Source organism: Mycobacterium interjectum (genome assembly GCF_900078675.2).
Taxonomy (GTDB): Bacteria; Actinomycetota; Actinomycetes; order Mycobacteriales; family Mycobacteriaceae; genus Mycobacterium; species Mycobacterium interjectum.
Window position 1 is genome coordinate 4298076 of record NZ_LT546237.1, and the last position, 55833, is coordinate 4353908.

The window sequence follows — 55833 nt, forward strand, 5'->3', positions numbered from 1 at the left end:
GGCTGGACGGGTCCGGGTTGCGCGTGGACGACGGGGTGGTCTGCGATGGCACGGGCGCGGCGGACGGCGACACCGGGGGAGCCGCCGTCGTCGCCGCCGGTGACGTCGCGCGCTGGTGGCACCCGCTCTACGAGCGGCACCTGCGCACCGAGCACTGGGATGACGCCGGGCGTCAGGGCGAGGCGGCGGCCAGGACGCTGTTGGCCGGCCCCGATCGCGCCGACAGCTACCACGAGTTGCCTTACTTCTGGTCCGACCAGTACGACGTCAAGGTCCAAATGCTGGGGGTGCCAACCGATTACGACGCGGTCGATATCGTCGAGGGCGATCCCGACGCGTGGGAGTTCCTCGCCGCGTACGGCCGGGGCGGCCGCACCATCGCGGTGCTGGGCACCATTCCGAATCGGGTGTACGCCTACCGCGACGCCATCACCAAGCGCGCCGAGTTTCCGCCCAAGCGGCCGGACTGACGACGGGCGCGCACGTTTGGGCAACGGCGTCGAGACTGCAGCCAGAGCGTAGATCGGCCGCGTTTCTGGCGCTCAGCGCAGGCTCGGTGGGCGGTGCCTTAGGCCCCCCGGCGATGATGGACGCGTGACGGTGAACAAGACCAACGCGGTGCTGCGGGTGGGCAGCTTCGAGCCGACTTTTGCCCAGGAGCTGGCGCTGCGCTACGAAATCCCATCGCTTCCCGAGGACCGGGAGCGCGCCCGGTTCCTGGATGGGCACGCGCGGGCCATCCGCGTCGTGGTGACCTCCGGCCCGCCCGGCGTCGACGCCGAGACCATCGCGGCGCTGCCCAACCTGGAGGCGATCGTCAACTACGGGGCCGGGGTGGATGGCATCGACCTGGAGGCCGCCAAGCGCCACGGCATCGGCGTCAGCAACACCCCCGACGTCCTGTCGGACACCGTCGCAGACACGGCCCTTGGCCTGATCCTGATGACCCTGCGCCGTTTCGGCGCCGCCGACCGCTACGTGCGGGCGGGTCGATGGGGACGCGACGGCCGCTTTCCCTACGCCAGGGACGTCAGCGGCCTGCAGGTCGGGATCCTCGGCCTGGGCCGGATCGGGTCGGCCATCGCGACCAGGCTGCTCGGATTCGACTGTGCCATCGCCTATCACAACCGCCACCGCATCGAAGGATGCCCGTACCGCTACGCGCCGTCACCGGTGGAGCTGGCGCGGTCAGTCGATGTTCTGGTCGTCGCCACCACAGGCGACCGTCGGACGCGCAAGCTGGTGGATCGCACCGTCCTCGAGGCGTTGGGCCCCGACGGCTACCTGATCAACATCGCGCGCGGCAGCGTGGTCGACCAGGAAGCGCTGGTGGAGTTGCTCATCGGGGACGCGCTGGCCGGAGCGGGGCTGGACGTCTTCGCCGACGAACCCCACGTGCCCGCCGAGCTGTTGGGTCTGGACAACGTGGTGTTGTTCCCCCACATCGGCAGCGCGACCGCGCGGACCCGCCGGGCGATGGCGTTGCTCGCGATCCAAAACCTCGACAATTACCTCGCCAACGGAGAACTGCTGACCCCGGTATTGCGTCCGCGCCGATGACGCCTCAATTCGGCTCGAGTTTGCACTTTATCGCAGTTGGTCTTTAATTCTTCACGTGACAAAACCGGGCCGTCGATGGTGAAGGAAACCGATCACTATGAATGGGTCAGCGCCTATTTGAAGGGCCGTGGCCTGCAGCCCATCTGGCAGAGGGCGACATTCGCGTTCACGGCATCGCAGGCGGCTCTGCCGATCCTGATGCTGTGGAGCCCCACCGGGCCGATCAACGCGATCTCCCGGGCGGCATCCGTCGTGATATCGGTGTTGGGTTTCGCGGGCGCCAGCCTGTGGCTGGTCCACTGGCCCACCCGACGACAGTCGATCCTTTTTTCGATGGCCGCGATGGCCGCCATCGCCGCAATGTGTTTGGGTCTGTCCAACCCTTACACGGGCTTGATGGGCTGCACTATGTTCGCGATGCTCGGCGGTTTCATCGCATACTTCCACGCCGGCTATTACGTGCGGGCGAATTTCGCCGTGGCGACGGTCTGCGCGGTGACCTTGGCGCACCGATTCATCGTGATTACCGGTGACGTCGCCGCGATTACGGCCGGTCTGATTATCGTGATGGCGCTCAACATCGGCGTGCCATTCGGGATCCAGTCCGTGGTGCAGACGCTACGAAGCGATCTCCGGACGTCCGACCGCGATGCGCTCACGGGCCTGCGCAACCGGCGCTCCTTCTACGAAGCTGTGCACGAACTGCTGACACTGCACGGGCGGTCCGCGGGCAAGTATCTGGTGACGACGGTGATCGACCTGGACAACTTCAAGAAGGTCAACGATACCCAGGGCCACGCCGCTGGTGACCAGGCTTTGGTCGCGGTCGGCGCGGTGCTCGAAGAGAACTGCGGCCCCTCCGCGGTGATCGGTCGGGTGGGCGGTGAGGAATTCGTGGTCGTCGACACCGACACCACACCCAACCCGACGACGATGGCCGAACGGCTCCGCCGGGCGATCGCCGAGATTCCCTTCCCGATCACGGCCAGCATCGGCACCTCCGGCATCGCACTGGACACCTCGGTGGCCGACGCACAGCTGATCGACGACCTCATCAGCACTTCCGACGCCGCGATGTACGAGGCCAAGCGCGCCGGCGGGAACCAGGTCTGCCACTATCCCGCGTTGGTTCGCCGGGCCGCGGGATAGCCGGCGACACCGGCCCGGGAATGGACGGGCCATCCGGCGGTGTTGGCAAGGCCATGACCGACGGGATCGAGCTGAGCCCCACCGGCTGGGTGCGCGAACAGACCGAACAAATCCTGAAGCAAGGCACGACCGACGGGGTCGAGATTCTCGACCGGCCGGTCATCCTGGTGACGACGACGGGGGCAAAGTCAGGCAAGCGGCGGTACGTGCCGTTGATGCGCGTCGAGCAGGACGGTCGTTACGCGATGGTGGCGTCCAAGGGCGGTGCTCCTGACCATCCCTCCTGGTACTTCAATGTCAAGGCCAACCCGGCGGTGACGGTGCAGGACGGCGACAAGGTGGTCTCTCTCACCGCGCGCGAGCTGAAAGGCGCCGAGCGGGAGCAGTGGTGGCGACTGGCCGTCGAAGCCTTCCCGCCTTACGGCGAGTACCAGACGAAGACGGCCCGCCAGATCCCGGTCTTCGTGCTCGAATAATCGTCGCCGCGCCGCCGCCTATAACCGACGTCACACTCGGCGCGGGCGTTGGCCCAGCTATGAGCGGGTATCCACGGCTGGCCGTGAGGACCCAGGATGAGTGAACCGATCCAGCGCCGGCTCGGCGAATACGACAGCCCGATCGAGGACAGACTCGAGGACGCCTTCAGCAGAATGCTGAGCGAGGGCACCCAGCGTATGCACCGCACCTGGCGCGGTCTGCTGGTTACCGGCTTCTTCGGCGGTACCGACGTCGCGCTGGGCGTGCTCGCCTACCTTTCCGTGCTGTCTGCCACCCACCAGCCGCTGCTGGCAGGTTTGGCGTTCTCGATCGGCTTCCTGGCGCTGCTGCTGGGCCACAGCGAATTGTTCACCGAGGGCTTTTTGGTGCCCGTGGTCACTGTGGCCGCAAAGCGCGCCAGCGTCCGGCAGCTGCTGAGGTTGTGGGCCGGCACGCTGTTGGCCAACCTCGTCGGCGGCTGGGTGATCATGTGGCTGCTCATGACCGCGTTCCCGCAGCTGCGCGAGCAGACGATCGACTCGGGCACCCACTTCGCGGCGGCGCCGATGTCGACCCAAACCCTGGCACTTTCCGTCCTCGGCGGCATGGCGATCACATTGATGACCCGAATGCAACACGGCACCGAGTCGGTGCCCGGCAAGATCGCCGCCGCAATCGCCGTGGCGTTCCTGCTTGCCGGCCTGCAGATGTTCCACTCGATCCTCGACTCGCTGCTGATTTTCGGCGCGCTCGTGACCGGTCGCGCGCCGTTCGGCTACCTCGACTGGCTGGGGTGGTTCACCTACACCGCGGCCGGCAATGTCGTGGGTGGACTGGGTCTCGTGACGCTGCTGCGGCTGCTGCGCAGCAAAGACCGGCTGCAGGAGGAGCGCGCGGCCGCGGAGGCCGCATGAACGGGCCGGCTTGGGCGAATCATGGTGCCGCATCCGTGATCCCGGCTGAGCGCAATCTGTGGCCTAAGCGATACTCGGCCGGGTTATCGTGCCGGCGACAACTGGGTATGCATGTTTCATGACTGCCGATTCGCTGATGGCCGCCACTCCGGCGCGATTCGCCCGCGCCGGCGCCGCAGACGCCGCTACGGCAACCGAATTGCGTCGTGCACTGCGAGTGTGGTTGCGCGAGGCGACGAACGTGTCTGCAGACGTTCGCGACAACATCCTCCTGGGCGCCGGCGAAGCGCTCGCGAATTGCGTTGAGCACGCCTACCGCACGCATCACCGCGCCGGCACCATGGAGCTGCAGGCCCGCTACGATCCCGCCGCGCGATCGATCAGCGTGCGTGTCAGCGACCGCGGGACCTGGCATCGGCCGGCGCCGAAGAAACCCAACGACCCTCGCGCGTCGCGCGGCATCATGTTGATGCACGCACTGGCCGATCACTGCACCATCAACGCGCGCCCCGGCGGCACTACGGTGTGCCTGAACTACGCCACCGATTCAATTGCGTTGACAGACAACAACGTTTGACTCTTATGGGCTGGGTGGCGGCAGTCCGGGTATCCTGGCAGACAAGCCCTCCCGGAATCCCCGATTGATCTCGTTGCGGTTCGGCTCCCGCGTGCTGGGCCCAGCCGCGTCCGGGCAGCCACAGCGCAGCGTGCCGTAAGGGTTCAGCTCGCCACCCTGTGCGTCGGGGTCGGCGTGTGCCGGCGCGGCTCCCGCGACACAGCAACTGGTGGCAATCGCCAAGCCGCCCAACGTCTTCGCAACTGACATCTTTGCGGTCCTCCGGTCGGCGCCCGATTTTGCTTGCATCTGGAATGACGCGGCCGAAAGCCGTTTCGTTCCGCGTCGTTTAGCTGCGCGGGTGCTCACTCGCCGAAGGCGCGTTCCAGATCCTTCAGCGACGTCTCCAGATGGCCGAGCAGCCGCTGCAGGTGCGGGACGCTGCGGCGGCAGCCGACGAGGCCGAAGTCGAGGTTGTCGGCGTTGTTGGTCACGGTGATGTTGACCGCCTGCCCGTCGAGCGGGATCGACAGCGGATAGTTGCCATCCAGCCGGGCGCCACGCCAGTACAGCGGCTCGGCCGGCCCGGCCGAGACGTTCGAGATAACGATGTTGAACGGGGGCGAGGCCGTCGAGAGATATCCGGGAATCAGCCCGAAAAACAGCCCACCGATGTTGAACGCCGACAGGGCCAGCTGCTGCACCGTGGGCAGTTACGCAAACACCTCTTTGGTGTCGCGGATCGACGAGCTGATGGTCTCCAGCCGCTGCGCCGGGTCGTCGAGGTCAGTCGCCAGGTTGCACAGGAAGGTGCCCACCATGTTGCCGCCACGGTCATCGTCGTCCTTGCGGAGGTTGACCGGAACCATCGCCGTCAGCGGGGCGTCCGGCAGGGCGTTCTGCTCGACGAGGTAGGCGCGCAGCGCTCCGGCGGACATGGCGAGCACCACGTCGTTGACCGTGACCCCGGCGGCCGACTTCACCGCCTTGATGCGGTCCAGCGACCAGGACTGTGCGGCCACCCGGCGGGCACCGCCGATCCGGACGTTGAACATGCTGCGCGGCGCCCGGAATGGGAGGGTCAGTTGTTGTTCGAGCAGCGCGGCCCGCGCGAGCCGAACTGTTGACGGGGCCAACCCGAACGCGGACCCCGCGGCACGGCCGACCCGCTCGAGCAGCGACGGCCGTTTCCCGCGCGCCGCGCGTTGACGCGGCGGCAGGCTCCACGGGACGCGTACCTCGTCGTCGTCGGGGTCGGCGGTGAAGGCGCGTTGCACCAACCGCAGCGCCGATACGCCGTCCATCAGGGAGTGGTGGTACTTCGTGTAGACGGCGTACCGCCCGTCCTGCAGTCCCTCGACGAGGTGGGCTTCCCAGAGCGGACGATGGCGGTCGAGCAGGGTGCCGTGCAGTCGCGAAGCCAGCTCCAGCAGGTCGCGAACCCGTCCCGGCTCCGGCAGGGCCGAGCGGCGAAGGTGGTAATCCAGCTCGACGTCCCTGTCCAGCGACCACGCGACGTTCGTGAGGCCGCCAAAGAACGCCGGGCGCTTGCGGAACGTCGGTTGGATATCGGCGCATTCCAGCATCGCCTGATAGGACTCGCGCACGAAGTGCGGCCCGGCGTCCTCGGGCGGCTCGAAGAGCTGCAGCGAGCCCACGTGCATCGGATGTTCGCGCGACTCCCCGATGAGGAACAGCGCATCCATCGGCGATATCGGTTCCATGGTCGGCCTCCGCATTCAGTCCCATGCCGTCCGGCCGCACCGCCGGTCCGACACGGCTCCCCCCTTCAATTAGCCACGGCGAGCTTCTTCCACACCTGAAAACTGTGACGGCGCCATTTCCCGCATGCGAAGCCGACGATTCGTGGCGCGGTCATCCGGACGGATAGACTGGTGGGCCAGTAACTCGCGCGGTTGAGATCACACGCCGCTGAGACCAAAAAGTCCACGTCAGGGGTTGTGCCGTGCCCGAAGATAAGACCGATGCCGTCAGCTTGGAGCCGCACTTCGAGGACGTGCAGGCGCACTACGACCTGTCCGACGACTTCTTTGCGCTTTTCCTGGACCCGACGCGGACCTACAGCTGCGCCTATTTCGAGCGCGACGACATGACGCTCGAAGAGGCACAGCTCGCCAAGGTCGACCTCTCGCTGGGCAAGCTCGGCCTGCAGCCGGGTATGACGCTGCTGGACATCGGGTGTGGCTGGGGCACGACGATCGTGCGCGCGCTCGAACGCTACGACGTCAACGTCGTGGGCCTGACGCTGAGCCGCAATCAGCAGGCGCACGTGCAGCAACGCCTGGACCGGCATCCCAGCGCGCGGACCAAGCGCGTGCTGCTGCGGGGCTGGGAGCAGTTCGACGACAAGGTGGATCGCATCGTGTCGATCGGCGCCTTCGAGCACTTCGGGCGCGACCGCTACCCCGACTTTTTCAAGATGGCCTACGAGGCGCTGCCCGCCGACGGCGTGATGCTGCTGCACACCATCATCAAGCCCAGCGATGCGGAGTTCGCCGAACGCGGACTGCCGATCACCATGACCAAGCTGCGGTTCATGAAATTCATCATGGACGAGATCTTCCCGGGCGGAGACCTGCCCAACGCCACGGCCGTCGAGCAGCATGCCGAGAACGCCGGCTTCGCCGTCAAGCGGGTCCAGCAGTTGCGCCTGCACTACGCCCGCACGCTCGACACCTGGGCGGCCGCGCTCGAGGCGCGCCGCGACGACGCCATCGCGATTCAGTCCCAAGAGGTGTACGACCGGTACATGAAGTACCTCACCGGGTGCGCGGAGCTGTTCCGCGAGGGCTACACCGACGTCGCGCAATTCACCCTCGCCAAGGGCTGACGGCCGCCGCGCGGTTTATCAGTGCAGCGCTGCGGGTAACACCACGGGCAACAACCTGATTCGGAAGGCGCCGACGTTGGTCGGCGCAAAACCGAAGGAAGGATTGACCCGTGGGCGCCAAGCACCGCATGACCGAACCGTCGGGGCAAAGGCCGTCGGCGCAGCGGAAGCTGCCGCGCAAAACGCGAGGCCTTGCCGCCGTGTGCGAGATCGTCACCGGTGCGGTGGTGTGCGCCGCGAGCCTGACCGCGTTGGTGACCAACACCGCCGAGCCCGAAAAGCCAACGGTAGAGGCGACCTTGGGGCAGGCCCCGGTCCCGCAGCCGGTGCGCCAGCAGGGAACCGTGATCGCGGTGTCGGCGGACTCGGTGACCGCTCGCAGCGCCGACGGATACACCCAGACCTATCTCGTCACCCCGAACACCGCCTTCATCACCAGCCGATCCGCAATCGCCGCTTCACATTTCGCGATCAACGACCACGTCGACATCATCGGGACGATCAGGAACGGTACGGCGCTGGCCACCGCGGTGGCCGATCGCGACATGACAAACGGCGACGGATCGCCAATGGATCACGTTGTGGCACAACCGGTCAGCGCGCGATAGCCGCCGCGACCCTATTGTGCGTCGCAACCGCATCGATGCGCGCCAACTCGACGGTGGCGCCGGTCATCACCAGCGCCGCCAGCGCCAGCGTGATTGCCCCGCCACCACCGGTGTCCAGGGTCTCGCCGAGGACCACGACTCCGAGCAACGCTGCCACCACGGGCTGAGACACCTCCAGCGTGGGCATCGACGCCGTCAGGGAACCAGCACGAAAAGCCGACTGCTCCCACCCGAAACCGCCCAGTGCGACGAGCAACCAGGCATAGAGCTCCGGTGTCTGCAGGACCGCCCACCCGCCTTCGCCGAGCCGGTGGACAACCGCCTTGGTGAGGACCGCGAAGACGCCCCAGAGCGAACCCGAGACGAAGGCCAACAGCACCGCGGCCACGGCGCCTCCCCAAACCCGGGCGGCCACAACGCATCCGGCGAGCAGTGGCGCCAAGACCAGGAGCACAGCTGCCCAGGTGTGCAGGGATGCGCCCGCGCGGCCGGCCTGCGGGTTGCCGACGGTGACGATCACCGTCACCGCGGCGGTGAGCAGGACGGCCCAGATCCACTCGCGCACGGTCACGCTGCGATTGGACAGCCTGGCGCTGATGGGCAGCGCGAACAACAGCGACAGGACCAGCAACGCCTGCACCAGCAGCACCGAACCCTGGTCCAGCGCGGCCGCCTGCAATGCGATGCTGACTACCAGCAGCAGGGCGCCCCAGCGCCAACGCCGGTTTCCCAGCAGCCTCGCAAACAGTTCGATCTGGCCGGCCGACTTGTCACTGATCCGATGCGTCGCGCGTTGCTGGAGCACATCGCCGACCGCGACACAAAGCGCGGAACCAAGCGCGAGCAGAGCGGCGATATCGACCTTGGTCATCAGCGGCTCCGCCCGATCACGCTAGCTGCTGACCACATGCGCGCCGCCGTCGTCTAAGTTGTCGCGGCTCAGGCTCATCGGAGTTTTGGCGGGGATATCGCCGCCGGCGATCACCACCCGGGTGACCGGGGTGAGCGCCTGGAACAGCGTCTCCACCTCGTCGTCGCTGAGCGCGTCGAGGGCCGACAGGGCGAGCGTGTCGGTGCTCGATTCGATGCGGTCCTTCAATTGGCGGCCGGCCGCCGTGAGCGAGCCGTCGTCGTCCAGCAGACCGCGCTCGGCCAGCTGTTGCTCGTAATGCCGCCACGCGGCCTCGTCGTAGTCGCGGGTGCGGGCGATGTAGTCGCGCTGGACCCGGCCCGCCGCGGCATGCAATACGTTGGATTCCCGGCCCGAGATGCCGGCGGCGGCCAGCACGGCCACGTGCCCGTCGCCGCGCTGCTCGCGCAACAGCGTCGTCGCATGCCACAGCGCGGCGAGCGGATCCTCCGGCCAGGGCAGCGCCAGGTTCGCGGCGAACAGCGGGCGCCCGTCGAGGGGCGCCTCGCGCGCCGCCCGGCCCGCCAATTCCGCTGCCACAGCGACAGTTTCATCCGCAACGACGCCGTAGCGGCGCAGCGCCGCGACGGCGGATTCCTGTCGGGCGCGCAGCGCGGCCTGCGGACCGGCGATCTCCCACGCGGCCGGGAGGGCCTTGGCAACCCGCTCCGGGGCGAAGTTATAGAAGACGGCGGCCACGACCTCGCGCGGCACCATGCCCAGCGGCGCCGACCGTGCGGCGAAATAGCCCATCCAGAAGCCTCGGTAACCCAGCCCGTCCAGGGCCGACCGCGCCTCCGGCGCGAAGTACGTCACCGCATGCACCGGTTCGAATCGATCGAAGAAGCGCCGCGCCAGTCTCGGTTCTCTGCGCACGGTCGCAGTTAACCACCCGGCGCGGGCCCGAGGACGCCGACCCGCCCGGCGGCCGCTTCGCGTCGCAGGGCAGTGGTGGTCAGGTCGAACTTCACCCCGGGGATCGTCTCGTTGACGAGCGGGTTGCCGGTCCACCAGGCGATGCGGCACGTCCGCCGGCCGATTCGCCAGCCGGCGGGCGTTCGCCGCCAGGCGTCGTCATACCAGCCCGTCCCGTCCCACAGGGGTCCCGCATCGGCGGCCTTGCGCACCAGGCGCCAGCCGCCGTTGCAAAAGCTGTGCGCGACGTCCCCCTCGGCGCGGACCACATGGGTCGAGATGGTGTGCTGCGTGGCATCGAACGGATCGTGGTAGGCGGCGAAGTCCGCCTTGAACCGCGCCAGATCGCTCCACCGCGACGACGCCCCGTAGTCCGCCACCACATCGGCGGTGAAGATCGAGTCGAACAGTTGCCACCGCTGGCTGTCCACGGCGAACCCGTAAAGGTTGAGCAACTGCGTGATCGCCACGACGTCGGTGTCGGTGCTTGCCATGGCTCATTGGCCTTTCAGGCTGCCGATTCGAAGCGAAAAATCGGCGCGGTGGGATGACGGCCTTGCCTCGACGTCCTCGACATAGCGCTCTGGATCGCGGTCGACGATCGACAATCCCTCAGTGGTCGGATGCTCGGCCATGAACTCGCCGTACTGCCGCCCGAGTGCCTCGCGAAGGCCGATCGGGGCGCTGCGACGGAAGTCCGGCAATCCGTCCCGTTCCTCTTCGCCCATGTGGTCGTCGTTGGCCGATCGGGTGCGCGCGACGGCGGCCCACCACTCCTCGGTGCCGACCGGCACCGCGTCGGCGTCGCGCACTCCGTCGCGAATGTCGTTGTGATCGCCGATCGCATCGAGCGTCTCGCCTTCGGGATCGTTGGTCCCGCGCTTCAACAGCTGTGGGTAGAAGATCTTCTCCTCGATATAGGCGTGTACGTCGAGCTTGTCGGCGAGCGGACGCCATACTCGCTCGAGCGTGGCGGGGTTGACATTTTCCTGCCCGCGCAGCGAGTCCAGCCTGGCGAACCGTTGGCGGAACCAGTCGTGGTCGGCGCGGATCAAGGTGGTGATGTCAGCCATTCGAACTCCAGCGTTTCCGAGCGCTACCCGGCCGCTGCGGATCCGCGGCCACAGTCTCCATGCTGGCAGAACCAGTCAACCCGCGACAGCGCGACGTCGGCTCAAGCCTCCGAGCGGGGTGTGGGGCTCTGCGCCGATTCCCATTTCGATCCCAGCGACCTCCTGACGGTGGTGCCGGACGCCATGTCGAGCTGGAACGTCTCGCCGGCGCCCTCGAGCGTGACGAGGTATCGGCCGTCGGCGAAGTCCTTGAAGACCACCTTGTACGGCTGTTCGCCGGCGCCGCGGTCGACGGTGATGATGTCGCCCGCGGCGACGTCGTCGATTCGGCCGTTTGCAGAAACTTCACTCATGCCATCGACCGTAGCCGATGGGCGACGGGTCGGTTGCGGCCTCGCTGGGGCCGGCGGCCAATCTTGTTGTGCCACTTGGTCAGCTGGACCAGCGGCTCATGGCACCGCTGGGCACGCTTTGGAATCCTCGGCCATCCTACCCGTGGCCCGGTGCCGCGAAACCGATGCCGGGTCGGACCGGGAGGGTCCCCGGCGACATCGTGCTGCTGGACCGCAACTGCCACCAGTCCCACCACTACGGGATGATGCTCGCCGGTGCGAATGTCGTTTACCTCGAGGCGTATCCGCTCAACGACTACTCGATGTACGGCGCGGTGCCGTTGCGCGAGATCAAGTCGAAGTTGTTGGCGCTCAAGCGCGCCGGCAAGCTCGACCGCGTCAAGATGATGTCGCTGACCAACTGCACCTTCGACGGCATCGTCTATGACGTCGAGCGGGTCATGGAGGAGTGCCTGGCCATCAAGGGAGACCTGGTGTTCCTGTGGGACGAGGCATGGTTCGCGTTCGCCCGTTTCCACCCGGTCTATCGGACGCGCACCGCCATGGCCGCGGCACGGGCACTGCGCGAGCGGCTCGCCGATCCCGACTACAAGCGCCGCTTCGAGCAGCAGCCGGCAGTCGACCCGGCCGGCGAAGAGGACCTGCTGGACCGCCGCCTCATTCCGGACCCGGCGCGCGCGCGGGTGCGGGTGTATGCCACCCAGTCGACCCACAAGACCCTGACCGCGTTGCGGCAGGGCTCGATGATCCACGTCTTCGATCAGGACTTCGACCAAAAGGTGGCCGAGCCGTTCCACGAGGCCTACATGGCGCACACCTCGACCTCGCCCAACTACCAGATCCTGGCGTCGCTGGACCTCGGGCGCCGACAGGTGGCGCTGGAGGGCGTGGAGTTGGTGCAGCGGCAGATCGAAAACGCGATGCAGCTGCGCGACGCGATCGACAACCACCCCCTGCTCAGCAAGTACATGCGGTGCCTGCGGACTTCCGATTTGATCCCGGAGGATTTCCGTCCCTCGGCCATCGCGCAGCCGCTGCGCTCGGGCCTGCGCAACATGATGGCCGCCTGGGACCAGGACGAGTTCGTGCTCGATCCGTCGCGAATCACGTTGTTCATCGGGCCCACCGGCTACGACGGGGACACGTTCAAACGCCAGCAACTGATGGACCGCTACGGGATTCAGATCAACAAGACGTCACGCAACAGCGTGCTTTTCATGACCAACATCGGCACCACGCGCAGCTCCGTCGCGTTCCTGGTGGAAGTTCTCGTCAACATCGCCCGCGAGCTGGACCAGAACATCTCCGAGATGAGCCTCGGTGAGCGCGAACACTTCGCGCAGGCGGTCTACCGGCTGACCGAAATGTCTTTATCCCTGCCCGATTTCAGCGGCTTTCACCCGGCGTTCCTGGATCACGGCGGCAGCGAGGCGACGCCCGAAGGGGACGTCCGACGAGCGTTCTACCTCTCCTACGACGACACCAATTGCGAATACCTCATGGGCGAGCAGATTATCGAACGGCTGGACGCCGGAGCCGACATCGTCTCGGCGACCTACGTCACGCCCTACCCCCCGGGATTTCCCGTGCTGGTCCCCGGTCAGGTGTTCAGCCGGGAAATCCTGCAGTTCATGCGTGATCTCGACACCCCCGAAATCCATGGCTACCTGCCGAATTTCGGCTATCGCGTGTACACGGAGAAGGCCATCGAGATGGTCAGCGCGTCCACTGGGTTGGCGACGCACAACGGTCACCGCCCGCCGGGCAGCACGGCTCCGCAGAAGCCGTCGAAGAAGAAGCCGGCCAAGCGCGCAGGGGCCGATGGCGACGGGAACCTCCCGGAGGAGGGTCACGACGAGCCGATCGGCCGGCAATATCCGGGTGACGCGGTGGGCTGACGCGCTCCCTACTGCCTCAAGAGCGCGAGAGGCGACCGTCGAGGATGGTCAGCGCGCGCTCGGCCCATCGAACGTTCTCTTCCTCGAACGATATTCCGCGCAGCAGCGTCAGGTAGGGGCCCACCCGTTCGCTGCGAGCCAGGTATTCCTTCTCACCGCGGCCGTCGAGCATCCGGGCGCGCATCCGTTCGTAGCGCTGAAGTTTGGTCTTAGCTCTTTGCAGTCGCTCCGCCATGAAGTCACGGACGGCCCGCGCGTCACCGGCATCAGCGGCCAGCAGCTTGACCGCGAGATCATCGCGGATCACCGATGGCTTCGGCGCCCGGGCAGTGAAGTCACGGATCGCGTCGCGACCCGACTCGGTCAGCGAGAACATGCGCTTGTTGGGTCGGCGCTCCTGCTGCACGACGCGCGCCCGGATCAATCCTTGCTCGGCAAGGCGGTCGAGTTCGCGGTACAGCTGCTGCGGGGTGGCCATCCAGAAGTTGGCGACCGAGGCGTCGAAGCTCTTGGCCAGGTCGTATCCGGAGGCCTCACCGTCGAGGAGTGCGGCCAGCACCGCATCACGCAGCGACACGGCGACTAGCTTAACAATGCGAATACTCAAAAAAGTGATTAACCGCACATCGACACGACGGCGAACGGCCTCTAGCGTCAACCCCACCTACTCAACAAATTGACTAAGGCAGGTGTCTCGTGGTTGCTACGCATCCCTTTCGCGCGGCGGTTGAGGAACGGGATGAAGGGGCCATCCAGGCGATGCTGGCCGACAACGTTGTGTTCATCAGCCCGGTCGCGTTCAAGCCCTATGTGGGCAAGCCGATAACCGCGGCGATCCTGCGCGGCGTGTTGCGGGTCTTCGAGGATTTCCACTACATCCGCGAGATCGCCGACGCCAACGGCCGCGACCACGCGTTCGTGTTCGAGGCGGGGATAGCGGGGGCGCCGGGGGTGAAGATCACCGGTTGCGACTTCCTGCACTTCAACGACGACGGGCTCATCGACGAGTTCATGGTGATGGTGCGGCCACTGTCGGGGGCGACGGCGCTGTCCGATGCGATGGGCGCCCAGTTCGAGCGGATCCAGCACGAGGCCGTCGAACTCGCCGACCAGTTCACGGTCGCGAAGGGATCCTGAACATGCGGATCGGATTGGGGATCAATTACGCGGGCGGGTTCAAGGACGTCGCCGCCGAAGTGGCCGACCTGGAACGAGCCGGGTTGGACATCGTCTTTGTCCCCGAGGCGTATTCGTTCGATGCGGTGAGCGCGCTGGGCTATCTGGCGGCGAGCACGGAACGGGTTCAGCTGGCCTCGGGCATCCTGCAGCTCTACACCCGCACCCCCACGCTGACCGCGATGACCGCAGCCGGCCTCGACTACGTCTCCGACGGCCGGTTCACGTTAGGTCTGGGCGCCTCCGGCCCTCAGGTCATCGAGGGTTTCCACGGGGTGCCCTACGACGCCCCGATCGCGCGCACCCGCGAGGTCATCGACATTTGCCGGCAGGTGTGGCGGCGCGAAACCGTGCAACATCAGGGCAAGCACTACGTGATCCCGCTGCCCGCCGGCCAGGGCACCGGTCTCGGCAAGCCGCTGAAACTCATCAATCGTCCTGTCCGAGAGCGCATCCCGATACTGGTGGCGGCACTGGGACCCAAGAACGTCGAGCTGGCCGCCGAGATTGCCGAAGGCTGGCAACCGATCTTTTTCCTGCCGGAGAAAGCGCGCGACGTATGGGGTGACGCGCTGGTTGCCGGCCGGGCCAAGCGCGACCCGGCGCTGGGGGACGTCGACATCTACGCGGGACCGGTCCTGGCCATCGGCGAAAACGTCGAGCCACTGCGCGAATTCGTCAAGCCGCACCTGGCGCTCTACATCGGCGGAATGGGCGCCAAGGGCAAAAATTTCTATCACACCCTGGCTACCAAATACGGCTACGGGCCCGAAGCCGACCGGATCCAGGAGCTCTACCTGGCGGGCGACAAGGACGGCGCGGCCAAGGTGGTGCCCGACGACCTCGTGCGCGACGTCAACTTGATCGGTACCCGCGAGTTCGTCAGGGAGCGCGTGGCGGCGTTTCGGGAGGCGGGAGTGACCACCTTGAACGTGGCACCCATCGCCGGGTCGTCCGCCGAACGGATCAAGCTGATCGAGACGCTCCGCGAATTGCTCTGACCGCCCAAGGCTCGCGGGCGCCGGGTGCGCCAGTCGAACCGCCCCGGGAAATCCGGCTCTCGTGTCGCGACCTGCCGAGACCTCGCGTGCCATAGCATGGGTGAATCGCGCCGGCGAACGGTAGGAAGCAACCCAAATGGACGTGGACCGAATCACCCACCCGCTGCGACTGGCCAGAGGATCGCATCAGCCCGGATCGGGCAAAGGGTGTGCAATGAACGCGATTTCGTACATCAAAGGCGACGAGCACATCACCGACTTCCCGGCGACTTCGGCCCGCCCGCTCGCCTCCTTCGTCCAGTTGTGCAACGACCTGCTCGCCGGGCCCGACGGCTATCTTTCACCGCAGGACAGCCTGCTGGTCCTTGACTTGGGGTGGCTAACGGTGGGCACGGCCGATGTCGCCGACACCGTCGTGCACCCATGGGTGGCCAAGCTGCTGGTCAGCCCGCCGTGGGGCGTTGTGCAATACGCCGAGAACGCTGCGGCCGAGGCCATCGCCGACATCGCCGAACTGCATCGCCGGCTCGCCCCCGGCGAGACGCCGCCAATCGCCGAATGGGATGGCGCCGCCCGCGCCGCGCGCGCGGTCCGTACCACGCCGGTGACCGCCGAACGGTACGCGGTCCGGGCCGCCTGTCAATCGACCGCGTTCGTTGAGGCCGACGACTGGGACACGCTAGATGCCGTAACCGGCAACGCCCTCAAAGCGCACAGATTGGCGAACGCGGATGTTGGAGCCGCCCGCGTCGTGGAGTTAACGCGCAACGCCATTCGCTCATGGCGGCGGTTGGCAGGGTTGAGCGTTGTCGGCACAATACGCGACGCCGCGGCGGCGTAGGACCCCACCGAATCAACTCTGGCGGTGAGGAGCCCGTCGCAGCCGCAGCGCGCGACTCACCGCCGTTGCCAACGCCAGCAGCGAGATCGAGCCCAGAATCATCGTCGAGACCGCGGGCCCGACTGTGGTCAGTATCAGGGGCAGGCCGAAGCCGATGTAGGTCACCACGTAGAACGCTCCCACGAGCGCACCACGCAGGCGCCGCGGCGCCGCGGCTTCGAGATCGATCAAGCCGTCGCGCAGGCAAAGGCCCGACGCGCACCCCAGGATCAAGAAAACCGACAGGCCCAGGGGCAGCGAGATGGTCGGCGGGGCCACCGCGGTGACCGCGTATCCCAGCGCGGCCAGCAGTGCGCCCGCGGTGCCGGCGTGCGGCCCCCAACGAAGCGCGCGGGCGAGTACCTGAATGAGTCCGCTGACACCATTGACGATCAGCGTGGCGGTGCCCGCGGCCACGGGTGCCGCAAGTCCGGTGTGCAACCGGCCGGGAATCGTGATGAACCCCAGCGTCGCCGACGCGAACACCCAGGGGGCCAGCGGCATGGCCCAGCTCAGCGCCCACGCGGTGCCCTGCCGAGCCGCCGCGGACGGCTCCCAGTCGTGCGCAGTTGCCGGTGCGGTCGCGTTTCCCCGTCGGACCGTCGCGACTGAGAAAACCATCGCCGCCACGACAAGGGCGGCGGCCAGCCCGAACGACCACCGGATGCCGGGTTGTCCGGACCGCGCGATCAGACCCGCAGCGAACGGACCGAGGGCGAAGCCGCCGAGCAACACCGCTCCGGCGGTGCCCGCCCCGGCGGGACCTTTCAGGTCGGACGCCCATGCGGTGCAGGAACTCATCAAGAGACCAACGCCGATTCCGACGATCAAACGTCCCACCAGCAGCGCGTCGGCCTGCTGCGAGAAGAGCATCGCCACGGTCCCCACCAGAGTGGCCGTCGCGCCCGCCAGCGCCACCGCCTGACGCCCGAGCGCATCGGACAGCCGCCCGCCGACGAGCAGTCCGGGCAGTAACCCCAGCGCGTAGATCGCGAAGATGGCGTCGAGCCTGGTCGCATTGAGGTGTTGGCGGTCGCTGATCAAGGGCATCAGCGCGACGAAGTGATTGGCGACCCAGCCCGTCGCCAACACCAGGGCCAAGACGCTGACGAACGTCGCTTGCCCCGCACGCGGGTCTGCGTGCTCTTCCAGCGTGACCGCCGCCGGCGGTGGCCCGCTTGGCAGGGCGGTCGACCCTTTCGACGAGAGCACGGATTTTCCCCCTGAGATCTGAACTGCGTGGGCGGCCGACGACAGGTACTGGACAATGCCGCCGAGGGAGTTATTCCCGCTGAACCAACTCATTGCACAGCCTCGCGCGGGTTCTGCCGACGGGTCCTGCAAACGCGCGGCTATCCAGCGCAAAGCGCGGGTAAGGTTTGAAATCGTCCGATTTGGTGTACAGATAGCTCACTGCGAACCCAGGAGGGCAAATGATGAAGCAAATTGCTGCGGCAACGGTTGCGGTGGCCGCGCTGCTGTCCGGCGGGTGTTCTGCCTCACAGGTGATCAACACCGGAGGCGACACCAAGTGCAAGGACTTCACCACGCAGGACGAGAAGAAGCAAAGCGACGAGGTCAGCAAGATGCTCAAGGACAAGAGCGGCGCCGACCCGACCAGTATGGAGATATCCGCCACGCGTTTGTCGGCCACGACGTGGTGCCAGACGCTGGGCAAGCCGGACTCCAAGATCTCCGAGGCGCCCCACGGCTGACGCCGGATGGGCTGCGGCGCAGCTAATTTAGGACGAGATCGGCCGGCAGCGCGTCGCTGACCATGGCTTCGGCGAGCAACTCGCCCAGCAGGGGGCCGAACTTCATCAGGTTGCTCCCGACGAACGCGACGACGCGGCCGCGGCGCGCCGACGCGACCGGCGCCGCCTGCCGCGAGCCCGCATATCCCCGCCCCGACGATGGCAATCACTTCGTCCCCCGGCGGTCTCAGAAAAAGAATCCGGCGTGTGGTGCGTCGGCCACCGCGAACAACCGATCGGCGATCCCCAGCGCCTCCGGATCGGCGGCGCGGACCAGCCCCGCGGCGGCGAGGCTGCGCCAGGTCGTGCCCCCGAGCAGAACCGCGGCGAGGCCTTCGACGCCGACGTGTAGCCGGGCGGGCCGGTCGGTCGGTTCCGCGCCGTCGCGCGTGAGGGCGAAGCCGGCCGAATTGTGCGGCAGCAGAGGGTCATCCACCGCGATCGTGATCGACCCGTCGCCGACGTATCGGCGCGCCGCCAGCGCCGCTTGCGCGTCGACGACGCGTAGCCACGTCTCGTCGCGCACCGCGGTCACCCGCACGGCCCGCCGGTCCATCAGCAACCAGGGCAGCGGATCGTCGACGGGCATCATCCAGAACACCACGCGATCGATGAGATCGAGCCCGAGCAGGAAGCGCAGCAGGCCCAGATAGGCGTCGGGCGTGGGCGCGAAGAAGTCCTCGACGGCGATGGTGCGCTGGTCGCTGACGAACCACGCCTCGGTGTCGACCGGGCGGTAGCGGGCGAAACCGGTCTCGCGGCCCGGGTCGCCATGCACCGCGACATACGAAGGGCCCGGCGAGGATTCGGTGCGCATCCGCACGCTGTGCCACCAGACCCCCGGGCGATCGATGGTTCCCGGGCGCGGCGGTCGATGCGCGGCGTAAATCCGGGGCAGGACGTCCCACGCCTCACCCATGTCCAGCAGTCGCACCGGACCACCGGTCCCCACCTCGGGACGCAACGCCGCCCGTGCCGTGTGGACCTCCACCGTCTGCGACGAGCTCGCCACCCCATAGCCGAACCGCTCATAGATCGTCGCCTCCGAGGCGCGCAGCGTCGCGACCACCTCGCCCCGGGCGGCGAAGTCGTCCAGCTGATGGCGGATCAGCTCGGTGGCGATCCCCTTGCGGGTGAACGACGGCAGCACCCCGATGTGCGTCACGGCGGCATGACCGACGACCGCCCCNCCCCGGAGGTGCGTCACGGCGGCATGACCGACGACCGCCCCGCCGGGGAGGGTGAGGCCGCTCGTCACGGCGTCGGCGGTGCCGACCAGCTGGCCGCCGGCGAAGGCACCGACCGTGCGGCCCGGCTCGAGCAGCTTGGTGATCTGGCCGGGCGCCAGGTTCGACAGCGGCGCAAACCCGACCATCGCGGCGCGGAACACGTTGGCCGCGGCGATCAGGTCGTCCTCGCCGTCGAGGACGCGGATGTCGGAGGTCATGCCGCCATCATGGCGCGTGCGGTGTCCGACGGCTCCGGCGCGGTGCCTATCGGATTTGCAGGCCCGTCAGGGCGCGCGAAATGACCAGGCGCTGAATCTCGCTGGTGCCCTCGAAGATGGTGAAGATCTTCGCATCGCGGTGCATCCGCTCCACGGGGTAGTCGCGGGTGTACCCGTTGCCGCCCAGGATCTGGATGGCCTCGTCGGTTACGTAGACCGCGGTCTCGCTGGCCACCAGCTTGGCCATCGAGCCCTCCGCCGAGTCGAAGCTCTGGTTGTTGCGCGCCATCCAGCCGGCGCGCCACACCAGCATGCGTGCCGCGTCGATGCGGCTCTTCATGTCGGCCAGCTTGAACGCGATGGCCTGGAACTCGCCGATCTTGCGGCCGAATTGCTCACGCTGGCAGGCATAGTCGAGGGCGTATTCGTAGGCGGCCCGTGCCACGCCGACGGCCATCGCACCGACCGTGGGCCGGGTGCGCTCGAAGGTCTTCATCGCCGCCTGTCCGCGCGACGAGGCGCCGGACTTGACCCGGGCGATGCGCTCCTCGAACTTCGCCCGGCCGCCTAGGATCGTGTCCTCGGGGAGCCGGACGTTGTCCAGCACCACCTCGGCGGTGTGCGATGCGCGGATGCCGTGCTTCTTGAACTTCTGGCCCTGCGACAACCCGTGGGTATCCGGCGGGATGACGAAGGTGGCCTGGCCGCGGGTGCCGAGCTCGGGATAGACGGACGCCACCACGATGTGCACGTTGGCGATGCCTCCGTTGGTCGCCCACGTCTTGGTGCCGTTGAGGACCCATTCGCCGGCCGCCTCGTCGAACCGCGCGCGGGTGCGGATGGCGCCGACGTCGGAACCGGCGTCGGGCTCCGACGAACAGAACGCCCCTAGCTTGGGTTCGTCGGGCGTGCCGAACATCTCGGGAAGCCAGCGGCCCAGCTGTTCGGGAGTTCCGTTGCCCGCCAACGCCGCTGCGGCCAGCCCGGTGCCCAGGATGGACAGCGCGATGCCGGCATCACCCCAGAACATCTCCTCGAACGTGGTGAGAAAGCCCAGGCCCGTCGGTTCGGCTGCCTGCTGGGCAAAGAAATCGGGGGAGTACAGGCCCACCTTCGCGGCCTCCTGGATCACGGGCCACGGCGTTTCCTCCCGCTCATCCCATTCCGACGCGGCGGGGCGGATCACGTCGGCCGCAAACTTGTGCACCCAGTCGCGCACCTCGATCACGTCGTCGCTCAGTTGCAGTGAGAATGTCACAGCTTCACTCCTGAAATAGATTGATAGTTAACGGTTCCGGTAGTGGGCGAGGACGCTCACCGTCTGGTTGACCCAGGCCTCGAAGTAACGGTCCTCATCGATGTTGCCGGGCAGTCGCCCGGTCAGGGCTTGCAGCGTCGCGGCGTAGGACAGCGACCCGATCGCCGCGGCCGCGGTCGCCTCGGGATCGGGTATGCGCGTGCGTCCGGAACTATTGGACGCGACCAGCTCGTCGGCGAAACGCTGGTAGGCGTTGTCGGTGATGACCTGCCAGGTCTTCTCCCCGAGATCGCCCAGCTCGTCGGGCTCGCGCAGCATGACCTTGAGCAGTTCCTCGCTTTGTTTCAGGTTGTCCCAGATCAGCCGGCCGGCTGTGCGCACCGCCTGCTCGACGCTGCCGGGCGCCCCGGCGTCGTACTGTTCCCGCGCCGCCACGATGCTGTCGATCCGGTGCGCCACCGCGGCCTCCAGCAGCTCGCGCTTGGAGCCGAAGTGCTTGTACAGCGCGCCGGAACCGGGCGCCAGGCCCGACGCCCGCTGGATGTCGGCCACCGAGGTCGCCGCGTACCCCCTGGCGGCGAACAGGCTCATCGCGGCGGCCAGCAGCCGATCACGTCCCGATGTCTGCATGGTGAGAGAGTACTCTCTCACCTCTGGCCACGAACGCGTGTGTAGCGCAATTCACAGCGCGGGGTGTGCCTCAGCAAAGATTTGCGTTCGGTATGCAGGCGGCTTGTCAGGTTGCTCCCCGTCGGGGAATCCGCATACCGTCGAAATCGGGAGCGAGGCGTTCCCAGTCGAGCGACAACGACTGTCGTGCTTGTAATTGACTGCGCTCCAGACGATTACGTAATCCACACCGCAGCGGTGCGGAGCGGATGGCGAAAAGGCCCTTAAAACCTAGCGAGGAAGCGACCGATGCGGCACGTCAAAGAACCCGGCAATCGGGGTGCTCACTCGCGGCGAAACGACCGTCTGCGCTCCATCATTCGATACGACTTGCCCGCGTCACTGGTGGTCTTTCTGGTCGCGCTCCCGCTGTCGCTGGGTATCGCCATCGCGTCGAACGCGCCGGTACTTGCCGGGCTGATCGCCGCGATCGTCGGAGGGATCGTCGCCGGATGCATCGGCGGGTCACCGCTACAGGTCAGCGGCCCGGCGGCCGGACTCACCGTTGTCGTCGCCGATGTGGTGTCCGAGTTTGGCTGGGGGGTAACGTGTTTGATTACAGCCGCCGCGGGCGCCCTGCAGGTCCTGTTGGGTCTCAGCCGCGTTGCCAGGGCGGCACTGGCCATCTCCCCCGTCGTCGTGCATGCCATGCTGGCCGGAATCGGGCTCACCATCGCGCTTCAGCAGGTGCACGTGCTCCTCGGCGGTCAATCCAAAAGCACTGCCTGGCAAAACGTTGCCGGCCTTCCGGGCCAGGTCCTCGGCGCCCACCGGCCGGGGGTGCTGCTGGGCATTCTGGTGGTCGCCATCCTGGTCGCATGGAAATGGGTACCGGCCAAGGTCGCCCGCGTTCCGGGCGCACTGGTCGCCATCGTGGTGGTGACGGTCATCTCGGTGGTCTTCCCGTTCGACGTGCCACGCATCGAACTGGACGGATCGGTGCTGGACGCGCTGCGGTTACCCGCGTTGCCCCACGGTGATTGGACCGCCGTCGTGATCGCCGTCATCACGGTGACGCTCGTTACCAGCGTGCAGAGCCTGCTGACGGCGGTTTCCGTCGACCGGATGCATCACGGGACGCGCACCAACTTCGACCGCGAGCTGATCGGGCAGGGCGCCGCGAACATCGCCTCGGGCGCGATCGGCGGCCTGCCGATCGCCGGCGTCATCGTCCGCAGCGCGGCTAATGTCAACGCCGGGGCCAAATCCCGCGCGTCTTCGGTCATGCACGGCGTGTGGATCTTGCTGTTCACCCTTCCCTTTGCCGAGTTAGTCGAACAGATCCCCACCGCCGCCCTCGCGGGGCTGCTGATCGTCATCGGAGTGGAGCTGCTCAAGCCGGCCCACATCGAAACCGCCATGCGCAGCGGGGATCTCACCATCTATGTCGTCACCGTGACCGCGGTCGTGTTCCTGAACCTCTTGCAGGGCGTCATGATCGGGCTGGCGCTGGCCATCGCGCTGACGGGCTGGCGAGTGCTGCGGGCCAAGGTGGAAGCGTGCCCCGTGGGTGCACAGTGGCGCGTCGACGTCGGGGGCGCGTGCACCTTTCTCGCGCTACCACGGCTGACCCGCGTGCTGGCATCGGTGCCGGAAGGTGCCACCGCAACGGTCAATATCGCGGTCGACTACCTTGACCACGCTGCGTACCAGGCGATTAGCGATTGGCACCGACTGCACCTGGCCCGAGGCGGCGCCGTCCGATTCCAGGGCACCATCGAGCGGGGCCGGCTCGCTCACCGCCCCGTCGAAGAGCTCTTCGAACCCGAGAATTCCGAAGCGAAGCCGTCGAGCGCCGACCGGCGCGGCGTCCAGCTGACGTTGGTGGAGGCGGTGCCGCCGGCCTCCAGATGAGCTGATCGCCCCGGCGTCGCTCGCCGGGACACGCGCGCGCACCCGTGTGCCAACGCGGGCGGCAAACGCCACGCCTATATCCTGAGGTCGATGTCCAACCCCGGGGCGAACACGCAAGGCGCGATGACACATGAAATCGCTGCCGGGAGCCGGCTGACCGACGGCGCCGGTCGGGCGCGTCGGCGGCCGCCACGGATGGGGTGAGCAATGACCCCCGATGCTCCCGTGTTCGGCCCAGTTCGCCTCCCGATGCGTGTGCTGTCGCTGCGCACCATCGTCATCGTCGCCGCGCTGTCGGTGATCACTCTCGTCGTCCTGTTGGGGGCATGGGTGTGGATCGGCGTCACCAACGATCAGTACAGCCAGCTCGATCGCCGACTGGATTCGGTGAGCAGTTTGGGTGACATCAATACGTTGATCAACGGTGGGCAGCTCACCACCCCCGACCACCCCCTTCCGGACGGCAACCTGGTCCGCACCGCCCGCATCGGCGACGTGACAGTGTCCGTTCCCGGCAACATCGTGCTGCCCCAACTTCCCAACGGCTACGCCAACACCACCATCAACGGGGTGCAGTACCGGGTGCGCACCTTCACCGCCGGACCCGCCTCGATCGCGCTCGCCGCGCCGCTGGCCGAGGCCCAGCATCGAATCAACGAACTACACCTGCGGGTCCTGCTGATCTGCGGCAGCGTCATCGGCGGCACGGTGCTGGTCGGCTGGGTGATCTCCCTGATCATGGTCAATCCGTTCCTGTTGCTGGCCCAGCAGGCCCGCGCCATCAACGCTCAGTCGAGTCCCGACGAGGTGCAGGTCCGTGGCGTCCGCGAGGCCGTGGAGATCGCCGAAGCGGTCGAGGGCATGCTGGCCCGCATCGGCAACGAGCAGGAGCGCACCAAGGCCGCGCTCGAGTCGGCCCGCGACTTCGCCGCCGTCGCCTCGCACGAGCTGCGCACCCCGCTGACCGCCATGCGCACCAACCTGGAAGTGTTGTCCACCTTGGAGTTACCCGCCGAGCAGCGCCACGAGGTGATCGGCGACGTCATCCGCACCCAGAGCCGGATCGAAGCGACGCTGACGGCGCTCGAACGGCTGGCGCAGGGGGAGCTGACCACCGTCGACGATTTTGTCCCCTTCGACATCACCGAGCTCCTGGATCGCGCCGCGCACGACGCGCTTCGCATCTACCCCGGTGTGGACGTGTCGCTGGTGCCGTCGCCCACGGTGCTGATGGTGGGGCTGCCCACCGGGCTGCGGCTGGTCATCGACAACGCCATCGCGAATGCGGTCAAGCACGGTGGGGCCACCGAAATCCAGCTCAACGTCAGCAGTTCCGCCGAGGGCGTCCAGATCGCGGTCGACGACAACGGCACCGGCGTTCCGGAAGGCGAACGCACCGCGGTCTTCGCGCGCTTCTCCCGCGGGTCGACCGCGTCACGAGCGGGCTCCGGGCTGGGGCTCGCGCTCGTCGCCCAGCAAGCCGAATTGCATGGCGGCTCGGCCTCATTGCACGCCAGTCCGCTGGGCGGCACGCGGCTGCTGCTCAAGCTGGCCGGCGACGGGCGCGGCCCGGCATAACGCGCCGTCCGGCATCAGGCGCCTTGACATATATCAGCCAGATTGATATCAATGGTGCGAAATGTCCGACTTCAAACCGCCGGCCTGGCTGAAACCGATCAACAAGGCCGTCATGGCCGTGCAGAAGCTGGGTATCGCCACCGGACCGGTGCGGGTGCTGACGGTGCCGGGCCGCAAGTCGGGACGGCCACGGAGCACGCCGGCGACTCCGTTCGCGCTGGGTGCCGGCGTCTACGTCGTCGGCGGCCATCCCCGCGCGGACTGGGTGCTCAACGCGCGCGCGGCCGGCGCGGGCACCGTCACGCGAGGTCGCCAGTCGGAACGTGTCACCTTCGTCGAGCTCACCGCAGAGCAAGCGCGCCCGGTGCTGCGCGCGTTTCCCGCCAAGGTGCCCCGGGGCGTCGGCTTCTTCAAGCGTTCCGGGCTGGTGCGGCGGGGAACCCCGGATGAGTTCGAGGCCCTCGCGGGCCGCTGCGCGGTGTTCAGGCTCGACGCGGTCTCGGCGAGCGACGCGCAATCCCGCGACGAACCGTTGTAGGTGCACCGTGACGGCGGAAGCGCGCCGCTCGCGGATTCACATCGGGGTGGCCTGCTGGGCCAGGTTCAGCAGGACGTAGGCGAGGCAGAAGAGAAAGTTCAGGACGACCAGGACCAGGCCGGCGAACATCAGCGAACGGGTGCCCTGGCGCTTTAGGCGCTTGACCCGCGCGCCGCGCGCCTCGCGGTTCAGCTGCATCGCGATCAGGGCGAAATTGACGTCTGTGACCTCGTCGTCCGCGACGGGTGCGCCCGCGACCATCTGCTGCAGCCGCTCGGGAGCGGTGTGCACGCCGACGCGCTCGAAGTGGTGACACAGCCGTCGCGCACGCCTTCGACCGAGTGCCTGACATCGCACCTGTACCTGATGCATGAGCTGCCGCCGTTCGTAACCCCACGCCTCGGACGCACTCGTCACAAGCCGGGATTCTAATTCGCCGATGCCCGTTTTCGGGAGGTCTACACCAATTACGTCGACACCTTTTGATCGCCGCTCATCCGCTCGGCGTCGGGCAGGTCGAGGTAGCGCTCGAGGTTGCGATGCATGTTGATCACGCGCCGTTCCTCGCTGGAGAGCACCAGGTGGGTGAAGCCGGGCTGGTGCAGACCGCGCTGCAGGCCGGCGAGCAGGCGGATGTCCTGGGTGAGCACCAGGCCCGGTTCGGCCTCGCCGGCCGTCGAGCGCACCTCCGCCGGTTTGCCGCGCGGCGCGCCGGGCGCCATCCGGGTCATCAGGAACATGACCAGCTCGCCGTGATCGGGATCCGGGCCGGGGCGGGAGCACATGATGGTCAGGTGGTCGGCGTTGGCCAGCAGCGTCATGTTGGGGAACACGTTGTACTGGTGCAGCCGGGTGATCCGGTCGGTGTCGGCCCAGTCGAGGTCCACGCCGCGGCCGGCCGCAAACGCCCGCGTGCGCGCCGCGATCACGTCGGCAACCGTCTCCCCGGGGCGGCGCTCGTCGGCAGGAAACGGCGTGCCTTCGGCGGCGCCCATCAGCGCGCCCTGGGTGTAGACGTAGGCGTCCCAGACCTCTTCGTCGCTCAGCGCGCCGTCAAAGCGCGGGCTCTGCACCCCGTACGGCTGGTCGGACTTGCCCGTGTGACCCCAGATCTGTTGTGGCGCATGGATGTCATCGACGCAGCGCAGCAGCTCGGGATGCAGGGTCTGGATGTGGTAGGTCTCGCTGTAGCCATCGGCGATCGTCTTCCAGTTGGCCTCGACGTCGATGGTGAGCGTCGCGTAGCAGCGGAAGTCGCTCAGCCGGCACCAGGCGATGTCGTCGGGCACCGCCTCCAGGTAGTCGGCCAACGGCATCGCGTCGATGTCGAGGTTGACGAAGACGAGCCCCTCCCAGGTGTCGACCCGGGCCGCAACCAGCGGAAAGTCGGACATCCGCAGCGAGCCGAAGCCCTTGCGGTTGGGCACCCGCTTGAGCATGCCCGCCAGGTCCCAGGTCCAGCCGTGATAGCCGCACTTGAGTTCGCGCAGTCCCGAACCCGAGCCCGCGCACAGGGTGTTGCCGCGATGGCGACAGGCGTTCTGAAACGCGCGCAGCTTCCCGTCGTCGCCCCGCACGATCAGCACCCCGTAGGGGCCGCAGCGGTACTCGAAATAGTCGCCCGGCTCGGCGACGTGGTCGACCATGCAGGCGAGCTGCCACACCTTCGGCCACATCCGCTCGATCTCGAGCGCCGCGAACTCCGGGGAATAGTAGCGCTGCGCCGGCACCAGGGTCGGGCACTGTGGCGGGGTGCCGATCGCGTCCTCGTCCCGGATGCGGGCCGGATTGCCGGTGGGCGCGTTCACGCGTGCAGCCCTAGCGCGCTCCGCGCACCAACCGGCCGGGGCGTGCCCCGGTGTCGACGTCGTTGCGCCGGGTCACGGTCCCGCTGACGATGGTGGCCGCGTAACCGCTGGCTCCCTGCAGGATCCGGTTTCCGCCGGCGGGCAGGTCGAAGGCCATCGCGGCGGGATGCAATGTCAGGGCGTCCAGGTCGATGACATTGATGTCGGCCTTCTTGCCCGGCTCGATGGTGCCGCGATCGGTCAGACCGAACAGGTGAGCCGTGTCGCGGGATTGCTTGCGGATCACGTACTCCAGCGCGAGCTTGTCGCCGCGGTGCCGGTCGCGCGCCCAGTGCGTCAGCAGGAAGGTGGGATAGGAAGCGTCGCAGATCATCCCGCAGTGGGCGCCGCCGTCGGACAGCCCGAGCACGCCGGCGGGGTGCAGCAGCATCTCGCGGATCGCGTCGTGGTTGCCCTCGGCGTAGTTGAACAGCGGCAGCATCAGCATCGCGGTCGCGTTCCGCTCGAGCATCAGGTCGTACAGCGTCGACAGCGCGTCCTCGCCGCGGGCCTTGGCGATCGCCGCGACGGTGCGGTCGGGGGTGGGCTCGTAGTCGGGCGGGTCACCGAGCGCGAAGAGCCGTCCCAGCGAGTGCTGCACCAGGGCGAACATGCCGTCGAACAACAGGGTCGGGTCGGGGGGCAGGTCGTCCTCGGAAAGGATGGCGGCTTTCACCGCGGGGTCGGCCAGGCGCTGGGCGAGCTCGGCACGGCCGTACTCGGCCTTCAGCCGTCGGTAGGTGGGCCGGTGGCTGAAACCGTGATGGCCCTGGAATCCGATCATCATGCCGAACGGCCGCGCCGCAACCTGCGGGTACAACCGGGCGCCCTCGGCGTGCGCGTCCGCGGACAGGTCCAGCATCTCGCGCCACAGGTTCGGGTCGGCATCCACCTGGATGAGGGCGAACGACACCGGCCGGTCGATCTCACCGCTCAGCCGCCGCATCCAGTCCAGTTCCTTTTTGGGCGCGACGATGTCCTCGCCCGCGGATCCCTGGGGGGCGAGCTCGAACACCGCCTGGCCGCCGGCGGCCATCGCCCGCCCGAGGCCGAACAGCTCGTCCTCGGCCGCGTAGGTGCCGGGGACCGGCTCGCCGTCCATCGCGCGGTGGCCCATCGTGCGCGATGTCGAAAAGCCGAGCGCGCCGGCTTCGATCGCCTCCCGCACCAGCCTGCCCATCGCCTCGATGTCGTCAGGTGTCGCCGGCTCGTTGCGGGCACCCCGCTCGCCCATCGCGTAGGCGCGGACGGCGCCGTGGGCGACCTGGCTGCCCACGTCGATCGCGAACTTGTGCTTGCCGATCGCGTCGAGGTACTCGGGATAGGTCTCCCAGCCCCATTCGATGCCCTCGGTCAGCGCGGTGCCGGGGATGTCTTCCACCCCCTCCATCAACTCGATCAGCCACTGCTCGGCGCCGGGCCGCACCGGCGCGAAACCGACGCCGCAGTTGCCGGTCACGATCGTCGTGACGCCGTGGCCGCTGGAGGGCTCGAGCAGCCCGTCCCAGCTCACCTGGCCGTCGTAGTGGGTGTGGATGTCGACGAACCCGGGAGCCACCACATGCCCTGTCGCATCGATGGTTTCGGCCGCTTCCCCCGCCATCGCGGGGTCGTCGGCGCCGCGCCGGACGACGTCGACGATCACGCCGTCCTTGATGCCGATGTCGGCCCGGTAGCGCTCCGCGCCCGTGCCGTCGACGACTGTGCCACCGGTGATCTTCAGGTCGAACATGAGGGCCTCTCCTTGTCGCCATGCGTTGTCGACGTCAGACACGCGGCATTACGCTACGCAGCGTAGCGTAACTACTGACGATATTCCTCCGGATAGATCGAGTCAATGAATCGCCGGAACTTCGCGGCCGAACGCCACGAGCGCGCGATCGCATCGATGCGCTAGAGAGAACTCTTCAGCGCTGCAACGGTTTCCAGGTCGTCGAGCGCGGCCACGCCGCGCCGCAGACCCTCCATGGCGATGCCTTCAACCTGCATTCCGCCCATCCCGGCAGTGATGAGCGGAGCGACATATCCGTACAGCGCGCTCTGGCGGTACCGCAGCCACAGGTCGTCGCGGTCCAGGTCGGGTCCGCCAGCGGCCGCGAGCGCGCGCCGGTAGTCGTCGAGGAGGTCGCGTTGCGTCGCCCGCCGGTCTTCCGGCGTCAGGCTGGTGATCAGCGTGTACGCCAGTTCGCGGGAGGGGTGACCCCGCCGCACCGCCTGCCAGTCCAACAGACCCGCCTTGCCCCCGTAGAAGTACATGTTGCCGGGGTGGGCGTCGCCGTGCATGACGGTGTGCGGGGGAGTGTCGATCAGTGCGGCGACCGCGCGATAGTTGTCGGCGATGAAGCGCCCGTTGTCGACGGGGAACGGGCTGCGCTCGGCGAGGCGCTTCATCGACGCGTGCATCAGCGACCCGGTCAGCAGGGACGTGACGTCTCCGGATGGGGTGTAGAGCCAGCCGAGCGGCCCGCGACCGTCGCGCGACAGCCGGTCCCAGAAGGCGGCGTGCAGGTCGGCGAGCAATTCGACGATGAGGCTGGCCTGGTCGGGGGAGATCGGGTGCAGGGTGTCGGGAAACTCGCACGACTCGCTGGGCAGGTCTTCCAGCACCAGCAGGTACCGGCCCGTCCAGCTGTCGAACGCGGCGCCGTAGGCATACGGCAGGCCGGTGAGCTGCGGCGCGAGTTGGTTGTAGAAGCGCACCTCGGTCTGCCCCAGCCGGCCGAGTTCGCCCATCAACCGGGTGGCGGCGCTCTTGGCGGCGACCTTGACGAACACCGACTCGGGCACGTCTTTCCCGGTCAGCACCAGCCGGGCCCGCGACGACGTCCCCGCGTCCCGGTCCAGGACGCGGACCGACCTGACGGTGGTCCCCAAAACCTTCGACAGGACCCCGGCGTCGACGTCTTCGACGGTGCGGGGCAGCCCCAGGCGCCCGCCCACCACGGCGTCGGTGGTCACGCGGCGGACGCCGTGGCCCAGGTGAGCGGCCAAGCCCGCGACGGACAACGCCTGTCCCGCAAGATTTTTCATCTATAACCGTCCTGGTTCGGTATGCCCGTCACCGGCGGAGCGGGCCGCAATCGCCACAGCGCCCCGTCAGACAAAACTAGCCGAATGTCTGGACTTCAGACAATACCAGATTATTGTCTGATTTGTGGCACCAGCGCCCGCACCACGTATTGCTCGACGAATTGTCGTTTGTCGGCCGCCGGGCGGCGCCGCCAGGAGGGCGCCAGCAGGAACAACGTCGCGGTGTGCAGCCACTGGACGATCGACCGGGGGTCGAGATCGTCGTAGAGACGCCCCGCCGCCTTCCACCGGTTCAGCAATGGCTCGTAGTGCCGCAGCAGTAAGTCCACGAGGGGTTCCGAGCCCTTCTCGAGGGCGGTGGCCACCGCGGTGCTCTCCGCGGCGAACAGCGCCTCGTTCAGCGGGTTGCCGTCCACCGACTCGACCCGCGCCAGGACCATCTCGGGAACCGAGCGGATGGGGTCGTCGGGCGCGGGCAGCGATGTCACCAGGTCGCCCAGCGCCTTGTCCACCCGCATCAGCATCAGGCCCAGCAGCACGTCGTCGCGGGCGGGGAAGTACCGGTACACCGTGGATCGCGACACCCCGGCCTCGTCGGCCACCTCGCCCATCCGGAATTGAGTGTTGCCGCGGCGGACGATGCAGCGGCCCGCGGCGTCGAGGATCAGTCCGCGCGCCTCTTCGTCGTCGTGGATGGCGCGGTCGTCCCCCCACCACCGGCTCGGTTCCATGGCGCCGATGCTACGGGATGCGTTGTGCTACTTCAGTATCTGATGCGCCGGGCAGCCGCTGTCCAACCGTGCGTCGCCGAATCATGTTACGGCGCAGGCGATCAGCATGGCAGAGAGGGCAATGATGGGGTACTCCGCCGCCGACGAGTCATTCACCCACCAGCTCCCGACGACCTTCGACCGGGTGCACGATCCCGACCCGACGTGGTCGGACCGGTGCTACTTCTTCGCCGCCTCGCCAGACGGCACGATGCTGCTGGCCAGCGGCTACGGCAACAACCCGAACACCGCCAGCGGGCTGGGCTACGTCAAGGTCAGCCTCGCCGACGGTCGGCACTGGGATCTGTTGGCCGGCCGGCCGGTGGCGGGCGACGACCGCGCGGACCTCAGTGCCGGGCCCATGCGCTGGACCTGCGTCGAGCCGCTGAAGAAGTGGCGGCTCGACGTCGAACCGAACAACTCGGGCATCGAGTGGGAGTTGTACTACCAGCCCACCGCCCCGATGTGGGAGCTGTTGCCGATGAAGGTGCGCGACAAGGACGGCCAGACGCTGGCCGACATGTACCACATGAAGGAGCCCGGGCGATGGAGCGGCTGGGTGCAGATCGGCGGCGAACGGACCAGCGTCGACGGGTTCCGCGGCGGCCGGGACCGCACGTTCGGCGTGCGCGTTTCGGACAAGATCGACTTCTGGCTGTGGCTCGACGCCGGGTTCGATGACTACGCCATCGAGGCCTGGGTCATCGAATCCACCGACGGCACGGTCAATTACGTCGATGGTGGCGTCACGCACGAGGACGGCACGCTCTCGAAGCGATTCGTCAAGATCGAACACGAGATCGAGTTCGACGGCGACCGCAAGCGCCCCGCCCGCGCGGCGCTGGTGTTCACCGACGAGGACGGCAAGGCCTACCGCCTGTTCGCCGACGCTCCGCATCAGCACGTCAACGCCTACTACGGGTTGCCCATGGCGCATTGCGAGTACGAAGACCTGGGTGGCGGCCGCTACTTCATCCATTTCCGCTGGGATAGCACCGATTACGAGCAGCTCGGGGAGACCGAGGGAAAGTCGATGGCGCTTGATCAACTGATGCGCTTCGAGCAGGACGGCGACACCGGTTGGGGAGTCTTCGAATTGCTGGTCGGGGGACAGGGCTACCGTCGCTACCCCAACTGGGCGGCGATGGACATGTCCGCGTTCACCCAGGACAAGACCCCGGTGGACCGCCTGCCGGCAGACGGGGAAGGGGTCCGTCAATGATGTTGGACGACAACGTGAGTCAGCGCCTGGCGGCTTGGCTGCGTGCGCAGCTGCCCGACGCCGACGACGTGCGCGTCGAAGGCCTTGATCGGGTGAACTTCGGGCATTCGGCCGAAATGGTGATGCTGAGCATCGTCACCCGCCGCGGCGACCGCGATCACCGCCAAGACGCGGTACTGCGCCTGCGGCCCAAACCGCCGGCACTGCTCGAGCCCTACGACCTGGCGCGCCAGTTCACCATCCTGCGTGCGCTGGCGAACACCGCGGTCCGTGTTCCCCGGGCGCTGTGGCTCGAGGAAACCGGCGCGGTACTCGGGAGACCCTTCTTCGTGATGGAACGGGCCGCCGGCCGGGTCTACGAGATGGAGGCGCCGACCGACGTCGCCGACTCGGTCGTGGCGCGGATGTGTCAGAGCCTGGCCGAACAACTCGCGGCCATCCATACGGTCGACCTCGCACGCACTGGGCTCGACGCGCTCGACAGCGGCGGCGACCACCTGGACCGTGAGCTCGACCACTGGGCGGCGGAGCTGGACCGGGTCAAGCGCGGCCGCCTGCCCGCCCTCGAACGGCTGCAGCAGGCGCTGCGGTCCGACAAGCCGGAGCCGTGCCCGAATGTCACTTTGGTGCACGGCGACGCCAAACCGGGCAACTTCGCGTTCGCCGGCGGCGAGGTCAGCGCGGTCTTCGACTGGGAGATGACGACGGTCGGCGACCCGCTGACCGACATCGGCTGGCTCGAGATGCTGTGGATGCAGCCCGTCGGCCTCAGCACCCACCCCGCGGCGCCCGACATCGACGCCTTGCTCGCGCATTACGAGTCGGCCAGCGGGATCGCGATCCAGAACCGCCCGTGGTACCGCGCGTTCAATGCCTACAAGATGGCCGTCATCTGCCTCATCGGCGCGATGCTGATCGACGACGGCCACAGCGACGACCAAAAGCTCGTGCTCGCCGCCTACGGCACGTCGCTCATGACAAAAGCGGGGCTCACCGAACTGGGAGTCGAGGAACCCCTCGAGGACGGTCCCGTCCTGCCGCGCGACGAACGCATCCAGCAGGTCCTCGCGCCGGCGACCTGACGCGTTTTCAGGCGTTGGACCGCTCGGCCCGTCGTGACAGGTCGGTCCAGACCAAGGTGACGTGTGTCCCTCGGGGGGTGCGGTCGATGGTCACCCGATCGGCGAGCGCCCGCATCAGCGGAATGCCGCGCCCCCGGACCTGTGGCCGGCGCGGCACGGCGGCCGGCTCGGGCAGCTTCCGGCGCCATCGGCCGCGGTCATTGACGGTGACGGCGAGCGTGTCGGCAACGTCGTCGTAGGCTGCGCTGAGGTCCATGGTCCCGTGCCGCGGCGCGTCGACGTACGCGAATTCGGCGGCGTTGGCCAGCGCTTCGTTCACCGCAAGGAGCAGGTCGTTGCTGCGCTCGGCGCCCAGCCGGAAGTGCCTCTCGAGCCACTTTTTGAACTCCGCTCGGATCCGAGCGGCGCTTCGCGCGTCGGCGGCCACCCGCCTCCGCACGAAGCGGGTTCGGTCATCGATGTCGGACACCTCATCCGGCCCGTGTTCGGAGCGTCCCATCGCCCAGCTGCATCCTCACTCTGTCAGGGTTCACCCATCGGCGATGCGGCTCAGCGCGCTGTCGAGCGTGCTGTAGAGCGCCAAGACTTTGTCCAAGCCCATGAGCTTGATCGGCCTGCTGGTGGCCGGGCCGTTCGCGACGACCGCGAATCGCGTCGGCGGCGCGACCTCGGCCTGCGCCGTCACCAGGACGGTCATCCCCGCCGAGGCCAAGAAATCGACCTTGGTCAGGTCAATGACCAGCGCCGGCGGTCGCTCGGCCAGCGCGGCGCGTACCGCCTCGGCGAGCTGCGGCGCGCTGAGCATGTCCACTTCACCCGAGACGCTCAGCACGACCGCGTCGTCTAGCTGGTGTTTTCCAACGTCGAAGGTCGTCGGATCGACTGAATTGCCGGATTGTTCGATCATGCTTCGTCACTCACATTCGCCCCTTGCGGGACACCGAGAAATCACACAGCCTTTGCCAAGCCGGGGCTGTCGACTCAACCCGCGTAACACGCCTTGTCAGGGAGAAAGGCTCCATCTCTTCTGCACCGCTGAGCGGCGGCGCAGCCGCACGTGTTTAGACAATTTTAGGCCATGGCGAAAACGACGCCTGCGGCCGTCGCTTTGTGTCCAATCCGACTGAACGAATCCGGGCGCCCTGCCGTAGTCCGAATGTGCGCGATCCTCGCCGCAGATATTGCGCACGGCAGCCTCCCGTGGGTGAATGCGTCCACCGATTTCGTTCCCAGGCTGCGCGGCTTGGCCCGGAAAGTGGGGGAGGGACGGTGGGCATGGAGCCCGGTGATCACGATGGCGACCCGGACGACGAAACCGGTGAGACCGGGCCCGCGCGCCGCCTCGCGCTGACCCGACGAAGCGCCCTGCTCGGCATGGGCGCGGTCGCCGGCTTCGCGGCGGTGGATGTGGGCGGGTTCGCCTACGCCGGCGGCTGGCTGCGGCCGGGCACTCCGACGCCGCTTACCCCTGCACGGTTCGCCGATCGCTTCGAGCAGGTCGCCGGCCGTCATGACGGCTTCCGGCGAAACCATGCCAAAGGGCTCGCGGCCACCGGCTCTTTTGCGAGCAACGGGGCGGGCGCGGCCATCTGCCGGGCGGCGGTCTTCCGGGTGGGCACCGTTCCGCTCGTCGGCCGGTTCTCGCTAGGTGGCGGCGTGCCGGATCAGGCGGACAAGCCCGACACGGTGCGGGGTCTCGGGCTGCTGTTCCAGGCGGGCGGCCAGCAGTGGCGCACCGCGATGATCAACCTGCCTGTCTTCACCGACAGCACCCCCGAGGGCTTCTATGAACGCTTGCTCGCGTTCAGACCGGTGCCCGGCACCGGCAAGCCCGACCCGCAGCAGATAGCCGCATTCCTCGATCGCCATCCCGAGACCGTCGCGGCAATGAAGATCATCAAGCAGTCGCCGCCCAGTGCGGGGTTCGCGGACAGCACGTTTTACGGGCTCAACGCGTTCTGGTTCACCAACAGCGCCGGGGCGACGGTTCCGGTGCGTTGGTCGGTCGTTCCGCAGAACGCCGTCGGGGCCGGCGGCCCGCAGCCACCGCGCGGCAAGGACTACCTCTTCGACGACCTCATCCGCGCGCTGGCACAGGGGCCACTGAAGTGGCGGCTGGTGCTCACCGTCGGAGAGCCGGGCGATCCGACCAACGACGCCACCAAACGGTGGCCGCAGTCGCGGCGGTCGATCGACGCCGGCACCATCACCATCGCCGCGGTGCAGACCGAGCAGGCCGGCAACGCGCGAGATATCAACTTCGATCCGTTGGTGCTGCCGGACGGCATCACCGCGTCCGACGATCCGCTGCCCCCGGCGAGATCGGCCGTGTACGCGCGCTCCTCCACGCGCCGCGCCGAGGAGCCCAAATCGCCCAGCGAGGTCAACGTGGCGCAGGTGCTCGCATGACCGCCCAGGCGAACGAAACCGCCATCGCACCAAGGCGTTTCGCCCTCCCCTCCCGGATTCTGCACTGGCTGATGGCGCCGATGGTCATCGCGCAGCTGCTCATCGGCGTGATCATGATCGCCTCGTTGCGCTATTACCCGCTGCTGTTGGCCATCCATCGGCCGTTGGGGGTGTTGATCCTCGCGTTCGCCGTCGTGCGGCTGGCGAACCGGCTCACCCACCGGCTGCCACCTTTCCTGGCCACGATGAGCCGCGCCGAACGGCGCATCGCGTCCTGGTCGGAATACCTCTTGTACGCGCTGTTGCTGCTGCAGCCCCTGATCGGGTGGGCCATGCTCTCGGCGGCGCGATTCCCGATCACCCTGGCGGGGCCGCTTCAGCTCCCGGGCATCGCGCCGCACAACCTCGACCTGTACGCGGTGCTCCGCCAGGCCCACAACGTGGGGGCGTTCCTGCTATTCCTGACGTTCACCGCCCACGTCTGCGCGGTGCTGTTCCACACGCTGGTGCTGGGGGACGGGCTGCTGGACCGCATGGCGGTCTGGCCCAGCAAGCGGGCCGCACGGCGGGAGGACGAGGCCGCGGTGTGACCGCCGTGTCGTGCGAATATGACCGACGTGACGTACGAGAAGGACCTCACCGGCCTGGTTGTGATCGATCCGTACAACGACTTCATCTCCGAGGGCGGAAAGGTGTGGGATCGCCTCAAGGGCGTCGCCGAAGCCAACGGGTGCGTTCCGCACATGCGTCAAGTCCTCGACGCCGCACGAGCCGCGGGCATCCGCGTTTGCTACGCGCTGCACCACCGTTACCGGCCCGGCGACTACGAGACTTGGAAGTACATCGCGCCGATTCAGAAAGCCGCGTGGTCGCGCAGGACGTTCGAATACGGAACCTGGGGCGGTGAACTCCGCCCCGGGTTCGAGCCTCAACCGGGTGACCTCGTCGCCCAAGAGCACTGGTGTTCCAGCGGTTTCGCCAACACCGACTTGGACCTGCTACTCAAGAAGCGCGGCATCCATCGGCTCGTGATGATGGGGCTCATCGCGCACACCTGCCTCGAGGCGACCGTTCGGTACGGCGCCGAGCTCGGCTATGACGTCACGGTGGTCAAGGACGCGACCGCCAGCTATTCGGACAGGGAAATGCACGCCGCTCTCGAGGTCAATATGCCGAATTACGCCAGCGCCATCCTCACCGCGGACGAGGTCATCGACGCGCTGAAGCCGCGTTGCAGTGACCACGGCCCGCACACCCCATCCTGCGGGACCGACTGACGACCTGGCTGCTCGCGCCCCGATGGGACGAATATGATCGGCACCCGACAGTGCCACGAGGGAGTGGGGAAGTTCCATGCCGAACCAGCAGCAAGCCGACCGGATGACATCGGGCAAGGGATTCATCGCAGCGCTCGACCAGAGCGGGGGCTCGACGCCCAAAGCGCTGCGCCTGTATGGCATCAAGGAGGACGCGTACTCCTCCGAGGAGGAGATGTTCGACCTGATCCACGAGATGCGCTCGCGGATCATCACCTCCCCGGCGTTCAACGGCGACCGGGTGCTGGCGGCGATCCTGTTCGAGCAGACCATGGACCGCGACATCGAGGGCAAGCCGTCGACCACCTACCTCTGGGAGACCAAGGGCGTGGTGCCCATCCTCAAAATCGACAAGGGCCTGGCGGAGGCGTCCGACGATGTGCAGCTGATGAAGCCGATGCCGGGACTGGACGACCTGTTGGAGCGGGCCGTGAGCAAGGGCATCTTCGGCACCAAGGAGCGGTCGGTGATCGGCGGCGCCAACGCGGCGGGCATCGCCGCGATTGTCGCCCAGCAGTTCGAGGTCGGCCATCAGGTGCTGTCGCACGGCCTGGTGCCCATCCTCGAGCCCGAGGTCACCATCTCGATACCGGACAAGGCCGAGGCCGAGGGCATCCTTCGCGACGAGATCACCAAGCAGCTGGAGACCGTGCCCGACGGGGAGCGCGTGATGATCAAGCTGAGCCTGCCCACCGAGGTCAACTTCTACCGTCCCCTGATCGAACACCCGAAGGTGATGCGGGTGGTCGCCCTGTCCGGCGGCTACTCCCGCGACGAGGCCAACGAGCTGCTGGCCAAGAACACGGGGCTGATCGCCAGCTTCAGCCGCGCGCTCACCGAGGGCCTCTCGGTCGACCAGTCCGACGAGCAGTTCAACGCCACGCTGGACAAGTCGATCCAGTCGATCTATGAGGCTTCGGTCGCCGGCTGATCCCGCACGGGCCGATCACCTGAAGTGCGCATTGGCGATCTCCCCGGCGATCCCCACGGCGCGATCGACCACTTGAGAGACCGAGCCCGGACGAAGTCACGCCGGCCAACACCTTCGACGATGGTGCCACGCGCCCTCCGTGCAATCGCCTCGTCCATTGACGGCACCGGGGTTTTCGATTCGGCCCACGGCATGCAACGGGATCCTTGCATCCCGCGCCTACCCGGACCCAATGCCAATCGGTGAAGGGCCCCATCGGCGTTAATGATGGCTCATCGCAACGACTTTGAAGCCCGAGCTGTTGTCCGATGCCAATCCCGATCCTTGTTTCGGACGCGTTAAGCGTCGGCTACGCGCATCGAAATGCACTCCACCACGGCGTTTCCAGTCGATCGCGCTAATAGCGATGGTTGGCCATGGGGGGTCTGCCCTGGCCGTTATCGCCTTCGTCCGACACCAAGGCGGGCACCATCTCGCTCGTGACCAGTCCCTCGTCCTGAGTGAGTTCGTCGATCACGTCGAAGCATTCGGCGATGTTGTCCGGGGTGTCGACGATGACGGTGACGACGGGGACGTCTCGGCTGAGAGTAAGAAGCTTGTCACCGTGCGGTTGGTGGTCGCCGTGGAAGCCCCAGATGCCGCGTATAACGGTCGCGCCGTCGGGCACCTTCCGTTTTCGAAGCTGCTGGAGCAGGCCGCGATGAATCGGCGCACGGTTGTGATGCGCGGACTCCGAGGTGTAGATCATCAACTTCTGCCACATCGGTAGGCCGTGTTCGTCGAATCCCGGCAGGGCGTGCGGCCGTTCCAGGAGTTCCCCATCGCGCTTGCACACGCGCACCCGTTCGACCGTGATCATCGGTCGCCGCAGCAGCCCGCCGAGTTCGGGCAGTACCCGGGCGATCCGCTCGCCGGACCCGACGGCAACGACCATCATGGGGACGTCGGGGTTGCGGCCAAAAAAGCGCGCTCGTTGCCTTTGCGCGTGAGCGGTACCGTCGACGCCGAGGAATACCGACGCGCCGGCAAGTTGTCGCCGATACATCAGGTCGCAAATGGCGACGTAGGCCGGCACCCCGTAAACGCGCTCCTTGCGTCCTACGTAAACGGTCAGCTTGACGGCCTCGTTCACGTTATCGGGAAGCTCCAGCGGCCCGATGCCGTCGCGCAGCAGACGCGCGCGCTCGAGGGTGAGCAGCCCTCGCTGTTTGACGGCAAGCACCGGGTCGAGTACGGCCTCGATGGCCTCCCTGGTGTCCACGGCCACGACCACCACGGGGGGGTCCTCCGACAGCGTCAACGACTCGTCGGTCCGGAAGTGGCGCCCCGTTCCGAAGCCGCCGATGCCGCGCAGCACGATGCTGCTCGCGATGCGGTGTTGTTCAAACAGGCCGAGCAGCACGTCGGAGACGATGCCGTCGCGGGTGCGTCGCCGCTCGGCCAAATAGACGCTGAGCTTCAGGCAATCTTCGTCCACGGCCGCCCCTCAAGCGTCGGCGGCGTAACCCGCCTTTGCTGAAGATTTCTGTCACGTTGCGAAAAGCTTACCCGCAACCAAAGACCGGCGAGCCCGGCGCCCTTCGTGGCTGACGGGCGGCGCGGCAGCGGCCGTCGGAGTCGATTCCCTCGGCGCCATGGCGCCGCCGCGGATTGGGGACCAATTCCTCTCCCCGCGGCGCAGCGACCACGACTAAGTTGGTGTCTGCCTTGATGATTCGCATCGAGGACCGTTACATAGACGTTAACGCCAAATGGCCGTAAGGCTTCGAACGAGGAGTCGCCGTGCCCAGTGAGCGCATGCCCGACGGATTGCGCGGCGCCCCGCCCGGCCCACGGCCGTCGCTCGAGACCGACAGCGCGCGGCCATTGGTTGGCTTGCTCGGGCGGGTAAGCGGCCTGCTGACCCGATTGTCGGATGCCGAGCTCGCGTGGGCGGAGTGGCTATCCGCCGTCGCGCCCGAGCATCGGACAAGCGCGCGAAACCTGGTGCACTACTGGGCGATTCGGCAACTCGATTTGAGGGAGCTCCAGACCGGCCTCGCGGCGTTCGGGCTTTCGTCGTTGGGCCGCAGCGAAGCACACGTGCAGGCGACGCTTTTGGCCGTTCGCTCGGCGATCGCCGCCATCGTGGACGGAACCTGGCAGCCACCCCCACCCTCGGCCGTGCCCATCGAACAGGGGCCAGAGATTCTGCGCCGTCACACGCTGGAGCTGCTGGGCCCGCAACTACCGCATCGTTTGACCCGCATCATGGTCACGCTGCCGTCGTCGGCCGCGACCGATGCCGACCTGGTCCGCGGCTTGGTGCGCCGCGGCATGAACATCGCGCGGATCAACTGCGCGCACGACGACCCACGGGCATGGCGTGCGATGGCGCACCACGTTCGCGACGCGGCGGCACGCGCCGGTGGAACATGCCTGGTGGCAATGGATCTGGCCGGGCCAAAGCTGCGGACCGGGCCGCTGGAACCGGGACCCCGCGTCGTCAAACTCAGTCCGCAACGAAACACCCTCGGTCAGGTCGTCAGCCCGGCGCGCGCATGGCTGACGTCCACCGAGGACCCGATGCCTCCGCCGGAGGCCGGCATGGCGGTGGTTACGGTGCCGCGGCCATGGCTGACCAGCCGCGCGAGCGGGGATGTACTGGTTTTGCGGGACGCCCGCGGATCCAGGCGCCGCCTGGTGCTCAATGCGGTCGACGAGCCTGCCTGGGGCGGCTTCGTGATGACCGCGCCCAAGACGACCTACCTGCAAACAGGAACGGCGCTGCGCGCCGACGGCGGCGGGGAGCCGACCGAAGTCGGCCCGCTCCCGGAGACGGAACAGAGCTTGATGTTGCGCGCCGGGGACCTCTTGCAGCTGACCCGCGACTGTTCCCCGGCCCCGGTCGACGGTCGTCCAACCATTCCGCGGATCGGTTGTACCCTGCCCGAGGCATTCGATCACGCCCAGCCGGGCGATGCGGTCCACTTCGACGACGGCAGGATCGGCGGGCGGGTGCTAACGGTCGACCGCGACGTCCTCACCGTGCGCATCGATCACCCGGAGCAAGGCGAAGCCCGCCTGAAGGCGGGCAAGGGCGTCAACATGCCCGACACCGATTTGCCGATCTCGGCGGTCACCGACCGAGACGTCGCCGACCTCTCCGCCGTGGTCGAACTGGCGGATCTGGTCGATATGTCATTCGTCCGCACCCCGGGCGATGTCGAGCGGCTGCTGGTTGAGCTCGACCGGCTCGGTGGTGACCACCTGGGCGTCGTGCTCAAGATCGAAACACGACGCGCCTTCGAACACCTGCCACAGCTGCTGCTGACCGCGATGCGCCGGCCGCGGGTCGGGGTGATGATCGCCCGGGGCGATCTTGCCGTCGAGTGCGGCTACGAGCGGATGGCCGAGCTACAGGAGGAAATTCTGTGGCTCTGCGAGGCCGCCCACCTGCCGGTGATCTGGGCGACGCAGGTGCTGGAGCAACTCGCGAAGACCGGACTCCCGTCGCGTGCCGAGATCAGCGACGCGGCGATGAGCGAGCGGGCCGAGTGCGTGATGCTGAACAAGGGCCCCTACCTCGACGAGGCGGTAACCGTGCTCGACAACATCATGCGGCGCATGGCGGAGCACTACTACAAGAAGAACGCGTTGTTGCGTCCGCTGCGCTCATGGTCGGCTGCGCGGCCCGAGGGCGTCGACGATGATCCGGGTGGTGCGTTCCGCCCGGCGTCGTGAATATTGTTGCGGCTCAGACAGTATCGGATACACCACGCCGCCCACGATGGCGTCCGCCGCCGACTCCGCGGCCGCCGGATCGACCCCGTCGGCGACGAGCCGAGCCCGAACGCTGTCGTGCAGCGGCGCGCTGAACCCGGCGCGCAGCCTGGCGGCGGTGTCCTCGTGCTCCATGCCGGCGACGGTCAAGATCCGCAGCATCGCCATGCCCCGCGCCGTCGTCAGGCTCGCGACGAGCCTGCCCACCCACCGCACCAGGTCGGCGGACACGTCATCGGTGTGGTCGACCGACGCCAGGATCTTGTCGGCGTCCTCGAGCATGACGTCGGCGACGAGGGCGGGACGGCTGGGCCACCAGCGATAGATGGTCTGCTTTCCCACCCCGGCCCGGGCGGCGACCGCCTCGATGGTCAGCCCGTCGAACCCGCGCTCGAGCAGCAGCTCACGGGTGGCCGTGACGATTGCCGTACGCGACTTTTCGCTGCGGCGCCGCGGCGGGCTCACCCGGGTGAGATCGCTTGGCATGTGGAGATCCTCACTGCTGCATCAGCCCGCTTTACATATCCCGACTACCCCCGGTAGTCTGCCACAAGACGAGACGGTTCGTCTTGTAAAGAAAGGGCAGCGGTCTTCGATGGCGTGTCGTCTCAGCCGCGTGGGCTCGCCACCATGACGCTAGGACTGAGCCCCGAGCAGCAGGCCCTCAGCGACGCCGTCGTCCAGTTCGCCACCCGGCACGCCCCGATCGCCGAGACCCGTGACAGTTTCGACGCACTTGCGTCGGGACGACTCCCGGCATGGTGGGACGCCCTGGCCGCCAGTGGCTTTCACGCGGTGCACCTGCCGGAGCGCCTCGGTGGGCAAGGTGGACGGCTGATCGACGCGGCATGTGTACTCGAATCCGCGGGCAAGACGTTGCTGCCCGGCCCTTTGCTGCCCACCGTGACGGCGGGAGCCGTTGCGCTGCTGGCCGATCCGACGCCAACCGCCGAATCACTGCTGCGTGACCTCGCATCCGGGTCACCCGCGGCGGTCGTCCTTCCCGAGGGCGCCGACTTCCGTGCGCGGGCCGACGGCCAGGGATGGCTGCTCAGTGGCGAGTCGGAGGTCACCGCGGGCGTGTGTTCGGCGCGGGTGATCCTGGTGGCAGCCCGAACCGGGGACGGCGACCTCGTGTGGGTCTTGGTCGACACCGAAAAGCCGATGGCGGCAATCGAATCCGTACACGGAACCGACCTGGTCACCGATGTCGGCATCCTGCGGCTGCACGACTACCGGCCCGAGGCGCCGGCGCTGACCGGGATCGACGCCGACCGCGCGCAGTGCGTCGCCGTGGGACTGGTGGCCGGCATGACGGCCGGGATCGCGCAGTGGTGCGTCGAAGCCGTCACGGCGCACCTACGCACGCGGGAACAGTTCGGCAGGGTGATCGGGACCTTCCAGGCGCTGCAGCACAACGCGGCGATGCTCTTGGTCAACAGTGAGTTGGCGAGCGCGGCGGCCTGGGATGCGATGCGCGCCGCCGACGAGCCGCCCGACCAGCACCGTCTCGCGGCGGCCGGGGCTGCGGTGATCGCGGTCTCGCCGATCCCGGATCTGGTCCTCGATGTCCTGACGATGCTCGGCGCCATCGGTTTCACCTGGGAACACGACGTGCATCTCTACTGGCGGCGGGCCATCAGCCTGGCCGGATCGATCGGTCCGGCCAATCGCTGGGCCCGGCGGCTGGGCGAACTGACCCGCACCCGGCAACGCGATATGTCGGTCAATCTGGGCGACGCCGAGTCGGACTTCCGCTCCTGGGTCTCCGAGACGCTGGATGCGGCAATGCAGTTGCGCAACGACACACCGGCTCCGCACGGCGATTACCCCGACCAGGCCTCCGGGCCGCAGCGCACGTTGATCGCCGGCGCCGGTCTGATGGCGCCGCACTGGCCGGCGCCGTGGGGCGTCGATGCGGGCCCGCTCAAACAGCTCATCATCGACGAGGAGTTCGCCAAACGGCCCGGGCTGGTTCGGCCGTCGCTCAACATCGCCGAGTGGATCCTTCCCTCGGTGCTGGCCGCCGCACCAAAAGAGTTGCAGGAAAGGTTGATTCCGCCGACCCAACGTGGCGATATTCATTGGTGCCAGCTGTTCAGTGAGCCGGGTGCCGGCTCGGACCTCGCGTCGCTGGCCACCAGGGCGACCAAGGTCGACGGCGGCTGGCGGATTAACGGCCACAAGATCTGGACGTCGTTGGCGCAGTATGCCGACCTGGGCGCGCTGCTGGCGCGCACCGATCCCGAAGCCAGCAAGCACCGCGGCATCGGTTACTTCATCGTCGATATGAAATCCCCCGGCATCGAAATCCAGCCCATCAAGACGGCGACCGGTCAGGCGCACTTCAACGAGGTGTTTCTCAACGACGTCTTTGTCCCCGACGAGATGCTGCTGGGCGGTCCCACCGACGGCTGGAGCCTCGCGATCGCCACGATGGCCGAAGAGCGCTCGGCCATCAGTGGATACGTCAAGTTCGACAGGGCCGTCGCGCTACGCCGGCTGGCCGCACAGCCCGGGCCGGATCGTGAAGACGCGCTGCGCGAGCTCGGCGAACTCGACGCCTACACCAACGCCATCCGGGCGCTCGGCGTGCGGGAAACCATCCGGCTGCTCGACGGCCAGGCGTCCGGCCCGGCGTCGAGCATCGCCAAGGTCGCGATGAACGTGTTGCTGCGCCGTACTTTCGAGGCCACGCTGCAGTTGACCGGCCAGGTGGCGATGGTCGATGACGCCGACGCCGCGGTCGTGGAACCCTACCTGCATCTCCCGGCCGAGCTGATCGGCGGCGGAACGAGGGAGATCCAGCTGAACATCATCGCGCAGATGATCCTCGGGCTGCCGCGGAAATAAGGACACAGCATGGGATTACGTGGAGAGGCCGCGATCGTCGGATACGTCGAGCTGCCGCCGGAACGAATGACCAAGGCGTCGCCCGCCCCGTTCGCCATCGAACAATGGGCGGAACTCGGTGCCGCCGCACTGGGCGACGCGGGACTGCCGTTCGAGGTCGTCGACGGCATCGTGGCCTCGCACCTGGCCGAGTCGGAGATTTTCGTGCCCTCGACCATCGCCGAATACCTCGGCGTGGGAGCGCGATTCGCCGAACACGTCGACCTCGGCGGGGCCAGCGCCGCGGCCATGGTGTGGCGGGCCGCCGCCGCCATCGAACTCGGCATCTGCGAGGCGGTGCTGTGCGCGCTGCCCGCCCGGTACATCACCCCCATGTCTGCCAAGAAGCCCAGATCGCTGGGTGATGCGTTGTACTTCGGTTCCTCGAGCAACCAATACGGTTCTCCGCAGGCCGAGTTCGAGATCCCGTACGGCAACCTTGGCCAGAACGGCCCCTACGGTCAGGTGGCCCAGCGCTACGCGGCGGTCTACGGCTACGACGAGCGGGCCATGGCCAAGCTCGTCGTAGACACCCGAGTCAACGCCAACCACACCGACGGCGCGATCTGGAAGGACAAGCCGCTCACCATCTCCGACGTGCTGGCCAGCCCGGTGATCGCCGACCCGCTGCACATGCTCGAGATCGTCATGCCCTGCGTCGGGGGCGCGGCCGTCGTCGTGGCCAACGCCGACCTGGCGCGGCGGTCGCGCAATCGCCCGGTCTGGATCAAGGGATTCGGTGAGCATGTGCCGTTCAAGACGCCGACCTACGCCGAGGATCTGCTGCACACCCCGATCGCCGCGGCGGCCGACACCGCCTTCGCGATGACCGATCTGAGCCGTGCCGACATGGACATGGTGTCGATCTACGACTGCTACACCATCACCGTGCTGTTGTCGCTGGAGGACGCCGGTTTCTGCGAGAAGGGCAAGGGGATGGACTTCGTCGCCGAGCACGACCTGACCTTCCGCGGCGACTTCCCGCTGAACACCGCCGGTGGGCAGCTGGGGTTTGGTCAGGCCGGATTGGCGGGCGGGATGCATCACGTGTGCGATGCCACCCGCCAGATCATGGGCCGCGCCGGCGCGGCCCAAGTCGCCGATTGCAACCGCGCCTTCGTGTCCGGCAACGGCGGCATCCTGTCCGAGCAGACGACGCTGATCCTGCAGGGGGACTGAACCATGGACCTCCAGCGGCCGATGCCCGTCAAAACGCCGACCACCGCGCCATTTTGGGATGCGCTGGCGCAACACCGCATCGTCATCCAGTACTCGCCGTCGTCGCAGACCTACGTGTTCTATCCGCGGGTGCGCGCGCCGCGCACGCTAGCCGATGACCTGGAGTGGCGGCAGATATCCGGCATGGGAACGCTGTACTCGTTCACCGTGGCCCGCCGCCCCGTCGGCCCGCACTTCGCCGACGCGGTTCCGCAGCTGCTGGCCATCGTCGAATGGGATGAGGGCCCACGGTTTTCCACCGAGATGGTGAACGTCGAGCCGGAAGCCCTGCGGGTGGGGATGCGGGTGCGGCCGGTGTTCTTCGACTACCCCGAGCACGACGTCACCATGCTGCGGTACGAGCCGGCCGAACAGGGCTGACCGCGACGCTTCGGTTCAGCTACGCAGTCGATCGCGCATCCAAGCGACTCCGCCGCTGATGTCGTACGGGGAGTAGTGCGGATTGGGCTGGTCGCCCAGGAACGCCACGCCGCTCACGATGGCCTTGACAATCGCCAAGACCTCCTCGACCGGCTGCCCGAACAGGATGGCGATCTGCGCGGCGACGGAGAACGGGTTGGAGAAGAAGTCGGCGCGCGCCACGGCCTGGTACACGGCGGCCTTCACCTCACTCGATTTGTCGTCGGTGTTCTCGGCGAAGATGTCGCCCTCGCGGTACACGTCAACCCAGAAATCGGGCTTGTCCGGGCAGCCGGGCAGCCCGAACCGCCGGATCGGGTCGAGCCCATGGCTGCCGGCTTGGGTGATCCACGACCGGGCCCAGTCGGCGATGCTGTCGGCCTGGCGGCCTGGAGTACCATAGGCCAGAACGCCTTTCAGATCCGGCGTTCGCCACGCCAGCGGCTTACCGGGTGCCAGGTAGTCGAAGTAAAAGTCGCAGATGACGATGCCGCCTTGGGAGAACCCGCCCAGCGACCAGGGCGTGCCTTTCGGGAAGGGTACGAGGCTATCCATGACCTCGGAGCCGACGAGCCGGGCCAACTCGTTGACACCGCTGGCGTTGTCGAACGGAATCGGGCCGTTGTTGTAACCGATCGGCTGGTGGTGACACAGGCCTTCGGCCTCGAGTTGGCCGGCGGTGTCGGCGACCGGCCCGGCGAACATGTTCGAACTATGCCCTTCGACGGTGAACATGATGGGCCGCAGGCCCGGAGCCGGTGGCACGTATCCGACGCGGCTTGCCGTGGTGGCGTCGAATTCTCCCGATTGCGACAGGCCTAGGCGGCGCTGCATTTCCTTGACCGCGGCGACTTCGTCCTTGCCGTAGTAGCCGTCTTCCGGCGGCGCGTAGGCCCGGTACTCGCGCCTGAACCATGCCTGCCAGTATTCGATTTCCGGGCCATGGGACCCGGGTTTGTAGGGGAGCGGCATTTCGATGAATCTCCTTGAGGGTCGGTTGATTTGTGGGCGGCAGTCTCACCGCTTCTTTGCGGGGGCCTTTCGCGCCGGCGCCTTCTTGGCAGCCGCGGCCGCCCCGTTGCCGGCCGCAGGGATCACGATGCGGGGAGCCGCCTTCTTGCTGGTCGCCCGGGCAGCCTGGGTGAGCAGCACATCCAGGGCCGGCTGGTACTTGGCCAAATAGTCCACGATCGTCAGGTTGCCGAGCTGCGGCCAGCCGTGCCCGTAGCCGTCCGAGCCGACCGGCCCGGCCAGCTGCTCGTAGATGAGCCGCTGGTAGTCCGCCGGCACGCTGGGTATCACCAGCGGCGAGGGAGCCACCGGTGACGCGTCGCCCACTCCGAGCACCGAGGCTAACTGGGATGGCGACAGGCCGTCGGCACTGTTCATGTCGCAGTTGCCGAAGGGTGGCGCCCCTTCGGGCAGGCCGCCTCCGTACCCTTGGCCGTCGGTGTATTGGTGCGCGACCTTGAACACGGCCGGGTCGTTGGGATTTGAGCCGTACCCCGCGATGATCATCGGCACGTGCTCTGGCCTGGTCTGCCACATCTGGCGCATGTCGTTGAGGTTGCAATACCCGATGACGCGGCGCGCGTCGCCGAGCCACTTCGCCAGCCCGTAGTACATGCCGTTGACCGCGGCGCTTTGATCGCAGCCGGGATTGCCATCTCCGCATTCCACGTCGATCATGGCGACCATCTTGGGGTGGGGGCCGCCGTTGGCGTTGATCTGATCCTGCAAGGTCGCCAGCGTTGCCTGCCAGTCAGGACGCCAGTAGGCGTAGACGATGAAGCCCTTGAGCCTGCCGTCGTCGGCGGCTTGGCTGCACCAGCCGTAGTTCTGGGCGAAGTTGTTGTCGCGGTGTGTTCCGTCGTTGGCTCTGATGGACAGCCAGCGATAGGGCCAGTCGATGCCGTCCTGGTTATACGTGGCGTCGGTGTAGGCGTCGGTCACCGGCACCTGGTGCTCGGACACGTCGGCGAACAACGTGTCCCGCGGCTCGCCTTGGGGCGCCGGAGCGCTTCCGCTGGGCTGGTGCGGGATCGGCGTGCCGTCCTCGACGATCGGGCCGGGTACGAACCACCAGTCGTTGGCGTAGGGGTTGTCCACCGCCATCGCCTGGTCGCGCAGCACGGTGCCGTTGTCGCCGTTGGTTTCCACGCGCAGATCGCCGATCTGGCACCACATGTGGGAGTTCATTCCGCCGCCGGGCCCGTGGTGCAGGGCAATCTTGATCGCGGCGTCGGCGGGAAACACGCTGGGGTTGGCTACCTGGACGGTGTGAAACGGGCCGTCGAGCGGGTTGGCCTGGCCGCCGTGCGACGGCGCGCGCCAGCTCTCCGTGCAAAGGCCGTGGCGCGACCACTCCATCGCGGTGCCGTTGATTCCGCCGTCAAGTTCGTCAACGACGCAGCCGGAGCAGTCGGTGCCCTTCTTGCGGTCAAAGGGGTCCCAGTTGCCGCCGTAGTCGTACGGGTTACCCGCGCGGTCGATGGCGATCTGCTGCCCGAAGGAAATGGTCTTGCGTGGCACCGGCATTCGTCGGCCCTCCTTAGTCTGTGTATGTGTTATTGCGGTCGGCCGTCAGCGTTTTCAAGCGGTCGCCTGAGCGAGCATCGCGTCGGTCTGCTCGAGCCGGCGGCGGGTGCGGGCGAACTTTCCCGCCTTCATTTCCTTGCGCCAGTCGGGAAACTCGTCGCCGAATTCTTGGTGCTCGCCCCCGGCGGCCTCGAAAACGACGTAGCCGCCCTTGAGAATGCTGAACGGGGCGTGCAGCTTACCCAGCTTGTCGTATTGGGCGGTGGCCTGATTGGACAGCGGGTCGAACCATGCCGGCGTCACGAAGTTCGACACCGACACGCCGTCGACGGCGTACGTCGGGGCCTCCACCGGATCGCACACCTCGAAGCTGTAGGCCTTGCCCCGTCCGTCGTTGGACCACAGGTTGCAGTTGGGGTCGATGAACATCTCGAGCACTTCGTGTGACAGGACGCTCGAGACGCTCCAGTCCCCCTTCGTCGCCGTCCCGCCGTTGTCGAGTTCGGGCTTGGCCGCGACCACGCCCCACAGCTTCCCGCCCCGGTCCTCGGTGTGGTAGCCGAGCACGCCGTCGGGTTGGTCCTTGATGGTGTCGACGAGTACGATGCCGTGCGCCGCCGGGGGCACGTCCTTGGCGTTGGTGTAGAAGATCACCGCCGCGGCGGCCCGATCCCACAGTGGCGCAACGTCCATTCGGACTTGCTTGGCGATCGCCTGGGTCATGCCCGCGGCATCCGCGTTGGACACCAACTTCGACTGGTTGATAATCGCGATGAGCATGTCCGGCTCCTGTCGTCGTGGATGTGGCAGAGAATGTGCCACCTCCCCGCGACCCGGCGCATGAGTAGTTGACTACGTCATCGCGTATGGAAGGGAGTTCTCGTTGGCTGCTTCGCAAGCAAGTAGCCGACTACGCTACTTCGGCCTCGCCTTCGGGAGTGATACTCGACGCGATTCTCTGGCCCGACCCGTTCACCCTGGGAGGAATCCATGTCCACACCGCCGAACGCCGGCTCGACGCCGCCAGCCCCCACCTTCCGTGGCGACACGTGGAACGGCTTCCAGTCGGGACTGCCGAAGACGTGGCGGTCGACCTCGCCCTGGCGGCAAACGGTCCAACGCCGTCGCATCATGCTCCTGGACGACCTGGCCCGCCTCGAGCTGAAGAATCGTCCCGATCAGGAGCAACGCGCCTTTCTCATCAACAGCCTGCTGTCCGACGCCGGTATCGCGGCGGAATCCAACGTCGCTATCCGAAAGTGGTGGTGGGGCACCGAGATCGAGCGTGCCTGGGCGCGTCTCCATGAGGTCGAGGAGCGCACGGTCGATCTGCTGCCCGACTCGGAACTGCGCGCCCGCGGCAACGCAGCCTTGGCATATGCAAGCTTCCATCTTAAGGATGACAAGAGGCAAAAGGATCTGCAGGCGTTGCTGGCGGACCCGTCCCATATCGATACCGCGGAGCTGCGCCCGTCCATCGTCGGTGTTTTGCGCGCCGCGCACGACAACTCTGATCGCAGCAACCAAGAGGCGCGGTATCTCAGGAACCGGTTCATCCTCGCGTCCGGTGTCTGCCTCTTTTTCACCACTCTGACCTTGTTGACCCAACGGCTGTTCCGAGACGATCACTTCCTCCCCCTGCCCGACGACAGCTTCAAGGATGCGCCCTGGCAGTACCTGTTCCTGGTCATGTTCTTCGGGTCCGTCGGTGCGTTGTTCACCGCGATCCCGGCCATGTCCAAGGTGCCGCTGGGCCACAGTCCCTTCAATCTGCCGCTCCAGCAGGGCTTATTGAAACTTGTCCTCGGCCCGCTGGTCGCCGTTGTCGGGCTCTTGATCCTGGGCGCCGATGTGCTGCATGTCGGATCGTCGAACACGTTGATCGGTTGCCTGCTCCTCGCGACCATATTCGGGGCGGGCCAGCATGCCGTCACCCGCTACGTCGACCAGCGTGCCATCGAAATCCTCACGGCGGATACGGATCCCGCGAACAGCAGTTCCGCGAACAAGGATCGACGCGCCGAGTTGACTCAGCGCAACGGCTCCGTCGGCACCCCGTAGCGGTCCTGGTAGGCGCTGACGCGGTCGCGGACCTCGGCGGCATCCAGGCGGGTGTCCGACCACGTGTAACGGCTGCCCCCGCCATCCCCGGGATGGGCGGCCAGGAAATCCCGCATCTTTTGTGCGGTCTCGGGTTTCAGCTCTCGGCCCAGCTTCCGGTAGATGTCGTCGATCGTGGTCCACGGGTCGTTCATGAAATCGGTGAACAGCACGTCGATTACGCGGCCGGCGGGAATGGCGCCGGCGTCGCGCAGCGCCATTGCGCGGTCCAGGCCGACGACGATCTCCTCATAGGACTGGGCCGCGCACTCGGCGATGTCCGACTCGTCGCTGCCCATCCGCCGGAGGTGGTGGGTGAGCGCGGCGATCGACGAGATGACGTTGAGCGGATCGCGGTGGGCCTGGACGATCAACGCGTCGGGGTACTCGGCGAGCAGGTCGTCGAGGTGCCACAGGTGCGCCGGCGATTTCAGAAGCCACTGCCCGGGAACCCCGGACTGCAGGTGTTGCAGGAAGATTCGGTGAAAGCGGTAGGCGCCGGCATGGTCGGCCTCGTACAACAGCCAGCGGTAGTAGCTTGGCAGGCGGTACTGCACTGAGAAGATCATGCTGGTGAACTCGCTGGCGGTGATGCGCACGCACTCCTGCCCGACGAGGGCGCCCATCGGGTGAAACGCCAAGAAGCCGGGGATGATCTGTTCGGACATCTCGATGCTGGCCTGGGCCTGAGCGATGCGCGGATCGGTGTGATAGGTCTCCGGTTGCGGGACCGGACAGGGAGCGTCGACCTCCCAGGTCAGCGGCGCCCGCAGGTCAGGGTCCTGGGCGAGCAGGTCGTAGAGGATCGTGGTGCCGGTGCGCGGCTGGCCGACGATGAAGATCGGCGCGGTGATCGGCTTGCCGGCGATTCCGGGATGCTTTTTGCGCCAGGCGATCACGCCGAGCCGGTTCTTCAGGGCGCGGATGACGTCCAGGTAGGCGATCTCCACACCGATGGGCGAGAGCCGCGCCTCGCCGACCAGTCCGTCGGTGAGCCGCTGCAGTCCGGGCTGCCACCCGTCCGCGCCGAAGTCGTCGCTATCGGCCACCTCGCAGGCGGTGGCGATGAGTCGCTCCGGCGCGAACCGCTCGCTCAGGGTCATCGCGTTTCCGTACCTTCGCGGACTGACACGGAGACGTCGGGTGGGCCGGGGTTGTCCAGCCAGCGCACGACGATGAATCCGCGATGGCGGCCGCCGGTGTCGAGCCAATGGCCGAAGCCGAAGTCCTCCGCCGAGACTGCGATCCGCACCCGCCCGTCCGCGTCGGGCCGCACCGCGCGGTTGGTGACCGAGCTGTGCCGGCGGCGCGGCTCGAGGCACTCGTGCCAGACGCTTTCCAGCGTGACGTTCCAGTAGCGAGTGTCGGGCGGCTCGATGTCGAGCACGAGGGCTTGGCCCGGATCGAGCCGGAAGGTCCCCATCATGTACAGGTTGTCCGGCGTGGTGTCGGCGGCGCCCAGGTCGGCGGCCTCGGCGGTCAGCAGCGTATTGGGTTGTCGCAAGAGCTCGGGCTTGATAGTGCGGTGCATCGTGGTGAGTTTCATCAGCGACCACGCCATCGCGGTGAACTGATCGGCGAGCTCGTCGTCGCTCAGCGGCGCCACGGGGTCCGGGTCCAGCGCGTCGATGCGCAACGTGGCCAGGGTCTCCGCGGCGGGGTCCCCGATGTATTCGCGGACGACGACGGAGGATGCGTCGCCGGGGATCTTCACCCACCGGGCGCCGGCGAGATCGGCGGGTTCCTCCGGCGCGAGCACCAGCGCAAATTCGTCGCCGCTCAGCTGCAGCTCGGTGTCGCTGACGTAGTTCGCCATCCGGCGCGGGGTCAGGCCGGTGCCGGCCAGGACCTGAAATCCAAGGTAGGCACTGGTGCCCCGGGTGCCGGTGATCCGGTAGCACCGGTCGCCGCGAATCATCGCCAGGTAGTAGTTGCCGTCGGGATTGGGGCCGCCGATCATCCTTGTCGGAGAACACATATCGAAGAACGAGGGCCGGTCGGCGTCGGCCTCGACGGACAGTTGCGAGCACAACGACGAGACGCGCGCGATGACGCGCAACCCTTCGAGCAGTTCGCGCTCGGATTCGGCGTCCTCCATCACGACTTTGGTGACGTCGGCCACCATCTGCTGGAAGAACTGCCACGCGGCGCGCGCCTTCGGGGCGACCTCGTCGGCCGGCCCAGGCGCCACTGTCTGAGACATAGTCTTATACTTAGACTATGTCTCACCCTTTGGCAACAGCGTCCCATGGGGATGGTGAGCGAATCCCGCTGGCCGAACGGCGGCGCACCGCGACGCGTCAGCGCATCGCGGAAGCGGCGGCGCAGCTGGTCGCCGGCGTTGGTCTGGCGGGCGCGACGGTGGACCGGATCGCGGACGCGGCAGCCATCGGGCGGGCGACCTTCTTCCGCTACTTCAACTCGAAAGAGGACGCCGTGGCCGAGGGCATGAACGCCCATTGGCTGAACCGCATCACCAGCGCGCTGGCCGCCCAGCCGGCGGGACTGACCGCCACCGAGGCGGTCGTCGGCGCCTTCGGAGATCTCGCCCTCGGCTTTACCGAAATCGAGGACCAGGTCCGCGAATTGGCCGCGCTCACAAGGTCATCCGAGACGCTGGACGCCTGGACGCTGCGCATCTATGTCCGATACGAATCGGCGATCGCTGAGCTCATCGCGCCGCGGATACCTCGATTGGCGGCCCAGGATCCCAGGCCCCGGCTGATCGGCGCGCTGGCGATGGCGGCGGTGCGCATCGCCCTGGACGACTGGCTGAGCGATGGCGGATCGCTACCCGAGCGGGTGCGCCAGGGCCTGACCGCCATCGCGATCGCATAGCCCAAATGCAAGCGGACTAATAGTCGCTGACATTCGCCACGAGCGGGCGGCGGCCACCGGCCCCCGGGCCTTCCTTTCAGCCGATGATGCGGCTCTTTTCCCGTCAAGTAGTGCCGGCCGACGCCGTTGACACTGTGACCGAAACCATTGTCTACTAGTCCCTATATCGGCGGGCGAGGAGCGCGGCATGCATAAGGACGACCTGATCCTGATCAGCGTGGACGACCATATCGCCGAGCCCGCCGACATGTTCGACGCGCATGTCCCCGCCAAGTACCGCGACCTCGCGCCCCGGGTGGTCCTCGAGCCCGACGGGGTCCAGCAGTGGTACTACGGCGACGTTCGCGGGCGGAACATGGGCCTCAATGCCGTCGCCGGAAAGCCCCGCGAGATGTACAACATCGACGCCTCGCGCTACGACGAGATGCGGCCGGGCTGCTTCAACGTCGACGAGCGGGTGCGCGACATGAACGCGGGCGGGCAGCTGGCGGGCCTGAACTTTCCGAACTTCACCGGGTTTTCGGGCCAGGTCCTCAACCAGGGGCCCGACCGCGACGTCAACCTGGTGATGATCAAGGCCTACAACGACTGGCACGTCGACGAGTGGTGCGCTTCCTACCCGGGCCGGTTCATCCCCTGCGGCATCCTGCCGCTGTTCGACGTGACCGAGGCGGCAAAGGAAGTCAAGCGACTGGCCGGCAAGGGCTGCCACGCGGTGACGTTCTCGGAGAACCCGGAAGCGTTGCAAATGCCCAGCATTCACACCAAGTATTGGTATCCGCTCTTCGAGGCGGTCTGCGAGAACACGACGGTGCTGTGCACCCACGTCGGGTCGGCGTCGCGATCCCCGCAGGTGTCGAGCGACGCGCCGCCCAGCGTGCAGATGACGGCGTCGTCGATGATGAGCATGTTCACCTTCACCGAGCTGATCTGGGCCGAATTCTGGGCCGACTTCCCGCAACTGAGGTTTTCCCTCACCGAGGGTGACGTCGGCTGGATCCCGTACTTCCTGTGGCGCGCCGAGCACGTCTACAACCGGCACTCGGGCTGGACGCTCGCGAAGTTCCCGCCCGGCTACAACGGACCGGCGGACGTCTTCAGGCGACATTTCTACACCTGCTTCATCAGCGACAAGGTCGGCGTGCACAACATGGACTGGTTCAACGAGGACATGCTGTGCTGGGAGTCCGACTTCCCGCACTCCGACAGCAATTGGCCGTTCGCTCCCGAGGACGTCATGGAGACGATGGGCCATCTCGACGACTCGGTCATCAACAAGATCACCCACGAAAACGCCATGGCCGCCTACTCGTTCGATCCGTTCCGCTACATCCCGAAGGAGCGCGCCCGCGCCGGATCCCTCCGCGCGCAGGCCACCGACGTCGACGTCGTCACCCATGTCGGCCGCCGAGCCAGCCAGCGTGACCGCGACGCGTGGACCCGGATGACGCAGTTCGCCCTGCAGGCCCAAGCGGCGGCACCGGTGACGGCGGAGGCTTCCGGTATCGCGGGACGCGCCACCACCCTGGGCAACTGAGCGTGGCCGCCCGGGCACCGTTCGCCGACTGGCGGGTGCTGGAGCTCTCCAACGGCATCGCGGCCTCGTACTGCGGCAAGATGTTCGTCGACGCGGGAGCCGAAGTCGTGAAAATCGAGTCCCCGCACGGTGATTCGGTGCGGCGCTGGTCGGCCCGCCCCGGCGGACCCGCCGGGGCGCTGTTCGGCTACCTGGCCGCGGGCAAGAAGTCGGTGACCGACGACTCGCAGACCGCGGCGCTGCTGGCCGGCGCCGACCTCGTCATCACCGACCTGACCGACGGCTGGACCCTCGACGCCATCGCGGCGCACGCCGGCGCCGCGGCCGTCGTCGTGGCCGTGACCCCGTTCGGCATGACGGGTCCCTACGTCGAGGACCAGGTGGACGCCAACGAGTTCATACTGCAGGCGTTGTGCGGATCCATCGCGAGCCGCGGGTGGCCGGGTGACGAGCCGGTGCAGGCCGGCGGCCGGCTGGGCGAGTGGCTCGCGGGCACCTTCGC

53 protein-coding genes and 3 pseudogenes are annotated in these 55833 nt (G+C 67.4%); 30 read left to right on the forward strand and 26 right to left on the reverse strand.

Going from position 1 to position 55833, the window contains the following annotated elements:
- The 6 genes from BN4348_RS55325 to BN4348_RS55350 all read left to right on the forward strand — a co-directional run.
- A partial coding sequence (locus tag BN4348_RS55325; protein ID WP_328589050.1) for an oxidoreductase C-terminal domain-containing protein occupies window positions 1-470 on the forward strand: 470 nt, incomplete at its 5' end.
- Between the two features lie 124 nt (window positions 471-594).
- Complete coding sequence (locus tag BN4348_RS55330) at window positions 595-1560, forward strand: 2-hydroxyacid dehydrogenase (protein ID WP_066917154.1); 966 nt, start codon at window positions 595-597, stop codon at window positions 1558-1560.
- 75 nt (window positions 1561-1635) lie between these two features.
- On the forward strand, window positions 1636-2709 hold the full coding sequence (locus BN4348_RS55335) for a GGDEF domain-containing protein (protein ID WP_066917155.1): 1074 nt from the start codon (window positions 1636-1638) through the stop codon (window positions 2707-2709).
- A gap of 53 nt (window positions 2710-2762) precedes the next feature.
- Complete coding sequence (locus BN4348_RS55340; protein WP_066917198.1) at window positions 2763-3185, forward strand: nitroreductase family deazaflavin-dependent oxidoreductase; 423 nt, start codon at window positions 2763-2765, stop codon at window positions 3183-3185.
- Between the two features lie 96 nt (window positions 3186-3281).
- Window positions 3282-4100, forward strand: a complete 819-nt coding sequence (locus tag BN4348_RS55345; RefSeq protein ID WP_066917156.1) for a formate/nitrite transporter family protein — start codon at window positions 3282-3284, stop codon at window positions 4098-4100.
- Window positions 4101-4218: 118 nt separating this feature from the next.
- Window positions 4219-4677 carry an ATP-binding protein gene (locus tag BN4348_RS55350; protein WP_066917157.1) on the forward strand — a complete coding sequence of 153 codons (459 nt, stop codon included), beginning with the start codon at window positions 4219-4221 and terminating at the stop codon, window positions 4675-4677.
- Between the two features lie 344 nt (window positions 4678-5021).
- Here the strand turns inward: BN4348_RS55350 and BN4348_RS55355 are convergent.
- Window positions 5022-6380, reverse strand: a pseudogene (locus BN4348_RS55355) (WS/DGAT/MGAT family O-acyltransferase).
- Between the two features lie 242 nt (window positions 6381-6622).
- Here BN4348_RS55355 and BN4348_RS55360 point away from each other — a divergent pair.
- Together BN4348_RS55360 and BN4348_RS55365 are read left to right on the forward strand one after the other, a co-directional pair.
- Window positions 6623-7507 (forward strand): cyclopropane mycolic acid synthase family methyltransferase, encoded by an 885-nt coding sequence (locus BN4348_RS55360; RefSeq protein WP_066917158.1) that lies wholly within the window; start codon window positions 6623-6625, stop codon window positions 7505-7507.
- Window positions 7508-7617: 110 nt separating this feature from the next.
- Entirely contained in the window at window positions 7618-8115 is a 498-nt protein-coding gene (locus tag BN4348_RS55365) for a single stranded DNA-binding domain-containing protein (protein ID WP_066917159.1), read from the forward strand.
- Here BN4348_RS55365 and BN4348_RS55370 read toward each other — a convergent pair.
- The 5 genes from BN4348_RS55370 to BN4348_RS55390 all read right to left on the reverse strand — a co-directional run bounded on the left by BN4348_RS55370 (window position 8102) and on the right by BN4348_RS55390 (window position 11366).
- Window positions 8102-8986 carry a DMT family transporter gene (locus tag BN4348_RS55370; protein WP_066917160.1) on the reverse strand — a complete coding sequence of 295 codons (885 nt, stop codon included), beginning with the start codon at window positions 8984-8986 and terminating at the stop codon, window positions 8102-8104. The genes BN4348_RS55365 and BN4348_RS55370 overlap by 14 nt on opposite strands.
- Window positions 8987-9007: 21 nt before the next feature.
- A complete protein-coding gene (locus BN4348_RS55375; RefSeq protein ID WP_066917161.1) occupies window positions 9008-9901 on the reverse strand; it encodes an SCO6745 family protein in 894 nt (297 codons plus the stop codon).
- A gap of 8 nt (window positions 9902-9909) precedes the next feature.
- Window positions 9910-10434, reverse strand: coding sequence for a nuclear transport factor 2 family protein (locus BN4348_RS55380; RefSeq protein WP_066917162.1), 525 nt, complete (start codon window positions 10432-10434; stop codon window positions 9910-9912).
- 3 nt (window positions 10435-10437) lie between these two features.
- A complete protein-coding gene (locus tag BN4348_RS55385) occupies window positions 10438-11013 on the reverse strand; it encodes a hemerythrin domain-containing protein (RefSeq protein WP_066917163.1) in 576 nt (191 codons plus the stop codon).
- Window positions 11014-11114: 101 nt separating this feature from the next.
- Window positions 11115-11366, reverse strand: a complete 252-nt coding sequence (locus tag BN4348_RS55390; protein WP_066917164.1) for a hypothetical protein — start codon at window positions 11364-11366, stop codon at window positions 11115-11117.
- A gap of 188 nt (window positions 11367-11554) precedes the next feature.
- On the opposite strand from BN4348_RS55390, the pseudogene BN4348_RS55395 reads away from it, so the two are divergent.
- Window positions 11555-13264 (forward strand): annotated as a pseudogene (locus BN4348_RS55395) (Orn/Lys/Arg family decarboxylase); the annotation flags it as partial.
- A gap of 16 nt (window positions 13265-13280) precedes the next feature.
- Here BN4348_RS55395 and BN4348_RS55400 read toward each other — a convergent pair.
- Entirely contained in the window at window positions 13281-13841 is a 561-nt protein-coding gene (locus BN4348_RS55400; RefSeq protein WP_066917165.1) for a PadR family transcriptional regulator, read from the reverse strand.
- Window positions 13842-13960: 119 nt separating this feature from the next.
- Between BN4348_RS55400 and BN4348_RS55405 the strand changes: the two genes are divergently transcribed.
- The 3 genes from BN4348_RS55405 (at window position 13961) to BN4348_RS55415 (ending at window position 16282) form a co-directional block, all read left to right on the forward strand.
- The gene (locus BN4348_RS55405; RefSeq protein WP_264033997.1) at window positions 13961-14401 is read left to right on the forward strand and encodes a nuclear transport factor 2 family protein; all 441 of its coding nucleotides are present in this window, start codon (window positions 13961-13963) and stop codon (window positions 14399-14401) included.
- Window positions 14402-14403: 2 nt separating this feature from the next.
- Window positions 14404-15441, forward strand: coding sequence for an LLM class F420-dependent oxidoreductase (locus tag BN4348_RS55410; RefSeq protein ID WP_066917167.1), 1038 nt, complete (start codon window positions 14404-14406; stop codon window positions 15439-15441).
- Window positions 15442-15655: 214 nt separating this feature from the next.
- Window positions 15656-16282: a hypothetical protein gene (locus BN4348_RS55415; protein WP_211145782.1), complete on the forward strand. Its 627-nt coding sequence runs from the start codon at window positions 15656-15658 to the stop codon at window positions 16280-16282.
- 12 nt (window positions 16283-16294) lie between these two features.
- Here the strand turns inward: BN4348_RS55415 and BN4348_RS55420 are convergent, their stop codons facing one another.
- Entirely contained in the window at window positions 16295-17626 is a 1332-nt protein-coding gene (locus tag BN4348_RS55420) for an MFS transporter (protein WP_084454625.1), read from the reverse strand.
- Window positions 17627-17754: 128 nt separating this feature from the next.
- On the opposite strand from BN4348_RS55420, the gene BN4348_RS55425 reads away from it, so the two are divergent.
- Window positions 17755-18036: a hypothetical protein gene (locus BN4348_RS55425; RefSeq protein WP_066917169.1), complete on the forward strand. Its 282-nt coding sequence runs from the start codon at window positions 17755-17757 to the stop codon at window positions 18034-18036.
- Between the two features lie 22 nt (window positions 18037-18058).
- Here BN4348_RS55425 and BN4348_RS55430 read toward each other — a convergent pair.
- The 4 genes and pseudogenes from BN4348_RS55430 to BN4348_RS55445 all read right to left on the reverse strand — a co-directional run.
- Window positions 18059-18184 (reverse strand): annotated as a pseudogene (locus BN4348_RS55430) (NAD(P)/FAD-dependent oxidoreductase); the annotation flags it as partial.
- A gap of 78 nt (window positions 18185-18262) precedes the next feature.
- Window positions 18263-19522: a GNAT family N-acetyltransferase gene (locus BN4348_RS55435; RefSeq protein ID WP_066917171.1), complete on the reverse strand. Its 1260-nt coding sequence runs from the start codon at window positions 19520-19522 to the stop codon at window positions 18263-18265.
- Window positions 19523-19568: 46 nt separating this feature from the next.
- Window positions 19569-20780 carry an acyl-CoA dehydrogenase family protein gene (locus tag BN4348_RS55440; protein ID WP_066917172.1) on the reverse strand — a complete coding sequence of 404 codons (1212 nt, stop codon included), beginning with the start codon at window positions 20778-20780 and terminating at the stop codon, window positions 19569-19571.
- Window positions 20781-20807: 27 nt separating this feature from the next.
- Window positions 20808-21410 carry a TetR/AcrR family transcriptional regulator gene (locus tag BN4348_RS55445; protein WP_066917173.1) on the reverse strand — a complete coding sequence of 201 codons (603 nt, stop codon included), beginning with the start codon at window positions 21408-21410 and terminating at the stop codon, window positions 20808-20810.
- Between the two features lie 288 nt (window positions 21411-21698).
- Between BN4348_RS55445 and BN4348_RS55450 the strand changes: the two genes are divergently transcribed.
- From BN4348_RS55450 to BN4348_RS55460, 3 genes are all read left to right on the forward strand, one after another.
- The gene (locus BN4348_RS55450) at window positions 21699-23303 is read left to right on the forward strand and encodes a SulP family inorganic anion transporter (protein ID WP_066917174.1); all 1605 of its coding nucleotides are present in this window, start codon (window positions 21699-21701) and stop codon (window positions 23301-23303) included.
- A 249-nt stretch (window positions 23304-23552) separates the two neighbouring features.
- Window positions 23553-24881, forward strand: coding sequence for a sensor histidine kinase (locus tag BN4348_RS55455; protein ID WP_066917175.1), 1329 nt, complete (start codon window positions 23553-23555; stop codon window positions 24879-24881).
- Between the two features lie 61 nt (window positions 24882-24942).
- Window positions 24943-25419, forward strand: a complete 477-nt coding sequence (locus tag BN4348_RS55460; RefSeq protein WP_066917176.1) for a nitroreductase family deazaflavin-dependent oxidoreductase — start codon at window positions 24943-24945, stop codon at window positions 25417-25419.
- Between the two features lie 36 nt (window positions 25420-25455).
- On the opposite strand, the gene BN4348_RS61920 is transcribed toward BN4348_RS55460, so the two are convergent.
- From BN4348_RS61920 to BN4348_RS55485, 5 genes are all read right to left on the reverse strand, one after another.
- The gene (locus tag BN4348_RS61920; RefSeq protein ID WP_235852824.1) at window positions 25456-25836 is read right to left on the reverse strand and encodes a hypothetical protein; all 381 of its coding nucleotides are present in this window, start codon (window positions 25834-25836) and stop codon (window positions 25456-25458) included.
- Window positions 25837-25886: 50 nt separating this feature from the next.
- Window positions 25887-27227: an aromatic ring-hydroxylating oxygenase subunit alpha gene (locus tag BN4348_RS55470; protein WP_066917177.1), complete on the reverse strand. Its 1341-nt coding sequence runs from the start codon at window positions 27225-27227 to the stop codon at window positions 25887-25889.
- Window positions 27228-27237: 10 nt separating this feature from the next.
- A complete protein-coding gene (locus BN4348_RS55475) occupies window positions 27238-28998 on the reverse strand; it encodes an N-acyl-D-amino-acid deacylase family protein (RefSeq protein WP_066917178.1) in 1761 nt (586 codons plus the stop codon).
- Between the two features lie 161 nt (window positions 28999-29159).
- Window positions 29160-30296: a phosphotransferase gene (locus BN4348_RS55480; protein ID WP_066917179.1), complete on the reverse strand. Its 1137-nt coding sequence runs from the start codon at window positions 30294-30296 to the stop codon at window positions 29160-29162.
- 110 nt (window positions 30297-30406) lie between these two features.
- Window positions 30407-31027 (reverse strand): TetR/AcrR family transcriptional regulator, encoded by a 621-nt coding sequence (locus tag BN4348_RS55485; RefSeq protein WP_066917180.1) that lies wholly within the window; start codon window positions 31025-31027, stop codon window positions 30407-30409.
- A 124-nt stretch (window positions 31028-31151) separates the two neighbouring features.
- Here BN4348_RS55485 and BN4348_RS55490 point away from each other — a divergent pair, with 124 nt between their 5' ends.
- On the forward strand, window positions 31152-32288 hold the full coding sequence (locus BN4348_RS55490; RefSeq protein ID WP_211145825.1) for a DUF7064 domain-containing protein: 1137 nt from the start codon (window positions 31152-31154) through the stop codon (window positions 32286-32288).
- The gene (locus BN4348_RS55495) at window positions 32285-33370 is read left to right on the forward strand and encodes a phosphotransferase family protein (RefSeq protein WP_066917182.1); all 1086 of its coding nucleotides are present in this window, start codon (window positions 32285-32287) and stop codon (window positions 33368-33370) included. Before BN4348_RS55490 ends, BN4348_RS55495 begins: the two co-directional genes overlap by 4 nt.
- Window positions 33371-33377: 7 nt before the next feature.
- Here the strand turns inward: BN4348_RS55495 and BN4348_RS55500 are convergent, their stop codons facing one another.
- Entirely contained in the window at window positions 33378-33839 is a 462-nt protein-coding gene (locus tag BN4348_RS55500; RefSeq protein ID WP_066917201.1) for an ATP-binding protein, read from the reverse strand.
- Window positions 33840-33899: 60 nt separating this feature from the next.
- Complete coding sequence (locus tag BN4348_RS55505; protein ID WP_066917183.1) at window positions 33900-34277, reverse strand: STAS domain-containing protein; 378 nt, start codon at window positions 34275-34277, stop codon at window positions 33900-33902.
- A 368-nt stretch (window positions 34278-34645) separates the two neighbouring features.
- Between BN4348_RS55505 and BN4348_RS55510 the strand changes: the two genes are divergently transcribed.
- The 4 genes from BN4348_RS55510 (at window position 34646) to BN4348_RS55525 (ending at window position 38026) form a co-directional block, all read left to right on the forward strand.
- Window positions 34646-35779, forward strand: coding sequence for a catalase family peroxidase (locus tag BN4348_RS55510; RefSeq protein WP_276002525.1), 1134 nt, complete (start codon window positions 34646-34648; stop codon window positions 35777-35779).
- Window positions 35776-36369: a cytochrome b gene (locus BN4348_RS55515; protein WP_066917184.1), complete on the forward strand. Its 594-nt coding sequence runs from the start codon at window positions 35776-35778 to the stop codon at window positions 36367-36369. Before BN4348_RS55510 ends, BN4348_RS55515 begins: the two co-directional genes overlap by 4 nt.
- A gap of 18 nt (window positions 36370-36387) precedes the next feature.
- Window positions 36388-37056, forward strand: coding sequence for a cysteine hydrolase family protein (locus BN4348_RS55520; protein ID WP_066917185.1), 669 nt, complete (start codon window positions 36388-36390; stop codon window positions 37054-37056).
- A 76-nt stretch (window positions 37057-37132) separates the two neighbouring features.
- Window positions 37133-38026, forward strand: coding sequence for a fructose bisphosphate aldolase (locus BN4348_RS55525; RefSeq protein ID WP_066917186.1), 894 nt, complete (start codon window positions 37133-37135; stop codon window positions 38024-38026).
- Window positions 38027-38423: 397 nt separating this feature from the next.
- Here BN4348_RS55525 and BN4348_RS55530 read toward each other — a convergent pair whose 3' ends face one another.
- On the reverse strand, window positions 38424-39503 hold the full coding sequence (locus BN4348_RS55530) for a DUF190 domain-containing protein (RefSeq protein ID WP_066917187.1): 1080 nt from the start codon (window positions 39501-39503) through the stop codon (window positions 38424-38426).
- 320 nt (window positions 39504-39823) lie between these two features.
- Here BN4348_RS55530 and BN4348_RS55535 point away from each other — a divergent pair, with 320 nt between their 5' ends.
- Window positions 39824-41749, forward strand: a complete 1926-nt coding sequence (locus BN4348_RS55535) for a pyruvate kinase (RefSeq protein WP_084454627.1) — start codon at window positions 39824-39826, stop codon at window positions 41747-41749.
- Here the strand turns inward: BN4348_RS55535 and BN4348_RS55540 are convergent.
- Window positions 41681-42274 (reverse strand): TetR/AcrR family transcriptional regulator, encoded by a 594-nt coding sequence (locus tag BN4348_RS55540; protein WP_066917188.1) that lies wholly within the window; start codon window positions 42272-42274, stop codon window positions 41681-41683. The genes BN4348_RS55535 and BN4348_RS55540 overlap by 69 nt on opposite strands.
- A 144-nt stretch (window positions 42275-42418) precedes the next feature.
- On the opposite strand from BN4348_RS55540, the gene BN4348_RS55545 reads away from it, so the two are divergent.
- From BN4348_RS55545 to BN4348_RS55555, 3 genes are read left to right on the forward strand one after another with little or no spacing between them, the layout of a single operon-like run.
- Window positions 42419-44641 (forward strand): acyl-CoA dehydrogenase, encoded by a 2223-nt coding sequence (locus BN4348_RS55545; protein ID WP_066917189.1) that lies wholly within the window; start codon window positions 42419-42421, stop codon window positions 44639-44641.
- 9 nt (window positions 44642-44650) lie between these two features.
- Window positions 44651-45859 carry a thiolase family protein gene (locus tag BN4348_RS55550; protein ID WP_066917190.1) on the forward strand — a complete coding sequence of 403 codons (1209 nt, stop codon included), beginning with the start codon at window positions 44651-44653 and terminating at the stop codon, window positions 45857-45859.
- 3 nt (window positions 45860-45862) lie between these two features.
- Window positions 45863-46279, forward strand: coding sequence for a Zn-ribbon domain-containing OB-fold protein (locus BN4348_RS55555; RefSeq protein WP_066917191.1), 417 nt, complete (start codon window positions 45863-45865; stop codon window positions 46277-46279).
- Window positions 46280-46294: 15 nt separating this feature from the next.
- Here the strand turns inward: BN4348_RS55555 and BN4348_RS55560 are convergent, their stop codons facing one another.
- The 3 genes from BN4348_RS55560 to BN4348_RS55570 are packed head-to-tail and all read right to left on the reverse strand — an operon-like array spanning window position 46295 to window position 49636.
- Complete coding sequence (locus BN4348_RS55560; protein ID WP_084454629.1) at window positions 46295-47290, reverse strand: peptidoglycan-binding domain-containing protein; 996 nt, start codon at window positions 47288-47290, stop codon at window positions 46295-46297.
- A gap of 45 nt (window positions 47291-47335) precedes the next feature.
- Window positions 47336-48856, reverse strand: coding sequence for a glycoside hydrolase family 25 domain-containing protein (locus tag BN4348_RS61925; protein WP_235852826.1), 1521 nt, complete (start codon window positions 48854-48856; stop codon window positions 47336-47338).
- Between the two features lie 54 nt (window positions 48857-48910).
- Window positions 48911-49636 (reverse strand): hypothetical protein, encoded by a 726-nt coding sequence (locus tag BN4348_RS55570; RefSeq protein ID WP_066917192.1) that lies wholly within the window; start codon window positions 49634-49636, stop codon window positions 48911-48913.
- Between the two features lie 210 nt (window positions 49637-49846).
- Between BN4348_RS55570 and BN4348_RS55575 the strand changes: the two genes are divergently transcribed.
- The gene (locus BN4348_RS55575; protein ID WP_066917193.1) at window positions 49847-50917 is read left to right on the forward strand and encodes a hypothetical protein; all 1071 of its coding nucleotides are present in this window, start codon (window positions 49847-49849) and stop codon (window positions 50915-50917) included.
- Here the strand turns inward: BN4348_RS55575 and BN4348_RS55580 are convergent.
- Both BN4348_RS55580 and BN4348_RS55585 read right to left on the reverse strand, forming a co-directional pair.
- Window positions 50887-52059: a sulfotransferase family protein gene (locus BN4348_RS55580; protein ID WP_066917194.1), complete on the reverse strand. Its 1173-nt coding sequence runs from the start codon at window positions 52057-52059 to the stop codon at window positions 50887-50889. The two genes, BN4348_RS55575 and BN4348_RS55580, sit on opposite strands and share 31 nt — an antisense overlap.
- Entirely contained in the window at window positions 52056-53159 is a 1104-nt protein-coding gene (locus BN4348_RS55585) for a DUF1214 domain-containing protein (protein ID WP_066917195.1), read from the reverse strand. The genes BN4348_RS55580 and BN4348_RS55585 overlap by 4 nt, the downstream gene beginning before the upstream one ends.
- Window positions 53160-53176: 17 nt before the next feature.
- On the opposite strand from BN4348_RS55585, the gene BN4348_RS55590 reads away from it, so the two are divergent.
- The 3 genes from BN4348_RS55590 to BN4348_RS55600 all read left to right on the forward strand — a co-directional run.
- Window positions 53177-53794, forward strand: coding sequence for a TetR family transcriptional regulator (locus BN4348_RS55590; RefSeq protein WP_066917196.1), 618 nt, complete (start codon window positions 53177-53179; stop codon window positions 53792-53794).
- Window positions 53795-53981: 187 nt separating this feature from the next.
- Window positions 53982-55331: an amidohydrolase family protein gene (locus BN4348_RS55595; RefSeq protein WP_066917197.1), complete on the forward strand. Its 1350-nt coding sequence runs from the start codon at window positions 53982-53984 to the stop codon at window positions 55329-55331.
- Window positions 55332-55333: 2 nt separating this feature from the next.
- A partial coding sequence (locus BN4348_RS55600) for a CoA transferase (RefSeq protein WP_211145826.1) occupies window positions 55334-55833 on the forward strand: 500 nt, incomplete at its 3' end.

What these genes read in the sequence shown, in the direction of transcription:
- BN4348_RS55335 (WP_066917155.1), top strand. Translation starts at nt 1,636, where the DNA reads ATGGTGAAGGAAACCGATCACTATGAATGGGTCAGCGCCTATTTGAAG.
- BN4348_RS55340 (WP_066917198.1), top strand. Translation starts at nt 2,763, where the DNA reads ATGACCGACGGGATCGAGCTGAGCCCCACCGGCTGGGTGCGCGAACAG.
- BN4348_RS55345 (WP_066917156.1), top strand. Translation starts at nt 3,282, where the DNA reads ATGAGTGAACCGATCCAGCGCCGGCTCGGCGAATACGACAGCCCGATC.
- BN4348_RS55350 (WP_066917157.1), top strand. Translation starts at nt 4,219, where the DNA reads ATGACTGCCGATTCGCTGATGGCCGCCACTCCGGCGCGATTCGCCCGC.
- BN4348_RS55370 (WP_066917160.1), bottom strand. Translation starts at nt 8,986, where the DNA reads ATGACCAAGGTCGATATCGCCGCTCTGCTCGCGCTTGGTTCCGCGCTT.
- BN4348_RS55380 (WP_066917162.1), bottom strand. Translation starts at nt 10,434, where the DNA reads ATGGCAAGCACCGACACCGACGTCGTGGCGATCACGCAGTTGCTCAAC.
- BN4348_RS55385 (WP_066917163.1), bottom strand. Translation starts at nt 11,013, where the DNA reads ATGGCTGACATCACCACCTTGATCCGCGCCGACCACGACTGGTTCCGC.
- BN4348_RS55390 (WP_066917164.1), bottom strand. Translation starts at nt 11,366, where the DNA reads ATGAGTGAAGTTTCTGCAAACGGCCGAATCGACGACGTCGCCGCGGGC.
- BN4348_RS55410 (WP_066917167.1), top strand. Translation starts at nt 14,404, where the DNA reads ATGCGGATCGGATTGGGGATCAATTACGCGGGCGGGTTCAAGGACGTC.
- BN4348_RS55415 (WP_211145782.1), top strand. Translation starts at nt 15,656, where the DNA reads ATGAACGCGATTTCGTACATCAAAGGCGACGAGCACATCACCGACTTC.
- BN4348_RS55420 (WP_084454625.1), bottom strand. Translation starts at nt 17,626, where the DNA reads ATGAGTTGGTTCAGCGGGAATAACTCCCTCGGCGGCATTGTCCAGTAC.
- BN4348_RS55425 (WP_066917169.1), top strand. Translation starts at nt 17,755, where the DNA reads ATGATGAAGCAAATTGCTGCGGCAACGGTTGCGGTGGCCGCGCTGCTG.
- BN4348_RS55445 (WP_066917173.1), bottom strand. Translation starts at nt 21,410, where the DNA reads ATGCAGACATCGGGACGTGATCGGCTGCTGGCCGCCGCGATGAGCCTG.
- BN4348_RS55450 (WP_066917174.1), top strand. Translation starts at nt 21,699, where the DNA reads ATGCGGCACGTCAAAGAACCCGGCAATCGGGGTGCTCACTCGCGGCGA.
- BN4348_RS55455 (WP_066917175.1), top strand. Translation starts at nt 23,553, where the DNA reads ATGCGTGTGCTGTCGCTGCGCACCATCGTCATCGTCGCCGCGCTGTCG.
- BN4348_RS55460 (WP_066917176.1), top strand. Translation starts at nt 24,943, where the DNA reads ATGTCCGACTTCAAACCGCCGGCCTGGCTGAAACCGATCAACAAGGCC.
- BN4348_RS55475 (WP_066917178.1), bottom strand. Translation starts at nt 28,998, where the DNA reads ATGTTCGACCTGAAGATCACCGGTGGCACAGTCGTCGACGGCACGGGC.
- BN4348_RS55480 (WP_066917179.1), bottom strand. Translation starts at nt 30,296, where the DNA reads ATGAAAAATCTTGCGGGACAGGCGTTGTCCGTCGCGGGCTTGGCCGCT.
- BN4348_RS55485 (WP_066917180.1), bottom strand. Translation starts at nt 31,027, where the DNA reads ATGGAACCGAGCCGGTGGTGGGGGGACGACCGCGCCATCCACGACGAC.
- BN4348_RS55490 (WP_211145825.1), top strand. Translation starts at nt 31,152, where the DNA reads ATGGGGTACTCCGCCGCCGACGAGTCATTCACCCACCAGCTCCCGACG.
- BN4348_RS55495 (WP_066917182.1), top strand. Translation starts at nt 32,285, where the DNA reads ATGATGTTGGACGACAACGTGAGTCAGCGCCTGGCGGCTTGGCTGCGT.
- BN4348_RS55505 (WP_066917183.1), bottom strand. Translation starts at nt 34,277, where the DNA reads ATGATCGAACAATCCGGCAATTCAGTCGATCCGACGACCTTCGACGTT.
- BN4348_RS55510 (WP_276002525.1), top strand. Translation starts at nt 34,646, where the DNA reads ATGGAGCCCGGTGATCACGATGGCGACCCGGACGACGAAACCGGTGAG.
- BN4348_RS55515 (WP_066917184.1), top strand. Translation starts at nt 35,776, where the DNA reads ATGACCGCCCAGGCGAACGAAACCGCCATCGCACCAAGGCGTTTCGCC.
- BN4348_RS55520 (WP_066917185.1), top strand. Translation starts at nt 36,388, where the DNA reads ATGACCGACGTGACGTACGAGAAGGACCTCACCGGCCTGGTTGTGATC.
- BN4348_RS55525 (WP_066917186.1), top strand. Translation starts at nt 37,133, where the DNA reads ATGCCGAACCAGCAGCAAGCCGACCGGATGACATCGGGCAAGGGATTC.
- BN4348_RS55535 (WP_084454627.1), top strand. Translation starts at nt 39,824, where the DNA reads ATGCCCGACGGATTGCGCGGCGCCCCGCCCGGCCCACGGCCGTCGCTC.
- BN4348_RS55540 (WP_066917188.1), bottom strand. Translation starts at nt 42,274, where the DNA reads ATGCCAAGCGATCTCACCCGGGTGAGCCCGCCGCGGCGCCGCAGCGAA.
- BN4348_RS55545 (WP_066917189.1), top strand. Translation starts at nt 42,419, where the DNA reads ATGACGCTAGGACTGAGCCCCGAGCAGCAGGCCCTCAGCGACGCCGTC.
- BN4348_RS55550 (WP_066917190.1), top strand. Translation starts at nt 44,651, where the DNA reads ATGGGATTACGTGGAGAGGCCGCGATCGTCGGATACGTCGAGCTGCCG.
- BN4348_RS55555 (WP_066917191.1), top strand. Translation starts at nt 45,863, where the DNA reads ATGGACCTCCAGCGGCCGATGCCCGTCAAAACGCCGACCACCGCGCCA.
- BN4348_RS55560 (WP_084454629.1), bottom strand. Translation starts at nt 47,290, where the DNA reads ATGCCGCTCCCCTACAAACCCGGGTCCCATGGCCCGGAAATCGAATAC.
- BN4348_RS61925 (WP_235852826.1), bottom strand. Translation starts at nt 48,856, where the DNA reads ATGCCGGTGCCACGCAAGACCATTTCCTTCGGGCAGCAGATCGCCATC.
- BN4348_RS55570 (WP_066917192.1), bottom strand. Translation starts at nt 49,636, where the DNA reads ATGCTCATCGCGATTATCAACCAGTCGAAGTTGGTGTCCAACGCGGAT.
- BN4348_RS55575 (WP_066917193.1), top strand. Translation starts at nt 49,847, where the DNA reads ATGTCCACACCGCCGAACGCCGGCTCGACGCCGCCAGCCCCCACCTTC.
- BN4348_RS55580 (WP_066917194.1), bottom strand. Translation starts at nt 52,059, where the DNA reads ATGACCCTGAGCGAGCGGTTCGCGCCGGAGCGACTCATCGCCACCGCC.
- BN4348_RS55585 (WP_066917195.1), bottom strand. Translation starts at nt 53,159, where the DNA reads ATGTCTCAGACAGTGGCGCCTGGGCCGGCCGACGAGGTCGCCCCGAAG.
- BN4348_RS55590 (WP_066917196.1), top strand. Translation starts at nt 53,177, where the DNA reads ATGTCTCACCCTTTGGCAACAGCGTCCCATGGGGATGGTGAGCGAATC.
- BN4348_RS55595 (WP_066917197.1), top strand. Translation starts at nt 53,982, where the DNA reads ATGCATAAGGACGACCTGATCCTGATCAGCGTGGACGACCATATCGCC.